This is a genomic window from Maritalea mediterranea (assembly GCF_021568695.1).
Classification (GTDB): Bacteria; Pseudomonadota; Alphaproteobacteria; order Rhizobiales; family Devosiaceae; genus Maritalea; species Maritalea mediterranea.
The window spans coordinates 57672-115342 of record NZ_JAKGTI010000004.1; the positions used below are offsets into that span (position 1 = coordinate 57672).

The following is a 57671-nucleotide window of genomic DNA, read 5'->3' on the forward strand; positions in this document are numbered from 1 at the left end:
CATAAAGGGCTTTGTCGAAATAGTTCAATGCCGCCGCTGACACGCCATATGAATTGAGCCCCAAAAAGATCTCGTTGAGATAGAGCTCCATAATTTTGTCTTTGGAGAAGGTCTGCTCAATGCGTAAGGCCAGCAACATCTCTTTGATCTTGCGATCCCAGGTTTGATCAAGTGTCAGCAAAAAGTTCCGCGCCACCTGCTGGGTAATGGTCGAGGCCCCCACAAGCGGCCCGCCCGTGCCATCGATCTTTTTCTGGATATTGTCGCGTGCAGCCCGCACGATACCGTCAAACGCAAGACCACCATGGCTATAGAAATCTTTGTCCTCAACCGCCACAAATGCGTTCACCACCAGGGGCGGGATGGTCTCAATTGGCTGAAAAAGACGACGCTCACGGGCATATTCGCCCAGCAAAGAGCCATCTGCCGCATGCACCCGTGTGGTCACTGGCGGCTGATAGTCCTTCAACACGGTATAATCGGGCAAATCCTGCGAGATTGTCCAAAGAAAGTATCCTACACCAGCCAATGCAACCAGCCCGGTGAAGAAACCGAACGCAAAAAGCCAGCTCAAAATTCTCAGCATTTAATCAAACCCAGTTCATTATCTCTCTGGCCAGTATGGCCAATCAGCCCTTCCGTCCACCTGTCGCTATCGCTCGAAACAACGGCGAAACTGTGGTCGCTTGGGCTTTAATCAGTTTTGTGCTGCCGCGTCAAAATATTTAACAATGCCTTGCGCGAGTGCTTTGGCCGCCTTGTTCTGCCAATCCGGCTTGGCAAGATTTTCCATGTCCAGCCCGTTCGACAAAAACCCCAGTTCCAATAGAATGGAAGGCACTTCTGGCGATTGCAGCACAAAAAAGTCTGCCCGGCGCAACGGATAAGGCCGCATGGGCAAATCATCTTCAATCTCATTGACGATATCACGCGCCGCCATAAAGCTTTGCCGTCGCGTTTCGCGACGCATCAGATCCACGAGAATATTGACAACTTGATCAGACTCCTCGGGCGCATCGAACCCGGCGATCAGGTCTACCTTATTCTCTCCCTCCGCCAAAACCTTGTCCAACACATCTGTGGCGGATTCATCGCGCGTGTAAACGCTGGCGCCGCGCACATTCGGGTCGCCGAAGCTATCCGCATGCAGTGAAATCATCAGGCTGGCTTTGTTTTCCCGCGCAAGCTCCACCCGCTCTTCCAAGCTCAAGAACTCGTCACCGGTCCGGGTCAGCGCCACGTCGAATTTACCTGTCGCCAGCAATTCCTCTTGCACACGTTTGGCAAACTCCAGCACCACATGCTTTTCTTCTAACCCGTTTTCCGCCCGCGCGCCGCCATCAATCCCGCCATGACCTGGATCCAGCAAGATAAGCGGCCGCACCGTCACAGCGCTCGGCAGGGCTCCCGGCTCTTGAGGTGCGTCAGGTGTTTCAGCGTCCTCTTGCGGCGCACTCTCACCCGCCTGCCCGGTCAACAACGCTTTTGATTGCGCCACAGCCTGATCAAAAATCGCGCGTTCACCTTCAGCGATTTCCACCACCAGCCGCGCCGGTTGCTCGCCCACAGCCTCCAGCATTTGAATGTCGGTCACCTGCACAGGCTTAGTCAAAAACATCACGATCCGTGCACGTCCCTCATCCACCATGCCAATGGCGGTCTCTTTCACCAGCCCGTCGGTTTTAAGCTCAGTCGGTGCATCGTCAGCCAGCTTTTCGACGCCAAGTTCAACGACCAACCGGTCTGGTTGATCAATCGGGAATGTCGCGTAACCCGCTGCGCCGCTCAGATCCACCACCAGCCGTGTCTTGTCCGGCCCCACGGCCAGACGAGCGTCCAAAATTTCAATATTTTCTTGCGCCTGCACTGGCCCCATCAGCAACAAAGGCAACAAAATCAGCGTCAAGAAGTGTACTAAAATGCGTTTATGCATCAGGGTCCATCGGGTCCAGGCTAATAACAAAAATACCTTGTCCCTTGCGGGTCACGGCACGACAGCATGGGCCATCTCCATACCTCATATGCGATTCGCGCCCGTTTTTGACGCCATAAGCTGTGCAAAATGGCGAGTTTCTTTCCAATCGTTGCTTGAATTCAACGTTTTGTGTCCAACATTAATATCGCGAGTTGAAACATATTTGTTGCTAAAAAGAGCATTCAAGATTAAACACTAAACATCAGCAGGAAACATGTCCTCGATTCTTGCCCTCTATTTTGACCGTGAAACTGGTCAAAAATTTGTCACCTTCTTCATTTGAAAGACAAGGCGGGGCAATAGAAACGGCAACATGTGCTGAAAACGAGATTTCGGCCGAAACGGCCATATCGGCAAACCGTTTTAAACTGCGGGTTTGCCAACTAATGAAAGAAGACGTGATGAGGTTAGATCAGTTGCATTGCATAAAGGGCCGAATTGCCCCCAGCGCAATCGCACTAACCGGAGCGTGTTCAAATGCCAATCTCTTGCGTGAGCAAAAATCCGCAAGACCATCTTACATTTTCGCAACGCAACGGCTCGGTCTGTCAATGACAGATCAATCGCGCCCCCTAGCGCCAGCCCTGCGAGTGCGTGGAGCTTTACTATATGCCAACGAGAAGAATGCTGGTGGATGCAATCCACCCGGAAGAAACACGAGTAGTCGTCACTAGCGGGAACCGTTTAGAAGAATTTGATTTTGAATCGGCCACACGCCGGCAATTAAGAGGCAATATCTACCTCGCCAAAGTCACGCGAGTTGAGCCCTCATTGCAGGCCGCCTTTGTCGATTATGGTGGCAACCGCCACGGGTTCCTGGCCTTTTCTGAAATCCATCCGGACTATTATCAGATCCCCTTGGCGGATCGCGAAGCCCTTTTGGCCGAAGAAGAGGAAGAGGTTCGCGAGGATCTGTCTGAAGTCGAACAGCCTTCGACAGCAAAGTCAAAATCTGCCGAAAATGATGACGAGAAAGCAGACGACGGCGACACCAATTCAAATGGTGAAGACGACGATGATCATGGCGAAAGCGCCCAGTTCGACGAAGTCGGCACAGAAGATGCGCTGGAAGAGGTGCCGGAACGGAAACGCAAAAAGCCGCGCACATATAAAATCCAAGAAGTGATCAAACGCCGGCAGGTGCTTTTGGTGCAAGTGGTCAAGGAAGAGCGCGGCAATAAAGGCGCAGCGCTGACCACCTATCTGTCTCTTGCAGGTCGCTATTCGGTTTTAATGCCCAACACAGCGCGCGGTGGTGGCATTTCCCGCAAAATCACCAATGCGGCCGACCGTAAACGGTTGAAACAGATCGCTGGTGAACTGGACGTGCAAAAAGGCATGGGTGTTATTCTGCGCACCGCTGGTGCCAGCCGCACCAAAGCCGAAATCAAGCGCGACTTTGAATATTTGTTGCGGCTTTGGGAAAATGTGCGCAGCCTGACGTTGGAATCGACCGCTCCTTGCCTTGTTTATGAAGAAGGCAGTTTGATTAAGCGATCGATCCGCGATCTTTATAATAAAGAAATTACTGAAGTGCTGGTCTCTGGCGATTCGGCTTATCGCGAAGCCAAGGATTTCATGCGCATGATCATGCCGTCGCATGCCAAAAATGTGCAGCCCTTCAAGGATGATCAGCCCATCTTCTCCAAATTCAATGTGGAAGAACAGCTCGATTCCATGTTCTCGCCCAAGGTCAACCTGCCCTCCGGCGGCTATTTGGTGATTAACCCCACCGAAGCCTTGGTTTCCGTGGACGTGAACTCGGGTAAAGCCACTAAAGAACACAATATCGAAGATACCGCCCTGCAAACCAACATGGAAGCTGCAGCAGAACTGGCACGTCAGTTGCGCCTGCGCGACATGGCCGGTTTGGTGGTGATCGATTTCATCGATATGGAGGAAAAACGCAACATCCGCAATGTGGAGCGCAAGCTGAAAGACAGCTTGAAAAATGACCGCGCTCGCATTCAGGTTGGTCGTATTTCACATTTCGGTTTGCTGGAGATGTCACGTCAGCGTATCCGCTTTGGTGTGCTGGAAAGCTCCACCAATGCCTGCCCAACCTGTAATGGCACCGGCCTTGTACGCTCCGTAGAAAGCCTCGCGCTGATGGTGATGCGCGCCATTGAAGATCAGGTGATGCGCCGCCCCGGTCAGGCCATCAATGTGAAAGTTGCTTCTGAAGTAGCGCTCTACATTTTGAATGCCAAACGCCCCGCTCTGTCGGTGCTTGAGCAGCGCTACAATCTGGCGATTTCCATCACGGCCGAGCCGCATATGCATGGCGACCAGTTCACCATTGAAAAGGGTGATCCCTACGACAATGGCGAGCCACGCCTCACCAATCATGTGCAGGTGGATTCGGCACCTGTAATCGATCTGCCGCAAGACGATGAAGACGAGCCAAAAGAAGATAAAGAGGAAAAGCCCTCTCGTCGCCGTAAGCGCCGCCGGGGTAAAGGTCGTGACCGCGACGAGAACAACCAAAATCAATCTGATGATCAGGACAATTCTGACAAGGCCGAAGCCAATGCTCAGGAGAGTAAAGCCGGCGATCAGGACCACAAGTCCGATGATGACGACAATGATGGCCAGCCCAAAAAACGCCGCCGCCGCGGTCGTCGGGGCGGGCGTCGCAATCGTCGCAACCAAGACAATGATAACAATGCCAACCAATCTGGTGAACAGCGGGCCGATAGCGAAAATGCTGATCAGCAGCAAAAGGCTGATGAGAAAACTGATCAACAGCCAGCCAACGCTGAAAAGCTGGAAGCTCCAGCCAATTTCGATCAGGAAGCGATTGAAGCGGTAGAAGAGAGCAGCACCCGCGTCAAAAACCCGAATGATTTGGATGCTGAAGTCTCGAAGGAAGCGGCTCTGGCGGACGCCAAGGTGGAAAGCAAAGCAGAGTCATTGGACGATGAAGACGCCAAAGCTGCTCCAAAGCCGAAACGCCGTACCCGCCGCAAAAAAGCTGAGGAGAGCGACGCGAAGGCCGAGCCAGCTGCTGAAAACAAAAGCGAAGCTAAGCCTGAAGCGCCGACCGACGCAGACGCAGAGGAAAAGCCCAAGAGAAGGCGCGCCCCACGCAAGCGTGTGAAAAAAGATGATGAAAAACCGCAGCAGGATCAGGCGGTAAAAGCACCAGAAGTCCGTGAAGAGCCGCAACAGCCGCCAAAGGAAAAGCCGAAAAAGGCTGAACCGCAAGAAGACGGGATCATCGTCACTTCAACAACGGTAAAAGAAGATCAAGGCGATGAAAGCCAATCGAAAGAAAAAGCCAAAAAAGGCTGGTGGCAACGCGGCTTCTTTTAAGCCGTCGCTTTCAACTAAAAATCAAATTGCTAATGGTCGGCTCAAAAAGCCGGCCATTTTTTCGATTGCCTGTACCAACATCTCGTGATCGCCCGCATAGGAGAACCGCACAAATTTGTGGCCCTTAACGCGATCAAAATCCACGCCCGGTGTGGCCGCCACACCGGCCTCTTGCAACATCGACTTGCAGAACGCCACACTGTCTTCGGCCAATCCATCAATGCCCACATAGGCATAAAATGCGCCATCAGACATGCGGGCGTCTTTAAAGCCCATCTCCTTCAACGCTTCGGTCAACACCATGCCATTGCGCACATAGTCTGCCTTTTGCGCGTCATAATAATTGCGGCACCCAAGCGCCACCTGCCCCGCCACTTGTGACAAGCTCGGTGCAGAAATAAACATGTTTTGGGCCAGCATCTCAGTTTGCCGCACCAGCTCATCGGGCAATACCAGCCAGCCCAATCGCCAACCGGTCATACAGTAATATTTGGAAAAGCTATTGATGATCAGCGCCTTATCGTTCAGCTCCAACGCACTGGTTTCTGGCAATCCATGGCTCAAGCCGTGATAAATCTCGTCCGAAATGAACCGGATGCCCAGATCATCGCAAGCTTTGAGAATATCTGCCAGCTCGTCACGTTCCACCATCGCCCCAGTTGGATTGGCAGGTGATGCCAGCAGCAAGCCATCAAACGGCTGACTTTTAAAGGCCGCCCGAATGTCGTCAGCATCCAACCGCCATCCATTCTCAGCGAATACTTCTATTTCTACAGGCTCAAAGCCTAAACTTGAGATGATGTTGAGATAGGCGGGATAGCCAGGGCGGGTCACCGCAATTTTGCTGCCTTTTTCGAACCCCGTCAAAAAGGCCAGCACAAACCCAGCACTTGAGCCATTGGTGACCAAGATATTATCCGGGTTCACCGTCACCTTGTGCCGATCCTGATAATAAGATGCCAAGGCCGTGCGCAAATTCAGTTCGCCTTTGGCTGGCGTGTAGCGTTGCGGATCCGTCTGCGCACTTTGCTGAACCGCTGCAATCACTTCAGGCGCTGGCGTCGCCCCGGGCTCCCCCACTTCCAAATGACAGATATCGCGACCTTCAGCTTCCAGCGATTTGGCCATGGCCAACAGTTCCATGGCAAAAAAGGGTTGCAAATGGGGAAGCTGCGCCATCTTCGTCATCAAATTGTCCAACTGTTCGCGTTTTTGTGAGAGGCATCAGACGTGCTTTTGCCCGCGAATGCCTATATATTCGGCTCAACAATGTCAGTGATTCATGGTTCCAGTAAAGGGTTAAACATCACAATGCGATCTCGGCTATTCCCGGCTCTGTTTGCCCTTGCATTGGCCCTTGTGCCCCTACAGGCGTGGGCACAGCAAATTCGGCTGATTACGGATGCGGAAACTCAAAATATGATTGAGGATTTTGCCCGTCCCCTCCTCAAGGCCGCTGGTGTCAACCCGCGCAATGTAACGGTCAATATTGTTAATGATAGACGCTTCAACGCGTTCGTGATTGAAAGTGGCGATATTTTTATCAATTACGGCACCATTCTGGACTCGGCCACACCGAACGAACTCAAGGCGGTTTTGGCCCACGAAATCGGTCATTTGGCGGGCGGGCATCTCCGTCGTTTGCGTGAGCAGGCTGAAGTGGCAGGGCGCATGCAAGCCATTTCCATGATGTTGGGTATTGGCGTGCTCGCGGCCGCCTCCGGCGAAGATCGTTCCGGCGAGTTGGGCAAAATGGTGTCTGCTTTCATCATGGGCTCAAGCGCCGCGGCGCAGAACAATTTTATGGCCTATCGCCAATCCGAGGAGAGCGCTGCGGACGCGGCAGCACTGACTTATCTTGAACGCACAGGTCAAAGCGCCACTGGCCTCCTAGAGGTCCTCAATCGATTGCAGCGCAATCAATCCAGCCGGGCCGCTGCGTCTGGATATTTACGCACGCACCCGCTCGCGGAAGACCGTTTGAACCAAACTCAGAACCGTGCTGTCGGCAGCCCCTTCCGCAATAAGCGCGACTCCGCCGCTGAAGTTCAGCGCCTCGACATGGTGAAAGCGAAACTGACCGGATATCTAGAGCGGGTGCAAACGGTGATGAACCGCTATCCGAACAGCGACAAGTCCCTACCCGCCCGCTATGCCCGTGCCATTGCTGGCTATCGAGCGGGCGCTGGTCCGGCAGCCGTCAAGCAGATGGCGCAACTTGCGGCCAGCAACCCGCGCAATCCCAATTTGCAGGAACTACTGGGCCAAATGCTGTTTGAAACCGGCCAGCCTGTCGCCGCGCTTAAGCCTTTGGCCAAAGCGGTGCAATTGGCCCCTGATGAAATTGAATATCGTTTGATTTACGGCGCCGCCCTCAGCGACACGGGCAGAGCACAAGATTTGAACGAAGCAATCATTCAGCTTTCACGCGCGACCAACATGAATAGCCAATCGGCCCGCGCCTACTCGCTTCTTTCCCGTGCTTATGGCCGGGCGGGGCGCACTGGCGAAGCCGATTTGGCCGCTGCGGAAGCCGCTTTTTTACGCCGCGACATCAGTCTTGCCCGCGGCCTTGCAAAAAAAGCCAAACAAAACCTACCCGAGGGCAGCCCTGCCTGGTTGCGGGCTGATGACATTTTGGCACTAAGCTAACAAGAACTTTATTCGAAAGACGGACCCTTTTATGCGTTTTATAAACACTTTGATCCGACCCCTCGCCGCCGCGGCATTGGCCCTATCCATGCTGGTGCCTGCTCAGGCCCAATCTGTTGGCGACATGTCAAAAGACGAACTAAGCGCCTTGATCGAGCAAATTGTGGAAGAAAAGATTGAAAATCTATTGGCCGACACTCCCAAAGCCTCCGCGGCCAAAGGCCGCTTTGGCATGGCCGTCGAAGACTATCTGTTGGCCAATCCTCAATTGCTGGAACGCATGTCAGTAGCCTTGCAAACCCAAGCGCAAGAAGCCGAAATCGCACAGACGCGCGAAACATTGAAGGCGCTGGGCGACCGGGTCTACAATGACCCGGATCAGGTGGTGCTCGGTAACCCGAACGGCGACGTCACTGTGGTCGAGTTTTTTGACTATAATTGCGGCTATTGTCGTCAAGCGGTCGGCAACATGATGCAATTGTTGGAAACGGATAAAAATGTCCGCTTTATCCTGCGTGAATTCCCTATTTTGAGCCAAGGCTCTGCAGACGCTGCGCGCATTTCCACCATCGTGAACCGCACAGAAGGCGTCGACTATCTTGAGTTTCACACCAAGCTGTTCCAGTCCCGCGGACAAGTGGATAAGGCCCGTGCACTAGAAGTGGCCACTGAAATGGGCATGAACCCAGTTGAGCTTGAATTGGCAATGCAGGATCAATCCATCACCCAAGCGATCGGTCGCACCTATCAATTGGCGGACGCATTGGGCATCAATTCTACCCCGAACTATATTATCGGCAATGAAGTGGTGCGCGGTGCCGAAAGCTATGAAGGGCTAAAGCGCCGTGTGGACAATCTGCGCGAATGCGGCGAGACCACCTGCCCTTAAAAATTGGTTTTTGATGGCGCCACATGGCGCCATTTTCTTGTCCTGATAAGCCATTTTATCGGAAATTGCAGGCCAACGAGACAAAAACGCAACAATATCAAACCCGAACAGTGTAAAACCGCGAGTAATCTTTGCCTTTTCATTTCTTTTCATATAGTGCAAGTTCCTGCACGGGAAATAAAAAGGTAAAGCCCGCAAATATGACAAAAAAAATTCACATTCTAAACGGCCCCAATCTCAATTTGTTGGGTACACGTGAAGGCAGTATTTACGGGTATGTCACTTTGGCTGACATCGAAAAGAACTGCCGTGAGGAATGTGCGCGCTTGGGTGTTGAGCTGGAATTTGCCCAATCAAATCATGAAGGCGAACTGGTTGATCTGATCCAACGCGCAGGCGAAAGCGCCGATGGGATCATCATTAATCCTGCTGCTTACACCCACACCTCTGTCGCCATTCACGATGCGATCCGCGCTGTAAATCTGCCGGTGGTGGAAGTGCATTTGTCAAATATTTATGCGCGGGAAGATTTCCGTCACCATTCATACGTGTCCCCGGTTGCCCTGGGCACTATTTGCGGTTTTGGCCCGGCGGGTTACATTTTGGCCCTCGGTGCTTTAACATCACACCTACCAGAATAACAAAATTGGAGAGCCCCTTAAATGAGTAAAGGTTCACAAGTTGATCGCGATCTGATCCGTATGATTGCAGAATTGCTGAACGAACAGAACTTGGTTGAAGTCGAACTCGAGCATGATGATTTCCGTGTTCGTGTGACCCGCAGCCACGCTCAAGAGGTGGTTCACATGCCAAGTGCGCCATATCCGGCACCTGCAGCACCTGCGCCTGCCGCCGCACCTGCCGCTGCCACACCGGCACCGGCCGCTGCAGATGCGCCTGCCGCTGACGATATTGGCTCAAACCCTGGCACATTGACATCGCCGATGGTCGGCACAGCCTATATGGCCCCAGAGCCCGGCGCCGCCAACTATGTGGAAGTTGGGACGAAAGTGACCGAAGGCCAGACCATCTTGATCATTGAAGCGATGAAAACAATGAACCAGATTCCGGCCCACAAGGCGGGCACTGTCACCAAAATCTTGGTCGAAGACGCCCAGCCGGTCGAATATGGTGAACCTCTTGTGGTGATCGAGTAATTCGGGATGCCCATGTTTAAAAAAGTTCTCATAGCAAACCGAGGCGAAATCGCCCTGCGCATTTTGCGGGCGTGTAAAGAGCTCGGCATCTCAACTGTGGCGGTACACTCCACAGCTGATGCTGACGCCATGCATGTACGCCTGGCCGATGAAAGCGTTTGTATCGGCCCGGCATCTGCCACCCATTCCTATTTGAACATCCCGTCCATTTTGGCGGCATGTGAAATCACTGGCGCCGAAGCCGTGCATCCCGGATATGGCTTTTTATCTGAGAATGCGCGCTTTGCCCGTATCCTGGAAGAGCACAACATCACCTTTATCGGCCCATCTGCCCACCATATCGAAATTATGGGCGACAAGATCCAGGCCAAAAAAACCGCCAAAGAACTGGGTATCCCTGTGGTGCCAGGGTCTGAAGGCGGCGTAACAAGTGATGTGGAAGCGCGCAAAATCGCCGCTGAAATCGGCTATCCCGTCATCATCAAGGCCGCCTCTGGCGGCGGTGGCCGCGGCATGAAAGTGGCGAACTCAGAAGCGGATATCGGCAATGCGTTGTCCACGGCCCGATCTGAAGCCAAGGCCGCCTTTGGCGATGATGCAGTGTATATCGAGAAATATCTCGCAAAACCCCGCCACATCGAAATTCAGGTGCTTGGCGACGGTAAGGGCGGCGCGATCCATTTGGGCGACCGCGATTGCTCTTTGCAGCGTCGTCACCAAAAGGTTTGGGAAGAGGCCACCTCACCTGCCGTTACACCAGAGCAACGTGCCGAAATTGGTGGCGTTGTCGCTGATGCGATTGCCAAGATGAAATATTCTGGTGCAGGTACAATTGAGTTTCTCTACGAAGATGGCGAATTCTACTTCATTGAGATGAACACCCGCTTGCAAGTGGAGCATCCGGTCACTGAGCGGATCACCAATATGGATTTGGTTTATGAACAGATCCAAATTGCCGCGGGCCAGCCCATTTCTGTTAAGCAAGAAGACGTCACCTTCTGGGGCCACGCCATCGAGGTGCGGATCAACGCTGAAGACCCTGAAACCTTTGCCCCTTCACCGGGCCGCATTTCCTTCTACCACCCTGCAGGTGGTGTTGGCGTGCGCGTCGATTCGGGTGTTTATCAGGGCTACAAGATCCCGCCCTACTATGACAGCCTGATTGGCAAGCTCATCGTGCATGGCCGCACGCGGGAAGAGTGCCTACAGCGCTTGCGGCGGGCCTTGGGCGAATTTGTCGTGGATGGGGTCAAAACCACCCTGCCCCTTTTCCGGCGTTTGATTGAGGAAGAGGCGGTGATCACAGGCAACTATGATATTCACTGGCTCGAAAAATATCTCGGCATGAAAAAATAAGCGAGTTTAGGTCAGGGCCCTTAGGGGCCCTTTCTTTTGATTATGATGCATGACGATTCTGATCCCTATGCCGTCACCCTAACGCCCGACATGATTCTGGGGGCCTATGCCCATGGTATTTTTCCCATGGCTGAAAGTGCGGACAGTCCCGATCTGTTTTGGGTCGATCCCGAATATCGCGGCATAATCCCGCTTGACGGACTCCACATTTCAAAATCCTTGCGCAAGGTCTTGAAGAAAAAAGACTATGAAGTGCGCTTCGATCACGATTTTGATCTGGTCATCTCCCAGTGCGCCGCCCCGATGCGCGGGCGCGAGGAAACATGGATCAACCCTGAAATCAAAAGCCTATATCGCGAACTGTTTGACCGCGGCTTTTGCCATACAGTGGAAATATGGCGCGACAACGAGATCATCGGCGGCCTTTATGGCCTGGCCTTGGGCGGCGCCTTTTTTGGCGAAAGCATGTTCCACCGCGCCACCAACGGCTCAAAAATCGCCTTAGTCGAGCTGGTCAATCATTTGAACGCCAAGGGCTTTGTTTTGCTCGATACTCAATTCACCACTCCACATCTCGAAACGTTGGGCGCCATCGAAATCACCCGCACCCAATATCATGCACGTCTAGCTAAAGCGCTAAAAACCCGCGCCCAATTCTAGCAGCGCGCAGATTAGCCGTGTGCCACTCCACCACCATCGTTACCCCGGATTTGATCCGGGGTCCAACCAAAGTAGGCGCATGGGCACGGCATGCGCGCTGCGGCACCAATGCCACCGCTACATAGATTACCGGATCAAGTCCGCTAATGACGTGAGTGGTCGTGGAGAAGCCCTGCTCAAACCAAAAGTGGGGCACCCAAATGCCGGGGTTAGCAAACTTAGAGAGCGACGGCGGTGCAAAAAAAGAGCCGAAGGTGCCGAGGTAACTAACTTCGTGAGCAACAACGGCGCGTAACAATGGCGGGGGCCACGGGCGGACATGGAAGTCCACCCTGGCAAATTGCCCCCAAATAAGGCCGAACGTCCCAAGCAAGCTATCGGGCACAACATACCGCCACACCCTAGCGTCACCCCGGACTTGATCCGGGGTCCAGGCAGCGCGAGCGCGAGTGCACGACATGCGTGCTGCGGCACCCAATACTGCCGCTACATGGATTACCGGATCAAGTCCGGTAATGACGTGAGAGGCTGTCGTGACGCCTTGCACAGCATAAAGGTAAGGCACCCATAGGCGGGGGTGCCGGGGACGGACACGCAGTGTCCGGTGGCGGCAAGAATAATGGCCGGGGATGCCGGGGTAGCGAACAAAGTGAGCGACGGCGGTATGTAAAGATGCCGGAGTGCAAGCCAGCCTCCGGCGTGAGGACAGAAAAATGTGAGCGAAGCGACCAGTGGCGGCGCGTAACAATGCCAAAAATGTTTTGGCAAAGCACCAACCACCTCCCCCGTCATTGCAAGACTTGATCTTGCAATCCATTTGAGTTGTCAGCTTGTAGGAGTTGCCAAGGTAAATACACCGCTACTTCAGCAAGGCGACAGGTGAAATGGACCCCAAGATCAAGTCTTGGGGTGACGGCAGGGAATGTGGCCAATGGCGCGGAAAACAATAGTGCAGGAAAACCAGAGTTCTATGCATTTCACCAACCGGCGGGGGTGCCGGGGACGGACATGCAGTGTCCGGTGGCGGCAAAAAAGACTCAGGCGTGCCGGAGACCGGAACAAGGTGACCGGTAGCGCCGCATTAAATGCCGGCAACGCCAAGATAAGAGACGCTAACTACCGCTCGCTGGGTGGCGGCACATCCGAGCTTTGTTTGCAGTCGACCAGCCAAATATCATAGACCGAATGGTCGACAGCATTCAGCGCCGGGCTATCAGCAAACATCCAGCCAGTAAATATGCGCGTAACGGATTGTTTTAAGGACACCTGGTCGACTTCCAGAAAAACGGATGTGCGCTGGGTTTCATTCGGCGGACGGGAATAACAGGCCCGCGGTGTAATCTGCAGCGCCCCAAATTGCACCGTCTCATCGATATAGACATCAAATGTGATGATTCGACCGGTTACCTTATCCAGCCCGGCCAGCGCCACCACCGGATTGGCAACGGGTTCGGCATGGGCCGCTCCGACACCAAAGGCGCCTGACAGCAATATCATCAATAGAATCAGGGTGTGCCGCATCATGGATTGACCAAATAAACCTAAAATATGGCTTATTCAGGAGACCAGGCGTCATAATCGCCCGTCACTTCAGGGCGGCTCTCTGTATTGAGCATGCTGCCTTTAGGCCGATAGGCTGCGGCTGTGCCAGTCATATTCGGCTTGTGTGGCAACTCCCAAGACCGGGCATCATATTTTTTATCCATCGGCGTAATTTCGGTTCGGTGGTGCATCCAACCATGCCAGCCCACAGGAATGCGTGAGGCTTCCGCTGGTCCATTATAAAGCACCCAGCGACGATCGCCTTTCTTGGACTTGAAATAACGGTTGCCCGCCTCGTCTTCACCAACAAACTGGCCGTGCATAGCTGTGTAAAGCCGCGTGCCGAGTGTTTGCCCGTGCCACCAAATAAACAATTCCGCCAAAAACTGTTTCATCTCAGTTCCAATCGCCACAATCTGTGAAATTCTCGACCAGCATTTAGCACCTTAAAGGGGGCAAGCCTAGGGTCCAATGCGCTTTTGGGCCAAAAAATCGACATAAAAGCGGCCATTCTTCGCTACGTCGTCCATTTCCGGCCCAATCGCGCGCCCATGCCTCAATAAAATGCAGAGTTGAGAATACGGTCGACATCCGATTGTATCGAATTGATCTGCTCCATATGTTGTGCCTCGGCCATGGATTCGGTCGCAAATTTGGTGCTGCTGTTCAATCCAGCATCCACGCGTTGCAGCAATTTCGGCACCACATAACGACGGCCCTCCAGTTCCATGGGAAAGTCGGCGGCGAGCACCCAGCATATATAATCAAACAGTTTGGCGCTGGAGATCGGCTTGGCCAAAACCGCATGTGCGCCCAATCGAATCGCCTTGTTGAACCGACGCTTGTGCACCACACTCATCATCACAATGATGGGAGTCAAACAAACGGGATAGAGCCGCTTGTCGCGAAACTGGCTCAAAAAATGCTCGCCTCCTGAATTCTTTTCGCTCCAATCCACCAACACAATATCTGGGGGCTGTGACAATATCGATTCGGCGGCCCGCTCCGCGCTGGCAAAAACACGCAACCCGCGCACGCCGGTGGCGCTAAGCATTGATCGATAAAGGATTTGCATGTGCCTTGCGGGCTCTATGACAACGATGTTGGGTTCTTGGGTTTGAAACGGCTTCTGGTCGAACTGGAATGACATGAAAAAATCCAAAAAAAATACGCAAAACATTCAAAAAATTATGCGCTTGACAGCCTTGGTAAAAAAGTTGGGAAGCACCCCAACCGGGTCATTCCGCAAGCAATTTCGCGTGCCCGATCCTTCACCCTTCATTCATTATAAGCGGAGTTTTGCTGATTTTTTCATGAGATAGAGGCGCTTATTGCATTGGTTTGGCAGCCAAACTATGTGGGCAAATTTTGCCGAATCTGTGGCGCCAAGCCCGAATCGGGTCTGCCACAACTTATCCCCATTGTTCACATAATATATACCAGATATGGGCCATATTTCGGCCAAGGACTACTACTGGTGGTAAAAAGTGAAAATTTTTGCCTTGAACAAATTTTGGAAAAATGTAGGTTCATAAATGCAAATTGAGTATCCGTATGATGACCAATCAACCACCCCCTGTTGCGCAAACCAAACATTGCGCGGCGCCAGAGGAGGTGACTGTCCTTCGGGAATGCCCCCCGCCCCTTTGCGGTCGCGGCTGGGCCATAAAAGGCAGCAGGTTGGCCCTATATATAGAGAGACATTTGCATCCAATGCCCGGCTTCAAACTGGCAAGAAAGTCAGGCGGACGGCGGATAGAAAAGGCGAAATAAGCCTCGTGAGAGCGGTTCGTTTCTCACACCCAACAGGAAGCGACAAAACAGAAACTGAAAACCATATTGGTTTATTCGGACATTTATAGGTGTCCATAATTTTGGGGAACTACTGGAATGCGCATTAAGCGGCACTACACCAAAAAAGGCCAATCTGCCTATGCAGGCATCGAATTTCGCAAGGCCACAAGCGAAATTAAAAACCCGGACGGCTCGATCGTTTTCCGGCTCGAAAATATTGATGTTCCCGCGGCCTGGTCGCAGGTGGCGGCCGATATTATTGCGCAAAAATATTTCCGCAAGGCTGGCGTCGCCAAAGTCCTGAAAAAGGTGGAAGAAAACAGCGTACCATCTTGGCTGTGGCGCTCAGTACCTGATGAAAAAGCACTTGAAAAGCTGCCCGAAGAAGAGCGTTTTGGCTCAGAAATTGACAGCCGTCAGGTGTTTGACCGCTTGGCCGGCACGTGGACCTATTGGGGCTGGAAAGGCGGCTACTTCGATGATGAAGAAGACGCCCGCGCCTTCTTTGACGAGCTTTGCTACATGCTCGCCACCCAAAAATGTGCCCCCAACTCCCCGCAATGGTTCAACACTGGCCTGCATTGGGCCTATGGCATTGATGGTCCTGGCCAGGGCCACCATTATGTTGATCCGTTCACCGGCAAGCTGGTGCGCTCCAACTCCGCTTACGAGCATCCCCAGCCCCATGCTTGCTTCATCCAGTCTGTTGAAGACGATCTGGTGAATGACAACGGCATTATGGACCTTTGGGTGCGCGAAGCGCGCTTGTTTAAATATGGCTCCGGGACCGGCTCAAACTTTTCATCCTTGCGCGGTTCTGGCGAAGGTCTGTCCGGCGGTGGCCGTTCTTCCGGCCTGATGTCTTTCCTGAAAATTGGTGACCGCGCTGCTGGCGCCATCAAATCTGGCGGCACCACGCGCCGCGCGGCGAAAATGGTTGTGGTCGATATCGATCACCCGGATATTGAAGAATATATCAATTGGAAGGTGAAAGAGGAGCAAAAGGTTGCCGCCCTCGTCACCGGGTCCAAAACTGTGTCCAAACACATGAAGGCCATCATGCGCGCCTGCGTCAATTGCGAAGGTGGTGGCAATGATTGCTTTGATGTGCAGAAAAACCCGGCCCTCAAGCGCGAAGTGCGCGCCGCGAAAAAAGCGCTGGTGCCTGAAAACTACATTCAGCGCGTCATTCAGTTCGCTGAACAGGGCTACACTGATCTTGAATTCCCTGTTTATGACACAGACTGGGATTCCGAAGCTTATTTGACCGTTGCTGGCCAAAACTCCAACAACTCGATCCGCGTGACAGATGATTTCTTGAACGCTGTTGAGGAAGATAGAGATTGGGATCTTGTTGGCCGCATCACCAAAAAGCCAACCAAAACCCTGAAAGCCCGCGATTTGTGGGACAGTGTGGGCTATGCCGCCTGGGCCTGTGCCGATCCCGGCATTCAGTACCACACCACCATTAATGACTGGCACACCTGCCCAGCCTCTGGCGACATTCGCGCGTCGAACCCGTGTTCAGAATATATGTTCCTGGACGATACGGCCTGTAACCTGGCGTCCCTGAACCTACTTCAGTTCCGCGCCAAAGACGGCCAGTTCATGATCGATGCGTTCGAACATTCTGTGCGCTTGTGGACCATAGTGCTCGAAATCTCTGTGATGATGGCGCAATTCCCATCTAAAGCCATTGCGGAGCGCTCTTACGAATTCCGCACCTTGGGTCTGGGTTATGCCAATATTGGCGGCCTGTTGATGACCTCTGGTATCGGCTATGACTCAGACGAGGGTCGCGCCATTGGCGGTGCCATCACCGCGATCCTGACCGGTGTGTCTTATGCCACCTCGGCCGAAATCGCCAAAGAACTGGGCCCCTTCCCCAGCTACAAGCCGAATGCCAAACATATGCTGCGCGTGATCCGTAACCACCGCAACGCCGCCTATGGCAAGGCTGATGGCTATGAAAAACTGTCCATCAACCCTGTGCCCCTTGATCATGGCAACTGCCCGGACGAGCGCTTGGTGGAACATGCCAAAAAGGCATGGGACAATGCCCTCAAGTTGGGTGAAAAGCACGGCTACCGCAACGCACAGGTTTCTGTGATTGCGCCAACCGGCACTATCGGCCTGGTGATGGATTGTGACACAACCGGCATTGAGCCAGACTTTGCTTTGGTGAAGTTCAAAAAGCTTGCTGGTGGCGGTTACTTCAAAATCATCAACCGCGCTGTGCCCGAAGCCTTGCGCACCTTGGGCTATTCTGAAGACCAGATCGGCGAGATCGAAGTTTATGCCGTGGGCCATGGCAATTTGAACCAGGCCCCGGGCGTCAACCCGACCACTTTGAAGGCCAAAGGCTTTACGGACGAAAAAATCGACGCCATCAATGCCGGCCTTGGCAGCGCGTTCGACATCAAGTTCGCCTTCAACAAATGGAGCTTGGGCGAAGAGTTCTGTAAAAACGAGCTTGGCCTGACCGACGAGCAGCTCAATGACATGAATTTTGATATGCTCGCCGCGCTTGGTTTCTCGAAAAAAGAAATCGACGATGCCAACATCCATGTGTGTGGCGCCATGACCCTTGAAGGTGCACCGCACCTGAAAGAAGAGCACTATAATGTGTTCGATTGTGCCAACCCCTGTGGCCGGATCGGCAAGCGCTATTTGAGCGTGGAAAGCCATATCCGCATGATGGCCGCGGCACAGCCCTTCATTTCCGGCGCCATTTCCAAAACCATCAACATGCCAAATTCCGCCACGGTGGAAGAGTGTAAGGAAAGCTACATGCTCTCCTGGAAGCTGGCCTTGAAAGCCAATGCGCTTTATCGCGACGGCTCCAAGCTCAGCCAGCCTTTGAACGCCCAATTGCTGGCCGATGAGGAAGAGGATGAAGATGGTCTGGACGCCACTGAAGAGCTGATCGCCAAATCACCCGTTGAACGCACCACCGCCATTGCTGAAAAAGTGGCCGAACGTGTTGTAGAGCGTGTGGTTGAGCGGGTCCGCGAACAGGAAAAACTCCCCACCCGCCGCAAGGGCTATACCCAAAAGGCAAAAGTGGGCGGGCACACCCTGTTCCTGCGCACCGGCGAATATGAAGATGGTCGCTTGGGCGAAATCTTCCTGGATATGAACCGGGAAGGCTCCACCCTGCGCGCGCTGATCAACAACTTCGCCATTTCCGTGTCGCTCGGCCTGCAATATGGCGTGCCGCTGGAAGAATATGTGGAGACATTCGTCTTCACCAAGTTCGAACCAGCCGGCTTTGTGCAGGGCAACGACTCGATCAAGAGCGCCACATCCATTCTGGATTATGTGTTCCGCGAATTGGCCATCTCCTATCTGGATCGCACCGATCTGGCCCATGTCACCCCTGATAATGGTGGCAGCAGCGGTGGAGTGACCGCCAGCGACGATGGTGAAGGCGTGGCCGCTGACCAGTTTGTCTCCAAAGGCCTCACCCGTGGCCGCGTGAAGGACAAAACCTTGATGCTGGTCTCCACCACCGAGACGGCTACCACCACCAACAAGGTGCAGGCCATGCAATCAAGCGCCGCCACCATGATGAAGGCCACCTCGGCCCTCAAAAAGGAAGTGGAGCAAGAATTGGGCAAGGTTGAAGAGGCCGCCCCAGCCCCCAAAGCCGACACCAGCACCCAACGTGCCCAGGCGCGCATGAAAGGCTATGAAGGCGAAGCCTGCCCCGAATGCGCCAACTTCACCCTGGTGCGAAATGGGACCTGCTTGAAGTGTGATACTTGTGGGTCCACGACAGGTTGTAGCTAAGAACAAACGAAGCCCGGGCAGAAATGTCCGGGCTTTTTGTTAGGCATCGAACAAACAGGAAACAAAAAGTCTGAAGATGCTTTCGGATTGAACCTTAGGAACTAAGCAGAATATGACGCCAGAGCAAATAATAACCACAATTGCCATAATCGTCGGTCCAATCGCAGCGGTGGTCATTTCGAGGTGGCTTGATGAGGTCAGAGACAATCGCAAACGGCAAATTGAAGTATTTAGAGATTTGATGCGAACTCGAACGGCAAAAATATCACCTACGCACGTTAATGCACTAAATTTGGTTGAAATAGAATTCTATAACAACAGACGTGTTTTAGAAATTTGGCGAAAGTATATGAAAATACTACACACAGAGCCGTTCAATCAGAGCGATGTGGATAAAACATTTGTGAAACTACTTCAGTCGATTGCTAATGCAGTAAAGATGCGCAATCTAGACATTACCGATCTCTTGGATCCTAATTACTATCCGAGAGGATGGAATGATGAGGAAAATCTCAACTTCGAGATAAGGTTAGCTACACTAAAGATGCTACGAGGAGAAACAACCATCTCTGTGCAAATGAGTGAAAATGGAAATGATACCGATGAGGTTGAGAGCAATAAATAGCTGCTGGAAATATCTCCCGCCGTTCAACGGTTGCCTAGCCGAAACATTGCAACGATAAAACTTACTGTAGTTCAACTCTCAACCAAACATTAGTCCAGAAGATATCCGAAACGTGAAATGGACCCCAAGATCAAGTCTTGGGGTGACGGCGGAGATTGAGTCCGATATCGCGAAAGACATGAGTGCGAGGCACCAATCGGCGGGGTGCCGGGGACGGGAGCGCAGCGAGCGGTGGCGGCAAAAAAGACTCCGGGGGTGCCGGGGACGGGAGCCAGCCGCGCGGCGCGAGCGTTACAAAAAGCGACCGGTGGCCGCAATGAAAAGACTCGGGGATGTCGGCGACAGAAACCAGCCTGTGCGGGTTCAGCGCTGCAAAAGAGCGAACGATGGCCGCGTACAACAAATTCGGCGCATAAGAAAGCCAGTCCGCCGCAAAACGTCGCCAAAAGGAACAGATCACAGCGAACTGGCGCGAAGTCAAACTTTGGAGGTCAAACCCTACTTCTTCTTTTTCTTCTTCGCCTTTTTCGGCTTGTCGGCGTCAGCGTTGTCAGCCGGCTCTGGGTCCGGGGACATATCATTCGCATCCGGGTCCACATCGCGCACCACTTCGATTTTCACCTTGGCCAGAACACCGGCCAAACCGCCCAAAAGCGCTAACCAAGGCGCGGCGAGCACCACGACACCGCCGACAACCACGCTGCCGGTCAGCGGCACTTCGATCATCACATCGTCGTTGGAGGATCGCACCCTCAATTTGCGCACATTGCCTTCAGAAATCAGCCGCGTGATTTCTTCCACCAGCTTGTGGCCAGCCACTTCGATTTCTTCAGTAAAGGTTTCCCAACTGCCCTTATGCTCGTCGGATTTATTGTGCTTTTCATCAACCATCTCATGGTCTCCTATGATGGATCATACACAAGATGTGGGCATAAAGCGGCAACGAACAAGCGCTGAACAAACAATAAAATTTAAAAAGCCGCCTTGAAATAAGGCGGCTTCACACTACAAAAAAGATATATATTTGAATTTACTTACTTTTATCTTCCGGCCGAATGTCCGTATAAGATTTGGTGGCCGGTTTACCGCGGAAGGTCACCCAGAAGAAATTTAGCACGTAGCGGCCCGCCGTTTGGAAAACCCCCTCTTCCGCCAATCGGCGGCCAGAGGTGCGCATAGGCAGTTTAAACGTCCATTTCACCGGGCCAACCTTTGAAAGGCGCACGGCAATGTCGGTATCTTCGCCGTAGAAGGAAATCGAGGTGTCATAGCCTCCCGCCTTCAGCCAGGCGCTGCGGCGGATCACAAAATTGCCACCCTGGATCATGGAGCCGACCTTGAGCACAAACCGATTGAGCAAATAAACAAGATAGGAAATGCCATAGAACACGCGCACCAGAAACTGGTTCCAAAGCGACAAATCATAATAGATATAGGGCCCGCTCAACCCCACCAGCTCCGGCTGTTTTTCGAATGTGTTGATCACCGTCTCGATCCAGCCTTCGGGCAGCTCGGTATCCGCATCAATATTGGCGACCAGTTCAGCAGTCGAGGCATTGAAGCCGGCACGGCGGGCATAAACCAGCCCCTTGTCGAATTCGTCAACAACTGTCACCCCCTCAAAGCTCTCGGCAATTTCTTTGGTGCGATCTTTGGAGGCGTTGTTCACCACGATGATCTCACAGTCGACATCAGACTCCTTCACCCGTTTCACCACGGATTCAAGACAGCGGCCAATCAGCTTTTCTTCATTATAGGCGGGTATCACAAATGCCAGTTGCATGCGTGCTCCTTTGTGGCGGTAGACGATCAACGCCCTGCACAAGTCAAAACAATATATATTGCGCGGTTGCAATACACCATTTTTTGCCAAGGTCAAACAGGTGGCGGCACAAATCATAAGTCGATAGTGCACAGAAATAGCAGAATAATCGTTTGGAATTGATCGCGCTAAACCACACGTGCAGGCTAGCCAGTTGCTGGTGGGCACAGCTGGCATCGACCTTAAAATCGTGAAATACTTGCACGACGGAGGGAGCAGGATGGCAAACCAACAGAACAAGACGCAGCCGACAAGCGTAAGCGTGGAGGCATTCCTCAACACGATTGAGGATGATCAAAAACGTGCGGACGCATTCAAAATCAAAGAAATGATCGAACGCCTGTCGGGCGATACCGCTCAGATGTGGGGCACCGCCATTATCGGCTGCGGCACCTATCATTATAAATATGAAGGCGGCCGCGAGGGCAATTTTATGCGGGTGGGCTTTGCTCCACGCAAAGCTAATCTTGTGCTCTATATCATGAGCGGCTTTAGCGAATATGAAGCGCTGCTGGACAATCTAGGTAAACACAAGACGGGGAAAAGCTGCCTTTATGTCAAACGCTTAAGCGACATAGATGAATCAGTTCTCGAAGAAATTATCACCCTTTCCCTCGCCTATATGGCACAAAAATATCCGGAGTAATCATGCCCACCATCACCGTATCCGAACAGTTTGATTGCCCGCCAGAGATTGCCTTCGCCGTGCTCACCGATATTGAAAACTTGCCCGATTTTATTGAGGGGGTCATCAGCGTGAACATGCTGACCGAGGGCCCCGTAGCCGTCGGAACCCGCTTCCGCGAAACCCGCATCATGATGGGCCGAGAGGCGGAGGAAGAAATGGAATGCACCGCGCTCGAGCCGCCATCCCTGATCAAGCTTTATGCCTTTTCCCATGGCACAGAATATCACAGCACCTACACGCTTAAGCCGGTGGATGGCGGGACGGAGGTGACGCTGGAATTTAAAGGCCAACCCAAGACTTTTATGGCCAAAGTCATGAGTGCACTATTCTCCAAAATGATTGGGCAAGTGGCTGATCTGCTGCAAAAGGATTTGCGCGACGCGAAAGCAGAGGCGGAAAAACGGGCTCAATAACAGGTTGAGGTTTGTGGCCGCCGCAATCCAACACATGAGGGCTGCAAAGGGGGAGGCGTTGGAAAGCAGCGGCCAATCTGCAATCATGGGCTGTATGATTGCTCAGCCAGATATGGGCATCAGATTTGGCGAATTAAAGACCGTCACACTTTTGTGATCAAAAAAATTCAAAAGCTGCAAAAGCATAATTTAAGTGCTAGATTCTAAAGCACAAACTCCAGTCAAAGAGGCACCTATGCACATTATTCAGCCGCCCAGCCTTCCGTTCAAAAGCTTTAATCAGGCAGAAAAGGCCGTTGAATATGTCAAAGAGATTTATGCCCGTAACACCAAGTTTGTGCGCGATGCGGTGATCAATTTGAACAACGGCCAAGCACCTGAAGGTCATGTGCGTGCCACCTACCCCCTGGCGCGGGTGCGCAACACCAGCTTTCAAAAGGTGGATTCCCACCTGCCCTTTGGCTTTTTGCATTCCCCCGGCATTTATCAAACCACCCTGTCCGATCCGGAATTGTTCACCCATTACCTGACCGAACAATTTGAATTGCTGCTGCGCAACCATAATTGCGAGATTGAAGTCGGCGAATCGGACACGCCCATCCCGGTGCATTTTGCGCTGGAGCCGACCGACACCATGGACGGCGACAGTTTCAATGCCCTCAATATCCCCCTGCGCGACCTTTTTGACGTGCCGGATTTGACCCATACAGACGATGAAATCGCCAACGGCACCTTCATTCCACCCGAAGGCGGTCCCTACCCGTTGGCAGCCTTCACCGCGCCACGGGTGGATTATTCGCTGCACCGCCTGGCCCACTACACCGCCACCCGGCCCGAACATTTCCAGAATTTTGTGCTCTTCACCAATTATGGCTTCTACATCGAAGAGTTTTGCCGTACCGCCCACAAATGGATGGCGGACGGACACCCCGACTATGATGCCTTTGTGGAGCCGGGCAATGTGGTCACCACCAATGCCCGGCTGGGCGGCGAGACGGTGGGTGTAGCCCCGGCGCGTGAGCCGCAAATGCCCACCTATCACCTGAAGGCCAAAAATGGCAGCGGCATCACCATGGTCAATATTGGTGTCGGCCCGTCCAACGCCAAAACCATCACCGACCATATTGCCGTTCTGCGCCCCCACGCCTGGCTCATGCTGGGCCATTGCGCCGGTTTGCGCAATTCGCAAGCCCTGGGCGACTATGTGTTGGCCCACGCCTATGTGCGCGAAGATCATGTGCTGGACGCGGACTTGCCGCTCTCTGTGCCCATCCCTGCACTCGCGGAGGTGCAAGTGGCATTGGAAGAGGCGGTCGCGGAAATCACCAACCTCTCCGGTCAGGACCGGAAACGTATTATGCGGACGGGCACCGTCGCTACATTCGATAATCGCAATTGGGAACTGCGCGACCAGACAGAGATCGCCCAACGCCTGTCCCAATCCCGCGCTATTGCGCTGGATATGGAAAGCGCTACCATCGCCGCCAATGGCTTCCGCTTCCGCGTACCCTACGGTACCCTGCTCTGCGTGTCAGACAAGCCACTGCACGGTGAACTCAAACTCCCCGGCATGGCCAGCGACTTCTATCGCACACAGGTCTCAAAACACTTGCAGATCGGTATCAGGGCCATGGAAATCCTCAAAGAACAGCCTGCGCATGCCATACATTCACGCAAGCTACGCTCATTTGCAGAAACTGCATTTCAATAGACGTCAAGCAGACGGGGATTATTCCCCGTCCTGCTCGTGGCCGATGGCTTCCGAAACGGCCACCGCTGTCATATTCACAATGCCGCGACTGGTGACAGATGGGGCCAGAATGTGCGCTGGGCGCGCGGTGCCCATCAGGATCGGACCAACTGAAAGTGCTTTATTAAATTCCTTTGTCAAGGTCATGGAAATATTGGCACTTTCAAGATTCGGGAAAATCATCAAATTGGCTTCACCGGACAATTCGCTATTGGGAATATAGCGCTCACGCAACATTGAATTCAGGGCCACATCGCCCTGCATTTCGCCTTCCACCACCAAGTCCGGCGCCTTTTGTTTCAACAGACGATAGACTTCTCGCATCTTCTCCGAGCTCTCACCATCGCGGGAGCCGAAGTTGGAATAGGACATGAGCGCGGTTTTGGGCTCGAGGTTAAAGCGCTTAAGGTGATCCTGCGCCTGCATGGCAATTTCAACCAGTTCGTCGGCACTCGGATTCATGGAGACATAAGTGTCAGCGAAGAAGAATACGCCCTGCTGCAAGATCAACATCGACAGGGCCGACACATCTGAGGACCGTTCGTCCAAACCGATAATCGATTTGATGTCGCGCACATGTTTAATGTAGCGCCCCTGCAAACCACAAATCAACGCATCCGCCTCGCCGCGCTTGACCGCCAACGCGCCAATCACGGTGGTGTTGGTGCGTACAATGGTGCGAGCTGTATCCGGGGTCACGCCAGACCGGCCGACCAGAGAGTGGAACAGATCCACATATTCGCGATAGCGCGGGTCATCTTCCGGGTTGATCACTTCAAAATCTTCGCCCGGGCGCAGATGCAGACCGAACTTTTCGATACGATGTTCAATCACGGAAGGGCGTCCGATCAGGATCGGTTTGGCGATGCCATCTTCGAGGATTACCTGAGTGGCGCGCAACACGCGCTCGTCTTCACCATCAGCAAAAGCCACCCGTTTCGGATCAGATTTGGCGCGTTCTATAATCGGCTTCATCACCATGCCGGACCGGAACACAAACCGGGTCAGACGGAACTTATAGGCCTCAAAGTCTTCGATGGGCCGGGTGGCCACACCACTTTCCATCGCCGCTTTGGCCACTGCAGGTGCGATGCGCAAAATCAAACGCTGATCAAACGGGTTGGGGATCAGATATTCCGGACCGAAGGTCGGGTCAGTGCCAGACGTGCTGGCCTCCAAGGCGGGCTCATGCGCCAATTTGGCAATAGCATGCACCGCCGCCATTTTCATTTCTTCATTAATGGCGGTTGCCCCCACATCGAGGGCGCCGCGGAAAATGAAGGGGAAGCACAGCACGTTGTTGACCTGGTTCGGATAGTCAGACCGCCCGGTACAGATCATCGCATCAGGACGTGCCTCACGGGCCAGTTCGGGCATAATCTCCGGCACAGGGTTGGCCAACGCCATAATCAAAGGATTGGGCGCCATTTTCGCCAGCATCTCCGGCTTGAGTACCCCAGCCGCAGACAGACCAATAAAGATATCGGCATCTTCCATCACCTCGGCCGTGGTGGTGAGATCTGTTTCCTGGGCGAAAGAGGCGCGCCACCGGTCGACATCATCCTTGCGCTTGTGGGTAACAAGACCGTCGCGGTCGGCCACCCAGATGTTTTCGCGCTTGGCACCGAGGCTCATCAAGAGATTCAGACAGGCAATCGCCGCAGCCCCAGCTCCGGAGGTGACAATCTTAACGTCCTCAATCTTCTTCTTGGCCAAGCGCAGCCCATTCATAACAGCCGCAGCGACAATAATGGCCGTACCGTGCTGATCGTCGTGAAAAACCGGAATCTTCATCCGCTCACGAAGTTGCTCTTCAACCTCAAAACAATCCGGCGCTTTAATATCTTCCAGATTGATGCCACCAAAGGTGGGTTCCAGCGGCGCGATCACCTCAACCAGTTTAGCCGGATCATTTTCATTGACCTCAATGTCAAACACATCAATACCGGCGAACTTTTTGAAAAGCACCGCCTTGCCTTCCATCACAGGCTTAGAGGCCAATGCCCCGATGGCACCCAACCCCAACACGGCTGTGCCGTTAGAGATCACGGCCACCAGGTTGCCCTTGGATGTGTAATCCGCAGCCAATGTTGGATCTTTTTCAATTTCCTCACAAGGTGCAGCGACACCCGGTGAATAAGCAAGCGCCAAATCGCGTTGGTTGCCCAACGGTTTCGTCGCTGTAATCTCCAGCTTGCCGGGCTTCGGCCATTTATGGAAGTGCAGCGCAGCTTCGCGCAAAGATTGTTGGGTTTCGTCAGAATCCTGAGCCATCTAAGTCCCTTTCGTTCACCGGTTCTGGTGTGCCACCAATTGCAGCAAAAGAAAAGTGCAACTTATTCAGATTCGTTACGTTTGGGGAAATAGCGGATTTAGACGAGGTATTAGGCCACGTTGGTGTCTCGACCCTCATCAGGCGCATCGTCGCCTTCAAAGTCGTCATCGTCGTCGTCAAACACCACCAACTCGTCGTCAAAATCATCTATGAGTTTGACTTCTTCGTTGTTCATCCGCTCAGCCAAGGCCAAATATGAGTCGATCGGCAATGCTGGAGCAAACAGGAAGCCTTGTGCCTGGCGGATGCCTTTGGCACGCAAATAGAGCGCTTGTTCTTCCGTCTCCACACCCTCAGCAATGATTTCCGTATTGAGATCAGTCGCCATGCCAATCAGCGCGTCAACCACCGGCACCGGAACATTGCGGTGACGGATCAATTCCACAAACACCCGGTCAATTTTAACAATGTCGATACCCAGCTTTTGGATATAGGCAAGGTTGGAGTGCCCTGTCCCCGCATCGTCAAGCGCGACCTTGGCCCCCAATTTGTGCAAATCGTCGATCACCGAATTCACCCCCTCCATATTGGAAAGCGGCTGACGTTCGGTAATCTCAAATACGAGCTGCGAATAGCGCACCTCTGTGCCACCAAAAATGGCCTGCACATCTTCAACAATCGACCCATCGCGGAAATGCCGTTCAAAAAGGTTGATGCCAATCTTCAAATGAGAGTGACGGGCGCAAAGATCTTCAAGATCGTCACGCACCTGTTCCATGAGCGACAAGGTCATGGGAATGGCAAGGCCTGACAATTCCGCATATTCGATAAAGGCACCCGGCGAAATCACCTCACCATTAGGCTTTTCCCAGCGGATCAGCACCTCACAACCGGCAATCTGGCCGGTTTGCAGATCAATTACAGGCTGATAGCGCGGCCGCAACTCACCGGCCTGAATGGCCCGTTCCAGGTCAAATGTTGGCACCTGCGAGCGACGCACATATTGGATGCATAGCCACAAGAACACGCAGCTTGTCAAACAAGCAACGATGGTAAACCCGATTTTGAGGTCAGCATAGTCGGCGCGCACCACATCCAACAACACCGCGGCACTCAGCTTGATCGGTACATTTTGCGCGACTTGCTCCACGAAAAGAAAGTCACGCGTGCGGTTCGGATGGTCGTAGTAGGCCTTGGTGTCTCCAAATTCGACGATCGGCAAACCGCTGGTCAGCGCATAACGCGTCATGATCGCCCCATGCAGGACCGCGTTTTCTTGAACCAGCAAGTGAACATTAATCGGCACAAACGCCGAAAGCTCGCGGCCTGGTCGCACCTTCAAGCTCACCTTGATGAGTGGCTGTTCACTATCCTCAATCCGCACGATGGTCATTTCCTGCGGTCCGGTGGGCATGGTCATTGTTGGCGTAATGGCAGAATACTTGAATTCGTCGCCATAAGCAGCGCACATCACGTTCCCATCGGTGCTGTTGACCACCAACTGCCGCAGCAAATAATTGGAACGCATTTGTTGCGCCGCACTTTTCAGGAAAGTTGGTGTGCACAATGAGGGACTGCGGCTTACGATCGTGTTGAGACTTTTCAAGGCGCCATCCACACTGCCCTGTGTCTCATTGATGATTCTGTTCACCTGCTGACGCAGTGCCTTGCCTTCGCGCATGCGAATATATTCGTCCAGCATGAAGTCCACTGTCAGAATAGGCGCGAACGCCAGCAAGGCGCACACTAACATCAAAAAGTGGGAAAATTTGGCCTTCACCGTCGCCCGCCCCGCAAATTAAGCCATCCAGCCGCTTATACTATAGCGGACTTAACACGGAATTAACTACGCCAAATACAAACGGCGCCCACAAGGAGCGCCGTACAAACGAACCAAGTCGGTGAAAACCCTACTCTTTCGGTAGGTTCAGCCGGATATGCAATTCACGCAATTGACGCGCCGACACGGCAGATGGAGCATCCATCAACAAATCTTCGGCCTGTTGATTCATCGGGAAAGCAGTCACTTCGCGCAGATTCTCTTCGCCGCACAACAACATCACAATCCGGTCGATGCCTGGCGCAATGCCGCCATGTGGCGGGGCGCCATATTCCATGGCCCGCAACATACCGCCGAATTTCTCATAAAGAATGCTTTCATCGTAACCAGCGATTTCAAACGCCTTTTTCATGATTTCCGGACGGTGGTTCCGGATCGCGCCGGAGCTTAGCTCAAAACCGTTACACACAATGTCATACTGATAGGCATTGATGGTCAGCGGGTCATCATTTTCCAACGCCTCGAGCCCACCTTGCGGCATAGAGAATGGGTTGTGCGAGAAATCAACTTTCTTCTCGTCTTCATCCCATTCAAACATGGGGAAGTCCACAATCCAGCACAGCTCAAATCGATCCTTGTCGATCAGATCCAGCTCTTGCCCTGCCCGTGTCCGCGCGGCACCAGCAAAGCTGACGAACTTGGACGGCAGGCCGCATACGAAGAAGACTGCATCGCCATCTTTCAGCCCAAGCTGATCGCGAATGGCCGCGGTCCGCTCTTCGCCGATATTCTTGGCAATAGGTCCAGCACCTTCCCCGTCACGGAAAAAGATATAGCCGAGGCCAGGTTGGCCTTCATGCTGTGCCCATTTGTTCATCCGGTCGCAGAAAGCACGCGAACCGCCGGTTGGCGCGGGAATGGCCCACACTTCAACTTTTGGATCATTGGCGATCTGGTTGGCGAAAATGCCAAAACCGGAGCCCGCAAAATGTTCAGTCACATCCTGCATTTCAATCGGGTTCCGCAGGTCAGGCTTGTCATTGCCATATTTGCGCATAGATTCGGCATAAGGAATACGCGGGAATTCTTGGGTGACGGGCTTGCCTTCACCGAATTCCTCAAACACGCCACGTAGCACCGGCTCAATCGCCTGGAACACATCTTCCTGTTCCACAAAGCTCATTTCGATATCGAGCTGATAGAATTCGCCCGGCGAACGATCGGCACGCGCATCTTCATCGCGGAAGCAAGGTGCGATTTGGAAATAACGGTCAAAGCCGGAAATCATCAGCAACTGCTTGAATTGCTGTGGCGCTTGCGGCAGGGCGTAGAACTTGCCGGGGTGCAACCGGGAGGGCACCAGAAAATCGCGCGCGCCTTCCGGGCTGGAGGCCGTCAGGATCGGGGTTTGATATTCCATAAAGCCCTGATCGACCATGGTGCTGCGCAAATAAGAAATAATCTTCGACCGCATCACAATATTGTTGTGAATGCGTTCGCGACGCAAATCCAGGAAACGATATTTCAGGCGGATATCTTCGGGATATTCCTGATCGCCAAATACCGGCATCGGCAATTCTTTGGCCGCGCCCAACACTTCCATATCGCGAATATAGATTTCGATCTCGCCGGTGGAGAGGTCTTTGTTCACGGTCTCGGCGCTACGGGCTTTCACTTCACCATCGACGCGGATCACATATTCTGCGCGAACTTTTTCAGCCAGTTCGAACGCGTCAGAATCTGGGTCAATGACCAGTTGTGTCATGCCATAATGGTCACGCAAATCGATGAACAATAGACCGCCATGGTCACGAATGCGGTGCACCCAGCCTGACAGGCGAACCTTCTCATCCACATGATCTTTGTTTAATTCAGCACAAGTGTGGCTACGATATAGATGCATCTAATCCAATCCCGGAAATTGTGGGGCAATTTTGGTGGCGAAAAGCGCACGCCACGCCCGATTTGTCAAGCATCTGATACGTTTTTCATTCTGCTCTTGCAAGTCCGCCCCATTTCCAGCCATTATCAGGCCAACCACTCGCAACCTAAATGGGCGCAAAAACAGATATAATAATAGAAAGCTTCTATGCACATCATTACGACCACGTCCGAACTGGCCCAATTCTGTCAGCGCGCGACCAAACATCCTTTTGTTACCGTTGATACGGAATTTTTGCGCGAAACCACCTACTGGCCCAAATTGTGCTTGGTGCAAATGGCCACACCAGAAGAAGCGGTAATCGTCGATCCAATCGAAACTGATATCGATCTGGCCCCTATGTTTGAGCTGTTTGCCAATGAAGAGGTTGTGAAAGTCTTCCACGCCGCCAAGCAGGATGTGGAAATTTTCGTCAATCTCTCCGGTGAAGCGCCAAAATCATTGTTCGACACGCAAGTCGCCGCTGCAGTATGCGGTTTCGGCGACAGCATCTCATACGACAATATGGTGCGCCAGATCACCGGCGCTCAGGTTGATAAAAGCTCACGCTTCACCAACTGGTCTCACCGCCCTCTCACCGACAAGCAACTCCATTATGCACTTGGCGACGTGACCCATCTACGCGACTGCTATCTGCACATTGTGGAGGAGCTGGACAAACGCGATCGCTGGGACTGGATCAATGATGAAATGAAAGCCTTAATGCAGCCCGACAATTACATTGTGCTGCCCGAAAATGCGTGGAAACGCATGAAAATGAAGGTCAATCGCCCGCGCGACTTTGCGCTTTTAAAAATGCTAGCCGAGTGGCGGGAAGAAAAAGCACAACAGCAAAATGTGCCCCGCGGTCGGGTGCTCAAGGATGAAGCGCTGTTTGAATTGTCGCAACAGCAGCCCACCAACCCGAAAGCCTTCGATCGGCTCCGCGCCTTCTCAAAAGGCTTTGGGCGCTCCAGCACCGCCGCTGAACTGATCAAGCTGGTGGATGCTGCCAAGCAATTGGACAAAGCGGATTTGCCCAAAATCCCGCGCAAACCTAACGGCCCTTCTCCGAAAGGCCCCATTGGCGACTTGCTGCGCGTGCTTCTGAAGTCGGTCAGCGAGCAGGAAGGTGTAGCCCCCCGGATCATCGCCACCAGCGACGATATCGATTCGATTGTATTGGATGATGATGCCGACGTACCTGCCCTTAAAGGATGGCGCGCTGAGGTGTTTGGCGGCAAGGCACTCGCCATCAAACACGGGAAAATGGCCCTTGGCGCCACCAAATCTGGTGTCGTGCCGGTGGAAGTCACGTTAGAAGATACAGATTAGGCCGTTTGGCTAAATGATGCGTATGTCGGCGCGCCTGTCCAAAAGGCCAGCCAATTGCTCAAAGCGCCGCATCATTTTTTCTGCGGCCAGAAATTCCATACCCTTAGGCAAGCACAGATAAAGTGTGTCTTGATCGATTGCCCAATCAAGCTGGTTCAGCACACCGGGCATGGCAGCAGACAACAGATAAGCTACCCTGAATGTTGCGGCGACCAATATGGCTGTTTCCTGATGGTCGTCACGGCATAATTTGAGAATATCTTCATGCCCCAGCTTCTTGCTCTTCAGTCCATTATAACGTGCAGCCAAAATCGTGGCGATATAAGCACGATCTGCATGGTCTAAGCCGACAAAGGACCCCAGGGTCACCAAATCGACCGCCTGCGCGCCGCGATAATCGGGATGACCACGCCAGGACACATCCGACAATAAACATGCCGCCTCTCTCAGACGTTTCAAGCTGTCCGATTCTTGGACTCGGGCCACTTCAAAGAGCTTCGAGGTAAATTCTGACAAATCTGTACTGTGCGCTGGCGCCCGTGACCGCAGCAGTGCATATTCCCTACAGGCCAGCAATAACGGATCAGCCCGCTGATCCTCATCCCCCAATTGACCGAACAAATACCCCTCACGCAAACCCAGAGCGGAGAACTTAACCGATGTGAATGCCCCCACATCAAGCACGGCTTTGAGTGCTGCAGCCCCAAATGGCAGCAAGGTTCGTCGGTTGGACGACAATATTTGGGCTTCTTCCGGGACCTCGCCCTTCTTGGCCTGTTTGAGCACCAGATCACAAAGGGACAACATATCCTTTGCGGTCACACGATATCCCTGCACCATCGACAAGGGATAGTCATTCAGAACCTGGTGCACACGCGCCAATGCCCGCCATGTGCCGCCAATCGCGACAAATTCGGGCAGATGCTTTGCTTTGATTAATTTTGAGGCAGCGAGCTTGTCGCAGGCAATGTCATAGGCACGCGCCGCGTCATTGTCGCTGTCATCTTGTAACCGTATCGCCCCAAGCTGAAAAGATTCCCCGCCAAAGACCTGGTCTGATTCAATGCCAGCGAGTTCGAGACTGCCGCCACCAAAGTCACCCAGCAAACCGCGTTGGTTGGGCATGCCCGCCAAAGTGCCGAGCGCAGCATAGTGCGCTTCTTCTTCTCCAGAAAGGATTTGCACCTCAACGCCCATGATCTCTTGCGCGGCCATGATGAAGTCGCCACCATTTTTGGCATCGCGTGTCGCGGCCGTCGCCAGCACATAGAGCGTTTCGACCTTGGTCAACGAACACACCATCGCAAACCGGCGCATGCCCGTAAGAGCCCGTTCGACGCCTTCTGCATTTAGTTCGCCACTCTTGGCCAGGCCACGCCCCAACGCACAAGACACTTTTTCATTATAAAGCGAGGTCAACGCCCGCACATGGCGCTCATAGATCACCAGACGTACCGAGTTGGAACCGATATCCAACACTGCAATAGGATTGTCGCTGCCGATCCGCCCCTGAGCGGCCGGTTGGCGAAGTGCCTTAACAAAGCTTTTGATCAATCCTCTTCCTCATCCTGACGACCATCCTGAGCCAATGCACTGCCCCGACCTGAAAGCGAGGGATTATTCATAAAATATTCCTGCGCATTAAAGATCGGTTCGCCCTCCTGCGGCTCAATTCGCCGCGAAGTGCCATCGGGCAACACCTCCCAGCTTTGCTGATTGTCATTGATGTTGGCAACCATAATCCGGTCCAGCACTTGCTTATGAACGGTTTTGTTGAACAGGGGCACCATGGTTTCAACCCGACCATCCAGATTGCGGGGCATCAGATCAGCTGAGGAAATAAACACGGCCGCCTTGCGCGATGGCATCTCGTGCCCCTGGCCAAAGCAATAGATGCGCGAATGCTCGAGGAACCGACCAACGATAGATTTCACACGAATATTGTCGGAAAAACCGGGAATGCCCGGGCGCAAACAGCAAATGCCGCGCACCACCAGTTCAATTTCCACCCCGGCCTGCGACGCGGCATATAGCGCATCGATAATGCGCGGGTCGACCAGCGAGTTCATTTTAAACCAGATGGTCGCCGGCTTACCGGCCTTTGCATGTTCAATCTCGGCGTCAATATGCTGCAACAAGGTATCGCGCAGCGACATGGGCGACACGGAAATGCACTCCAGCCCGGAAGGCCGCGCATAGCCGGTGACAAAGTTGAACACCCGCGCCACATCCCGCGTGATCGCGCCATTAGAGGTGAAATAGGACAGGTCTGTATAGATTTTCGCGGTGATCGGGTGATAATTGCCGGTGCCGATATGACAGTAGGACACCAGCTTGCCCTTTTTCTCACGCCGCACCACCTGGCTCAATTTCGCGTGTGTCTTCCAATCGATAAACCCAAACACCACTTGCACGCCCGCGCGTTCCAAATCCCGCGCCCAGCGAATATTGGCCTCTTCATCAAACCGGGCCTTCAATTCCACCAGCGCGGTAACAGACTTGCCCGCTTCAGCGGCCTGAATAAGCGCTTTGACGATCGGGCTGTCATTTGAGGTGCGGTAGAGCGTTTGCTTGATCGCCACCACATCCGGGTCGGACGCGGCCTGCTTCAAGAATTGCGCCACGATATCAAAGCTCTCATAGGGATGATGCACCACAATATCTTTTTGCTTAATCGCGGCAAAGCAATCGCCATTATGGTCGCGCACCCGCTCCGGAAAGCGGGCATTAAAGGGCTGAAATTTCAGCTTTGGCCGTTCAATATCGCAAAGCTTGGAGGCATCGGCCAGCGCCAGGAATCCCTCTACTTCAAAAGTGTCTTCAATACCCACATGCAATTCGTCCGCTATACGACGGCGCAGCCCCCGCGGCATCGAGCGTTCAATCTCAAGCCGGATCACCTGCCCGCGCCGGCGTTGTTTTAAGGCTGACTCAAACTCCACCACCAGATCGGCGGCTTCATCGTCAATTTCCATTTCGCTGTCGCGGATCACGCGGAAGGCGCCTGCCCCAACCACTTCATAGTTTGGGAACATGCGCTCGAAAAACAGATTGATCAGCGTCTCAATCGCCACCATTTCGATCCGCTTGCCGGTGGTCAAATCCTGCGGCAAAAAGATGAACCGTTCCATATTTTGCGGCACCCGCACCAGCGCCGTCAGCATATGATCCGCGCCGGGCTGCTGCAATTCAAAGGCCAGTGAAAAGCCCAGATTGGGAATAAAGGGAAACGGATGTGCCGGGTCCACCGCCATGGGGGTCAGCACCGGGAAAATCTCTTCCTGAAACATTTCTTCCAAATAGGCGAGCTGTTTCGGCCCCAAATCCGGCGCGTCGAGCAGTATGATCTCTTCTTCAGCCAACTCATCACGAATGGCACGCCAACTATCTTGTTGCTCCAGATGCAAATGCTGCGCCAATGCGGCAATCTCTTCCAACTGCTCAGATGCCGTCATGCCATCATCGCTTAACCGCGTGACCCCCGCGCGCAACTGCCCTTTCAGGCCCGCCACCCGCACCATGAAAAATTCATCCAGATTGCTGGCTGAGATAGAGACAAAGCGGAGCCTTTCCAAAAGCGGGTGATTTTTATTCCCCGCCTCTTCTAACACCCGCATATTAAATTGCAGCCATGAGACCTCACGGTTCACAAACCGTGCCGGGCTTTGAGACAACAATTCAATATTGGGGGCTTCGCTGTCTGGCGTATTCGCCAGATCCATAATCTCGTCCATAACTCACTTCCAAACTGTGTGGTGCCCGGCCAATCTCGCGCAGCGCGATCGATGCGCGTGCTGCTTCAAGGGCTTAAAGCGATTATATGGCAATTGTGTAACAGATTTATTGATTATAGAGCTTTGCCAGGGCTTCCCCGGCCAACCGCTTCGAGATGGGGCGCTTCCGCTCCAGCGACATCTGGTCCATCATCTCCACCAACGAAACCACATGCGCTGGCGCCCGTTCCATGCGCGACAGCAAATAGGGAATGAGCCCGGGATCAATCTGCAATTGCCGATCATCAAATAATTTTACAAACAATTGTGCCAAATGTGCGTCATCAAGCGGCGCAATCTCCAAATTCAGCGCCAGCCGCAATCTTGACCGCACATCCTGCGTCTGCAATCCCCATTGATCAATCGGCCGGTCTGCCGTCATCAGCAAGGGCAATTGCGAGCGCATGGCCTGATTGAGCAGATTGAACAAGGGCGTCTCCCCCATCCATAGGCGATGGCAATCCTCAACCAGTATCGGCCCGTGCATCATCTGCGGCCAAGCGTCGGGTTTATTGGCCGTCAACACCTCAGCCCCGGCCTGACTGGCCCAAATACTGGCCAAATGGGTTTTACCCGATTTTTGCGGCCCAATCAGCAACGCGGTTGGACCCGGCCATTCGCGCATACCTATTAAATATTCATAGGCTTTCAAGTTGCCGGAGCTGACCACAAAGTCATCCTCACCCAAGGCCGTGTCAAACGGCAAATCGAGAACCAGCTGTTGCGCCTGTGCCTTTTGCACTGTCATTGAGTTGCCCTTAAGCCTTGTTCTCGGCGGCTTTCGTTTCGCCGGTCAAATCGCGTTCGGCCTGCTCCAACTCCGCTTCTGTACGGGCTTGATAAAGCGAACTTTCCAAATATTTGCGCACCGCATAGCGCACCAGCACCCCGGTGATCGCCGCCAACGGCACCGCCAGCAACACGCCCACCGCGCCAAACAACAAGGCAAACGCGAACAGCGCAAACATCAACCACACCGCGTGCACGCCAATCGAGCGCCCCACCAGCTTGGGATACAATATGTTGCCCTCAATAAACTGGCCAAACATAAATATGCCGAACACCAATGCGATCATGGTCCAGTCAGGCCAGAACTGCACGATGGCGACACCCATGGAGAGCACAAAGCCGATCAAAAACCCGACATAGGGCACAAAGGAGAACAAGCCCGCAGAGAGGCCAATTGCCAGCCCGAAATTCAAGCCCACCAAAGTCAACCCAGTGGCATAAAAGGCTGCCAAGATCAAAACAACGCTGGACTGCCCGCGCACAAAGCCGGCCATCGCTTGATTAATCTCAACAAACACCGCACGAATTTCGTCGCGATAAGCCCTGGGCAAAAGCTCGTCGCCCCGTTTGATCATATTGTCCCAATCAAGCAGCAAATAAAAGGCCACGACAGGCGTCACGATCAATAAACCGATCACGTTTAACACCGCCAGCCCGCTTTGCATCACTTGATTCAGCACGCCCACAGCAAAGCCGACGCCTTGCCCGAGGAAACTGGAAATATTGTTTTCGATTTCGGCCAATTGTTCATCGCCGATCCACTCGCGCAGCGCCGGTGCATATTCAGACACCAATTCCTGCAGACTTTCCACATAGCCCGGCAAGCGCTCGGCCAACCCAACCAATTGCCCCAAAATGCTCGGCACCAAAAACAAAAAGACGCCAACAAATGCCAGCACACATAAAAGCATGATGATGAAGGTGGCCCACAGGCGAGAAAATTTCAATTTTTCAAGGAAGTCGGCTGCCGGATCTAGCATATAGGCGAGAACCATGCCCGCGATAAAGGGCAATAATATGCCCCGAAACACCCACAAAAACAAAATTGTCACCGCCAGGATGACCATCCAAGTTTTTATTTGGTTTTGTAGTGTCATTCCCCACTCCTACACTTGCGCGAACGCCCGCAATTCTTTATCAGCGCTGTTAAAGCGTTTGCGGCCCCGTTGCAAGAAGCTGCACTCAATGCCCCAACGCAAATACGCATCTTATTGTGCGACCAAGTTGCCACACATATGGGGAATGGACCAGCCCAATGCCAGATCAGACCAGCAAAAACTCAAATTCACTCTCTTATGCAGATGCAGGTGTGGATATCGACGCGGGCAACGCCCTTGTGGACCGCATTAAACCGGTTGTTAAATCGACAGCCCGTCCCGGATCTGACACGGAAATTGGCGGGTTTGGCGGCCTGTTTGATTTGAAGGCAGCGGGGTTTAAGGACCCGATTTTGGTGGCGGCAAATGATGGCGTGGGCACCAAGTTGAAAATCGCCATTGATAGCGGCATCCACAATACGGTCGGCATCGATCTGGTGGCCATGTGCGTCAATGATTTGATTGTGCAAGGCGCCGAGCCCCTCTTTTTCCTCGACTATTACGCCACAGGTCAGCTCGACAATGACGTTGCAGCTGCCGTGATTGAAGGCATTGCCGCCGGGTGTCGCGACGCCAACTGCGCGCTGATCGGCGGCGAAACAGCTGAAATGCCGGGCATGTACACCAAAGGCGATTATGACCTGGCAGGCTTCTGCGTCGGCGCTGCAGAGCGCGGCAATATGTTGCCGACGAATGATATTGGCGCAGGTGACGTTCTGATCGGCTTACGCTCCTCTGGCGTGCATTCAAATGGATACTCGCTGGTGCGCAAGATTGTGGAAATCAGTGGCCTGAATTGGGATAGTGCTGCCCCGTTTGAAGCGGGCGTGACCCTTGGCGAAGCCTTGCTGCGCCCCACCCGCATTTATGTGCGACAGCTTTTGGCCGCATTGGAAGCTGGCCATAATATTAAAGCCCTCGCCCATATTACTGGCGGTGGGTTCACCGAAAATATCCCGCGCGTGTTGCCTGAGAGCTTGGCTGCGAATATTGATCGGTCATCTATTGAAGCGCCAGCTGTGTTTGGCTGGTTGGCCCGCACCGGCGGCGTGGAAACCAACGAAATGATGCGCACCTTCAATTGCGGCGTCGGCATGGTGCTGGTGGCCAGCAAAGACGAGGCTGACGCCCTCATCGACGCGCTGAAACGGGAAGGTGAAGATCCCATCATTCTGGGCGATCTGATTGACCGCAAATCAGATGCCGTTGAATATCATGGTGAGCTGTCCCTATGAGCGGTAAAACCAAGGTCGCGATATTAATTTCGGGCCGAGGCTCGAACATGAAAAGCTTGATTCAAGCTGCGAAGGTTCAAGATTATCCGGCTGAAATTATTGGCGTCTTTTCCAATCGTGCTGATGCGGCGGGCCTAGAATACGCCAAAGAGCATGGCATCCAAACAGCGGTTATCTCCCACAAGGATTTCGACAGCCGCGAGGCTTTCTGTGATGCGCTTGATGCACAACTTGAAACCTGGAACACCGAGTTTATCTGCCTAGCCGGATATATGCGCATCCATTCAAATGCCTTTGCGGAAAAATGGCTGGGCAAAATGCTTAATATCCACCCCTCGCTGCTGCCACTGTTCAAGGGCCTGAAGCCGCAACAACAGGCGCTAGATGCCGGTGTCAAAGTCTCTGGTGCGACAGTGCATGAAGTAACGCCGGAACTTGATGCGGGCCCATCCGTTATGCAAGGCGTTGTGCCCGTGCTGGAAGATGATGATGCGGATCGTCTGGCGGCGCGTATTCTTAAAGTCGAGCATGAAATCTACCCCAAGGCACTTAAATATTTTCTGGAAAAGCGCCGCAACACAGACCGTGAACATGCAGAACAACAGGTTCTGATTTGGCCGCAATAGGAGTTGTAAATGACCAAAACTGTCGTCATCACAGGTGCCAACCGCGGCATCGGGTTGGAATTGGTCAAACGCTACCTTGCTGACGAAAACTGGCATGTTATCGCCGCTTGTCGTGCGCCCGACAAGGCAGTTGAGCTAAAACAAATGATCGGGAGCTCCTCAAAGCGGCTCTCTATGGTAGCGTTAGACGTTGTCGACAGCGCGTCGGTGCTGCGTCTGCAACAAGAACTGGACGGCGCAACCATCGATGTGTTGATCAACAATGCAGGCATCTTTAATGATCGTGACAGCCAGTTTGGCGCGCTCGATTATGATAAGTGGATGGAGAGCTTTAACGTCAATGTGCTTGGCCCGATGCGGGTCGCCGAAGCCCTGGAAAAGCCTCTGATGCGCGCCAAAGCGCCGAAGATCGTTACCATTTCGAGCCAGATGGGGGCCTTGAACCGAAACGCGACCGGCAGTTTTGCTTATCGCAGCTCAAAAGCAGCGGTTAATAAAGCCATGCAGACCTTGGCCAACCAGTTGGAAGATACCAAGGCGATCGTAACTTTATTCCACCCCGGTTGGGTCCAGACCGACATGGGCGGCAGCAATGCCGAGATTACACCAAGCGAAAGCGCGGACGGCCTCTTCAAGACCATCGCGGGGCTGACAAAAGCGGACAGTGGCAAGTTTCTCAAATGGAATGGCGACGTTCACCCCTGGTAGACATCACCAGAATTGATCCAATTATTGGCAAAATCGGTTCGACCGCCACAAGCTGATCAGCTAGGTTGCCGCTTTAATTTCGATGTGAAAGCACAAGAATATGCGCCTGACCGACTGGCTGATCATTATTGCTCTGGGCACCGTATGGGGCGGCTCTTTTCTGTTTAACGCCATTATGGTGCAGGAGATTGACCCCATCACCATTTCTTTTGGTCGCGTATTCTTTGCCGCCCTCTTATGCTGGGTGGTGTTTTTTGCCCTTGGCAAGCGCATAAATGCAAAGGGTCGCACACTGGCCGGTCTGTGTTTGCTGGGCATCATCAATTTCGCGATCCCCTTCGCGCTTTACCCGCTGGCGCAAAAAAGCGTGTCAGTTGGCGTGGCCGGCATCACCAATGCCACCACCCCAATTATGGTGGTGATCGTGTCTCAGCTTTGGCCGGGCGGCGAAAAGGCGACCCTAGGCAAGTCGCTTGGCGTCTTGGCCGGTTTTACCGGCGTGGCCATTTTGATGCTGCCCGCGCTGCAGCAAGATGGGCAAAGCGAGGTTTGGGCGATCGGCCTCATTCTCATGGCCACGCTGTGTTACGGCATCGCCATGAATATTGTACGGTCTTACCACCATCTTGATTCTACGTTGACCACCTGTGTGGCCCTCACCGGTGCCTCGCTGGCACTGTTGCCCCTGATGTTGGCGTTAGAAGGTATCCCTGCGATTGAGCGAGCCGAAACCTGGGGTTCCATTGCCTATATTTCGATTATCGCCACCGCTATCCCGTTTCTGATTGTCTACAAATTGGTCGAACGCGTCGGGGCCACCAATTTCTCCACCGCCACCTTTGTGGCGCCAATCTCGGCTCTGCTGTTGGGCCTGATCGTCTTGGGTGAGCCGATCTTGCCAGTGCATTTATTCGGCATGTTGGCGATTTTCGTGGGCATTTTGATGATCGATGGGCGGCTGTTTTTACTGCTCAAAAAGCCAAAACCGACGCTTTAGGGTTTAAAGCGCCTTGATCATTCGAAATTCATAAAGCTCGTCTTTGGCAAATTCATCGCGCAGTTTTTCCTGCGCCGTGAAGCCTTGGCGCTTGTAAAAGGCGACGGCACGGTGATTATTCTCATACACTTCAAGGCTGGCGCACGTGCCGTTTGGAAAAGCAGCAAGCGCCGCACGAAGCAAACGTTTGCCAACGTCCTGCCCATGATATTCTTTATCGACATAAAGCCGCTTAAGATGCACCAATCCGTCGCCCTCAGCAGTCGCGAGCGCGTGGCCAATCACCTCTTCACCCTTGAGCGCGACAAAACTGGCGCAAAGCTCATGTTCTACCTCGCTGGCCAACTTCGCGGGCTTGTGCCACATGTCCGTCAGCTGGTTAACCCGGTCTACGCCCAAAAACGGAGTGTAGGTTTGATGCCAAACGCGATAAAGCAGGGCTTTTAGGGCTGGCACATGCGCATGTTGCGCGGGAAAAATACAAATCATTAAATCACTTCAAAAATAAGGGGCGGCGAACCGCCCCAATTCGCTACATTTGCAAGGGCGCGGTGTGAGAAGACACATCGATCATCTGCCCATTCGGGTCTTCGATCAACATGCGCTCCTGCCCATAAGGCATCGCCGTTGGCGGCGAGATGATTTTGGCACCAATCTTTTGGGCCGCCTCATGCGCGACATGCACATCTTCGACCACAAAGTTCAAAATGCCGCCAGTAACCTTATTGGCCATCCCATCCGGCACGATAGGGTTGTTGGCATCCAGAATCGCCAACTCAATGACGGGCCCCTCTTTTGGGGTAAGAATAATAAACCAGTCACTATCAAAATGGCGCTTCAAATCCAATATGTTGGTGTAAAAAGACGCACTCGCTTCAACATCTTGCGCCAACATGGTGTAAAAAATACGAAACTTTATTGCTCATAAAATCTCCTTAGGGACAATTTGTGGCCCGGGAAAGGGCCTACAGGACTTTCGTCATTTTAAGGCTGGGCGGCTCCCCCTCTGGTGTGGGTTCCGGTCCCGCTTCAAAAAAGCCAATATGTTTATAAAAATCAATGGCGGCGCGATTTTTTTCCAGCACCGCCAGTTCCAGATGCACCGTGCCGGGAAACACCTCAATCACCGCGTTCAGCATTGTGGTGCCGATTCCCGCATTCTGCGCTGATTCTAAGACATAAAGATAACCGATCAGCACCGAACGGTTTTCGCGCGGCAACGCATAGCAGTGCCCCACAATCTTCCCATCAATTAAGGCAAGAATGTTGGCGGCATTTTTATCAGCAATGCGCTCTTTAAAATTTCGGGGGGCCAGCCACATCTGGCAAATTTCATCAAGCTTATCGGCAGGCATCAGCCCGCGATAGCTCTCGCGCCATGATTGACGCATCATGGTGCTGAGCGCCTGCGCGTCTTCAAGGCGGGCGTCGCGGATCGAAAATGCTGTCAGACCCGCGACCATTTGCCTAAAGCCCTAATTTCGACTTCAGGATTTCGTTGACCGCTTGCGGGTTGGCTTTGCCTTGCGAGGCCTTCATCACCTGCCCCACAAACCATCCCATCAGCTTCGGATTATCCTGCGCTTTCGCCACCTGATCCGGGTTGGCAGCAACGATCTCATCGACCATCTTTTCAATCGCGCCGGTGTCAGTCACCTGCTTCATGCCGCGCTCTTCAACCAATGTGGCCGGGTCACCGCCTTCGGTCCAAACAATTTCGAACAAATCTTTGGCGATTTTACCGGAAATATCGCCTTTGGAGATCAAATCGACGATGCCACCCAATTGCTCCGCGCTCACCGGGCTGGTGGAGATGTCGAGACCTTCCTTGTTCAAACGCCCGAACAACTCATTAATCACCCAGTTGGCGGCTAGTTTGCCATCTCGACCATCGGCCACTTTTTCATAAAAATCTGCGGAGGTGCGGTCAGCCACCAGAACACTTGCATCATAGGGCGTAAGGCCCAGTTCTTCGATAAAGCGATGACGCTTTTCGTCCGGCAGTTCCGGCAATGTCGCCTTGATCTCTTCAACAAATGCATCGTCAAATTCCAGCGGTAACAAGTCCGGTTCCGGGAAATAGCGATAATCCTGCGCATCTTCTTTGGAGCGCATGGAACGGGTTTCCCCGGTTTTGGGGTCGAACAGGCGCGTCTCCTGATCAACAACGCCACCATCTTCCAAAATGTCGATCTGGCGACGGGCCTCATACTCAATCGCCTGACCAGCAAAGCGCACCGAATTCACATTTTTGATCTCGCAGCGTGTGCCAAACTCACCGCCCGGACGCCGCACAGACACATTGATGTCGGCCCGCAAAGAGCCCTGCTCCATATTGCCGTCACACGTGCCCAGATAGCGCATAATCGTGCGCAGCTTATTGATATAGGCTTTGGCTTCATCGGACGAGCGTAGATCAGGCTTCGACACGATTTCCATCAGCGCCACGCCAGCGCGATTGAGGTCAACAAAGCTCATGCTTGGATGCTGGTCATGCATCAGCTTGCCTGCATCTGTCTCCACATGCAGTCGCTCAATACCGATTTCAACTTCACCATCTTCGCCCATGTCGAGCAAAACTTTGCCCTCGCCCACAATCGGATCGAGATATTGAGAAATCTGATAGCCAGGCGGCTGGTCAGGATAAAAATAGTTTTTGCGGTCAAAAATTGAACGCTTGTTGATTTTGGCCTTCAGGCCCAAACCGGTGCGCACAGCCTGACGCACGCACTCATCGTTGATTACCGGCAGCATGCCAGGCATGGCCGCATCAACAAAGCTAACATTCTGGTTGGGCGGCTGGCCAAATTCAGTTGAAGAGCCGGAAAACAGCTTTGATTCAGATGTGATCTGCGCATGCACTTCCAACCCCAAAACCATTTCCCAATCGCCGGTGGCGCCATTGATGAACTTTTTCGGATCGGGCGTGCGTGTATCAACAAGTGTCATAGTTTTTCTCTTCGCTTGATGTCGCGTTTTTTCGCGCTATCGCTTGGCTTTATTCTTGGCTGCGGCGGGCGGCAATCACACCCTTTTCGAAATTCACATTCCAGTCGATCAGGGTGCGCCAGATCAGCTCAGCCTGGTCCTCGTCTAAATTCTTTTCCAAGGCACGCTGGCGCACTTTTTCAATCACCGTCTCAATGCGCGCAGGGTCAAAGGCTTCATGCGGGTCAGTCTTGATGGCCGCCATGCGTGTCACATAGGCATGACGCTCTGCAAACAGGGCGATCAATTGCTGATCCACCCGGTCAATTTCAGTGCGCACATCATCCTTGGTTTGACATTCTTTTGGCGTCTTCATCTATCCGCTCAACCTGATCCAGTTTGCATTTAAACAAGACGCGCCCTCAAAGGCGCGCCAATGATTTGGATTAAAGCAATTGACCCGGATTGTCTATTGCCGTCAGGGGCTTTTTCAGCCCATTTTTGCGACCCTGTGCCACCAGTTCGCCCCCATGTCCGTTGTAATTATGGCGCAACGGCTGGCAGACCGAACTTGTCCCGTTAAATGTCTCTGGACCGATGTGCAAATTCGGTCTTAGGTGGATGACCCATTCCGACTCTAACGGAGATTTGATGCGACAACTGTCTGTAACCCGCTAAGGACCTGCCAAAAAGCGCGGGTCTAAAACGAGTTATAAAGAGCCTTCATGCGATCGGGCTGAAGGCTTTAAGGGTAAGTTGTGTCCGGTATCTGGCCGGGCAAGGACCGACAGAACATCAATGGATATTTCAAAGCAAGAACAACGTATATTGCACCATTTGGCGCAAGGCGGCGTGCTGCGCGTTAAGAAGAACGACCACAAGAAAGTCACCAAGGTGGAATGTTTCACCCGCGAAGGATGGCGATATGAAGCGATTAATGTGCCACTGTTTCAAAAGTTGAAGCGACGCCGCTGTATCGCCTCCTCAAGTGGTAAGCCCTATCGCATCACGCGGCGCGGGCTGGAGTTGGTGCGCAGCCAAACGGATAACCGCTAAATCAAATGGGGTGGCCGCTGGCCACCCCAATGCCATTTCGACCGCTACTTTGCGGACCGCCGCAGGGCTGATTCATCTACCAGTTCAAACGGTTCAGCGCTGAACATGGCATCAAGACCGACCCCGAGGGCTTTGGAAAGGTTGAGCGCCAGCTCAATGGTCGGGTTAAACTGCTGTCGCTCAATATAGCCAATGGTTTGCGGGTGCACATTGATTTTCTCGGCCAGCTCCTGTCGCGAGAGCCCCCGCTCCACCCGCAACATTTTCACCCGATTATAAAAACTGACCTGCTTACCACTCATTGGTCATCCTCAAAATTCGGGTCTGTGGCGGCACCAAGGGTCCAGCTCAAAACAATGTGCGGCCCGGTGGCAACCACAACCCAAGCCGGCAAGGCAATAGAGACATAAATGGCAAAAGCCAAATCCAGCTCTTGGATCGTGACAAAAATCATTGGTGCCGAAAGAAGTACCAAAGCCATAATGATCACCGCCAGACCATGCGCGCTGGCCCGTGCATCTAGATAAACTTGTTCCATCCGTTCATCAAAATGCTTGAACATGGCGCGGTTAATTTGAATGACCATGGCCACCTCAGCAAGCCAGGCAACAAACACCGCCAATGGAATAACCATGAAGAACGGCCACATCGACCACCCCTTATCCGCAGCATAAACGATCGCCCCCGTCGCCATTCCAATACCTGTTGCCCCAAGGATAAAGGCAATCGACGTCACCCGACGCGCCCACGGTTTCTGAAGCCCTTCGGCCAACTGAGAGTCAGCCAAACGCTCAATGAAGCCGACATAACCGATGGCTGAAAGAAATTTATGATCGCGGGATCGCTTTTCATATTTGGGATAATTATACATTATGCTGGTCCTTTAGCGTGTAAATAAAACATAATGTAGCATATACACTACATTTTGAGATTTACAAGCTACACTTGCATTTTTTACCCCGGAACGACATCAATGCCGAATTTGGACAGGATCGCCGCCAATTGGCTCTCGGACACTTTCATGTTCTGGATGCCGGACAGAGCTGTGATGTCAATCGACTCAAGATTGGCCCCCTGCAGGTTTGCATGCTCGAAACTGGTGCGGCCATGCAGCACATTGGCCAAATCGCTCTCGCTGAGATCGGCATTGTAAAAACTGCTATTGGAGAAATCCGCCCCCAACAGGCGGCAGCGGGCGATTTTGCAATCATCGAAGTTCAGCTCATTCATTTTGGCATAATCAAGCTGACAACCCTCAAAGCGCACATCACGCAACATCTTGCTGCCCGCCACCTCGCGGCCCAAAATAGCGCGACGCAAATCAATGCCCATCATTTTGCAATCGACAAATCGAACTTCAAAGAGCTTGGTGCCCATAAAACTGGCATTAGACAAATTGCATTGCTCAAACTGCACCTCACGCAGTTCCACCCGCTCAAAGCTGGCGCCGTGATGCGATTCGCTGTTGAAGAAGCGGCAATTGTCGAAGGAGACATTGTCGAACCGCGTCGCCTTCAACTGAGCTTTCGACAAATCACAATTGACAAAACTGGCATCCACAAACTCAGCCTCGCCCAGGTCGGTATCTTCAAAAACACAATCTTCAAAAACCGCGCCAGTGAAATCTTCATCCACGAGATTGAGTTCAAAAAAAAGACACGCCTGAATGGGCGTGCCTTTTTCAATGCGATCCAACAGATCGGATTTGGATATCTGCTCTCGGGCCAAGCCTACCACCATTGTTTCGGTGCGAAGTCCTCACCATGCGACTTTTCCAGCACGCGCCCAGCGGCAAATAGAGTTTCCTCATCAAACGGCTTGCCGATCAGCTGCAAGCCCAAAGGCAGCCCCTGCCCATCCTTACCGGCAGGCACAGCAATGCCAGGCAACCCTGCCATGTTTACTGTCACGGTGAAAATATCATTGAGATACATTTTGATCGGGTCTTTCGCCATCTCCTGATCGGCCACGCCAAAAGCGGCAGATGGTGTGGCGGGCGTCAAAATCGCATCAACGCCTTCATTAAAGACATCTTCAAAATCTTTCTTGATCAATGTGCGCACTTTTTGTGCCCGCAAATAATAAGCATCATAGTAGCCAGCGGAGAGCGCATAAGTGCCAATCATTACACGACGTTGCACTTCACGGCCAAAGCCCGCAGCGCGGGTTTGCTCATACATATCGGTGATATCTTTGCCCGCAACGCGCAGGCCATATTTCACGCCATCATAGCGAGCCAAATTGGAGGAGGCCTCCGCAGGCGCCACAATGTAATAAGCCGGCAGCGCATAATTGGTGTGCGGCAGCGAAATATCCTTGATGGTTGCGCCCTCGGCCTTCAACCACTCAAGGCCCTGCTGCCAGAGCTTTTCAATTTCTTCCGGCATGCCCTCAACGCGATATTCCTTCGGCACACCGATGGTGAGCCCTTTCACGCCGCGCTCAACAGCCGCCGCAAAATCAGGCACCGCCAAATCAACAGACGTGCTGTCTTTGGGGTCAAAGCCCGCCATTGAGGTCGTCAAATGGGCGCAATCTTCCACTGTGCGGGCAATTGGACCGGCTTGATCAAGTGAAGACGCAAAGGCCACAACGCCCCAGCGTGAGCACCGGCCATAAGTCGGCTTAATGCCCACAGTGCCGGTGAAGGCCGCTGGCTGACGGATAGAACCGCCGGTGTCGGTTGCAGTTGCACCCGCACAGAGCCAACCGGCAACGGCAGCGGCAGAACCGCCTGAAGACCCGCCAGGCACCAAATCCTTATTGTCACCCTCAGCGCGCCAAGGGTTGATCACCGGACCGTAGTATGACGTTTCGTTCGACGACCCCATAGCAAACTCGTCCATATTGAGTTTGCCCAGCATCACCGCGCCATCGTTCCACAGATTTTGCGTGACGGTGCTTTCATATTCAGGCTTAAAACCATCCAAAATGTGGCTGGCCGCTTGGCTATGCACCCCTTTGGTGCAGAACAAGTCTTTAATGCCCAACGGCACACCTTCCAGCGCACCACCCTCACCTTTGGCCAGCCGTGCATCACTTTGCTCGGCCATGTCCAACGCCTGATCACTGGTTACCGCTACATAGGCGTTCAAGGCTTCAGCTTTTTCAATCGCATAAAGATATGATGCTGTAACTTCTTTTGAAGAGAAGTCTTTGTTTTTCAAGCCCTTCACCGTATCGGCGAGGCTAAGTTTTGTCAGTTCAGTCGTCATAGATTCTTCCACTAGCAGCGCGTCCGGCGCGCATTCTTGGCATCTGCGAGGATGGATTAAGGCAAGCCGCTCTATTCAACGACTTTTGGCACCATAAAGAAGTCGTCTTCGCTCAATGGCGCATTGGCTACAATTTGTTCGGGATACCCGCCATCTGTCACCTTGTCTTCGCGGCGACGCAACGCCATTGGTGCCACAGATGTCATGGGCTCAACGCCGTCCACGTCAACTTCAGACAATTGGTCGACAAAGCCCAGAATGACATTGAGCTCTTCTTGCAGTTTCTCAACGTCATTGTCTTCAATCTTTATGCGGGCAAGACGGCCAATCCGTCTTACAGTATCGGCATCAACCGACATGGCATTCTCCTGAGATAGAAATTAGATCGTTCGCTTTTAGCAATGCGATCCCTTTCCCGCAACCAAGAAGGCTGAAAAATCACATGTTCAATGCCTAATTTGAAAAAGCACCGAATTGGAGCATCAAATCCGTGTGCCAGACCGCACAGCGCGCGGCCAAAACTTAAACTTGCGCCTTATTCCCAGGGAGACACATGAACGCCAAATGTCGCGGCACCGATAATGGTGCCGTCACGTTTGCGCACGGGCACGCTGATTTGGGTCTGGTAAAGCTGCGTCGATTCATCAAAATCAATTTCGTTTATGTGAATGCGCCCCGTCTTGTAGGGAATGCGCCATTTTTCTTCATCCCCCTGCCAATAGTCAGAACTCACTGCACTCATACCCACATTCAATCCATTTTCATCTGTCACAATGATTTCCGTCAGCACCCCCTCGCTATTGTTTTGCACCGCGCGCAAATAGCGGGAAATCTCCCGCGATGAGACAGATTCGATTAAGGGTTGAACATTTTCGCCGGTTTCGGCGCGCCATTGGGCATCCAGCGCGTTGATTTCTTGTTGGGATATGCCCTTCAAGGCCTCATTCTGTGCCATGACTGCTGTCCAGACCACTTCCTGACGCACCGCCACCGCTATAGGCCCAGCCACAATCTCATTGAGCAGATCATTATGTTTGCCCGCGTGTAGCGGAACTGGCGCGAATATCGCCATCCATAGGGCTGCTAATATCACTAGCTTAAATTTCGCGTGCGAAACGCTTTTATTCCCCATCATGGATACACTATATCTCGATAGGGTATCCCGGCTCAAGGATTTGTGCCGGACTTTCTCCCACCGCGCAAACAAATCGCTCAAACAATTCATCATCTGGCGGTGGAATGGCCAGCAGATAATGACGTGGCTTGATGACCAGCGATTTTTTGCTCTTGATTTCCTTGAAACTCTTGATCAGTTCACCATTATCATTGGCCGCGATGATGACGATGGCGTCTGAAACCCATTCCGCAGGGATGCTGTTTGGCGCCAATCCGTCGATGGCAACAATCAGCCGCTCCGTTCCAATCCGGTCTATCAAAAGGAAATTCTCGCCCTGCCCATAAAAATCATTGCTGTGATCGTTCTGATCGATCAGGCGTTTCGGTTTTGGCGCAGGCATTTGCCCCTGAAAAGGCAGAAAGGGCCCACCTGGAGGGGCATCAAAGACCACCCGATGAGCGTTGTGGGCCTTGCCCACGTCGACCTGATCGAAATTTTCTGTCGTTTTTGCAACTAAAAAATGCTCTAAGCCGACTTCGAGACGCAAAACTTTGTTACCTAACCACGTCAAACGCATTGAATAGATTCCCTAAAATATAGGAAAATGCTAATGCAGAATTGCCGGGGGTTCAATCCAATAAATGAGTAAAACATGACAGAAAATGCTGCACCAGATTTACCGAAGCGTGGCCGTCTGATGGGCCTCGATCTCGGCACTAAAACCATTGGCGTCGCCATTTCCGACGGGATGCAATATACGGCGACCCCTCACAGCACTGTCAAACGCAAGAAATTTACCCAGGATGCCGAGCAATTACTCAAAATCATTGCTGACAATGATGTGGTGGGCATTGTGCTGGGCTTGCCCCTGAATATGGACGGATCTGAAGGCCCGCGCGCCCAGTCCACCCGCGCCTTCCAGCGCAATTTGTCGCAAAAGACGGAGCTGTTGATCGCCTATTGGGACGAGCGCCTCTCCACCAGCGCAGTGACCCGAACCATGCTGGAAGCCGATATTTCGCGCACCAAACAGGCTGAAGTGGTGGATAAGCTCGCCGCGAGTTACATTTTACAGGGCTATCTCGACAGCAAGCGCTGATCAGTTTTTAACAGATATAGCCTTTAGCTCACTTGTTCTGGTCGCGACATTGGGTTATGCCCGATAAACCGATTTGGAATGGCAGGCAAATGACTCCCAACTCGCGCACTTCTCAAGACCATGCGTCGGGCACCAATGTGCCCACCCAACACCATTTTTCACAAAAACATCTTTTGGGAATCTCCCACCTCAATCCAGTGGAAATCACGGAATTGCTTGACCGGGCAGAAGCCATGGTGGATATTTCGCGGCAACCGAAAAAGGCCAAGCACAGCCTAAAGGGCCGCACCCAGATTAATCTGTTCTTTGAAAACTCCACCCGCACCCAGTCCAGCTTTGAAATCGCTGGTAAGAGATTGGGCGCTGATGTCCTCAACATGGCGGTGCAGACCTCCTCTGTTAAAAAGGGGGAAACCCTGATCGATACGGCAGCAACGCTGAACGCCATGCAGCCGGACGTGATCGTTGTGCGCCATGCCGCCTCGGGCGCCGTAGAGCTTTTGTCGCAAAAGGTGGCCTGTTCTGTGGTCAATGCTGGCGATGGCACCCATGAACACCCGACCCAGGCGCTTTTGGATGCGCTCACCATTCGACGCAACAAGGGGCGCCTTAACGGGCTAACCGTGGCGATCTGTGGCGATATTGCCAATTCCCGTGTGGCCCGCTCCAATTTGCTGCTTCTGGGCGCCATGAATGCCCGCACCCGCGTGGTGGGTCCAAAGAATATGCTGCCCCGTGGCGTCGAGCAGATGGCGGCAGAGGTGTTTACCGACATGGAAGAAGGCTTGAAGGATGCGGACGTGGTGATGATGCTGCGCCTGCAACATGAACGCGCCTCCGGTAAAATGATCCCCTCGGTACGTGAATTCTTCCATTTTTATGGGTTGGATGAGCGCAAGCTGGCCTTCGCCAAGGATGATGCGATCGTGATGCATCCCGGCCCCATGAACCGCGGCGTCGAGATTGCTCCAAGTATTGCCGATGGTCCCCGCTCCGTGATCACCGAGCAGGTCGAGATGGGCGTGGCCGTCAGGATGGCGGTTTTAGAGGCCCTGTTGACCAATGGGGAGGCCGTCTGATGAAAAATGACTTGATCATCAAAAATGCCCGCCTGGTTGATCCTGCGACTGACAAAGACCAGCAGGGCGCGGTCTGGATTAAAAACGGCAAGATCAAAGATGTCCACTGGGGCAATGCGCCCGAAGCTCCCGAGGGCACGCAAACCTATGACGCTGAGGGCCATGTGATCGCGCCGGGCCTGATTGATACCCGCGTCTCCACCGGCGAACCAGGCCATGAATATCGCGAAACGTTGGAAAGTGCGTCGAATGCAGCCGCGGCGGGCGGGGTGACATCGTTTCTGTTGATGCCTGACACCACGCCTGTGATTGATGATGGCGCCCTGGTGGATTATGTGGTGCGCCGCGCGTCAGCCACATCCAAAGTGAAAATCTGGCCGTCTGCCGCCATCTCCAAGGGGCTGGAGGGCAAGGACCTCACCGAATTTGGCCTGCTTAAGGCCGCAGGTGCGCGCGCCTTTACCGATGGCAACAGCTCCATCCAAAGCACCTCGATGCTGAAAAACGCCTTCACCTATGCCAAGAATTTCGACATGCCGATCCTGCACCATGTGGGCGACAGCGAGTTGATCGGCGATGGGGTGATGAATGCGGGCATTCTGGCCACCGGCCTTGGCCTGAAAGGCATCCCCCACGAGGCGGAAACCATTCCCCTCGCCCGCGACCTGCAATTGGCCGATATGACGGGCGTGCGCTACCACGCCGCTCAGATTTCCTGTGCCAAGTCAGCTGAGCTGGTCCAACAGGCCAAGCAGCGCAATGATCAGGTGAGCGCCGGTCTGTCGATCAATAATCTGTGCTTGAATGAAAATGACATTGGCTCCTATCGCTCCTACTTTAAGTTGAACCCGCCCCTGCGGTCTGAGGATGAGCGTATGGCGATGGTTGAAGCATTGCGTGACGGCACCATCGATATTCTGCATTCGGCCCATGACCCGCAGGACACTGAAGGCAAGCGTCGCCCCTTCGCTGAAGCCACTGATGGCGCTATAGGGCTGGAAACATTTTTGGCGGCGTCATTGCGCCTGGTGCATGAAGAACAAATCAGCCTTGTGCGGCTGCTGGCCACCATGACCATCAATCCCGCAAAGCTGCTGGGACTAGAGGCGGGCCGTTTAGCCAAAGGCGCCCCCGCTGACCTGATTGAGATCGATTTGAATTATCCTTGGGTGGTCGCCGAAAAGGATTTGAAATCAAAGTCACAAAACACAACCTTTGAACATGCGCGCCTGTTCGGTAAAGTGATGACCACATGGGTGAACGGCGATACCGTGTTTCGCCAGAGCGCCTGATCAAATGTTGCGGAGACCAAAATGGATTATGTGAATTTGCTAATCGCTGCTTTGGGCGGCTATCTGCTCGGCGCCGTGCCTTTCGGGCTTGTGCTGACCAAGATAGCCGGTCTCGGTGATATCCGCGATATCGGCTCAGGCAATATCGGGGCCACTAATGTGTTGCGCACAGGGCGCAAGGATTTGGCACTACTCACGCTGTTGGGCGATGCAGGCAAAGGCGGGATCGCCGTGTTGCTGGCGCGCTATTCTCTCGGCGAGCAAGCAGCCCTGATCGCGGGTGTCGCGGCGTTTGCCGGCCATGTGTGGCCCATCTGGCTCGGCTTTAAAGGCGGCAAAGGCGTGGCGACCTATATCGGCACCCTGCTCGCACTTAACTGGATCGTGTGCCTATTGTTCTGCGCCACCTGGTTGATCGTGGCGGTTCTGCGCCGCTACTCCTCATTGGCCGCGCTCAGCGCGGCGGCCGTGGCCCCGGTTTTCGCCTATATCTGGTCAGGCGTTGCCTTAAGCGCTGCATGTGCCATACTCTCGCTTATTCTTTATTACCGACACAAAGACAATATTTTAAGATTACTCGATGGCACAGAAACCAAAATTGGCGGCGACAAGACCGTCAAAAGCGAAGGCTAACCGCCCCTACGGGTGCGGCTGATGGACGGCACCGCCACCTCAGCCACCAACGACCAGCAATTATTTGATTGGCTGCGACTGATCCGGTCTGACAATGTGGGTCCGGCCATGTTCAAACGCCTGATCAATCGCTTTGGCTCCGCCAGCAATGCGCTGGATGCCCTGCCCGACCTGATCAAAAACTCGAGCGCCAAACGCGCCATTCGGCTGGCCCCGAAAGATAAGATTGAAGCTGAAATCGAACAGACTGATCGCTTTGGCGCACGCTTTATCACGCTGATCGATCCACCCTATCCCGACTATCTCAAGCAAATCGCCGATGCCCCGCCACTTCTGACCATGCTGGGCAATCCGGCCCTGTTTGCCCAACCCACCATCGGCATCGTGGGTGCGCGCAATTCCAGTGCCGCAGGCACTGCCATCACGCGACAATTGGCTCAGCAATTGGGCGAAGCCGGCTATGTGATCGCCTCGGGCTTGGCCAAAGGCATTGATGCGGCCGCGCATCAGGCAGCTCTGCCCACCGGCACCATCGCCGTTTTTGCTGGCGGCATTGACCATATTTATCCCGACAGCAATATCGAACTGGCCCGCAATATCTTGCGCCACAAGGGCGTGTTGATGACTGAGCGCGCCTTCGGATCGGTGCCGCGGGCACAAGACTTTCCCCGCCGCAACCGCATTGTCTCGGGCCTCTCTTTGGGGATTGTGGTGATCGAGGCGGCGCTGCGGTCGGGTTCGTTGATCACAGCCCGCATGGCCTTGGAGCAAAATCGCGATGTGATGGCCGTGCCCGGATTTCCGCTCGACCCGCGTGGTGAAGGCGGCAACAAGCTGATCCGCGACGGCGCCACACTGGTGCGCCATGCCGATGATATTTTGGCCGAATTGCAGCAAAGTAAACCGCTCCAACAGCAAAATTTGCTGCAGGAAGACGATTTCGACCAGAACTTTGTGCCCGATGCCTGCCCGCCCGATGCAACCGAAACAGTGCTCGCCGCGTTAAGCCCCACACCAACTCCAATAGATGAGATTGTGCGCCATACCGGTTTGCCGGTCGCCATGGTCTCAACAATATTGCTTGATCTGGAAATTGCTGGGCGCCTGGAAAGATCGGCGGGACAATTGGTGGCGTTGCGCCCTTAAAAACTGATCCAAAGCGCCCAATATTGCGAATAAACAGCGCGGCCCTTTTTGTTTGGTCATTGACAATTGACGCAAAGCAAGACCATGTTGCCGCCGATTTGACGTTAGGATCTTAAGGACCGATTGAATGAAGCTGGTGATTGTCGAAAGCCCTGCGAAAGCAAAGACTATTAATAAATATTTGGGCAAAGACTATGAGGTTTTGGCCTCTTTCGGCCATGTGCGCGACCTGCCATCTAAAGATGGGTCTGTGGATCCGGACGATGATTTCGCCATGAAATGGGAAACCGATGCCGCGTCCAAAAAACGTCTCACCGAAATCACCAAGGCCACTAAGGCTGCCGACGAACTGATTCTGGCGACTGACCCCGATCGCGAAGGGGAAGCCATTTCCTGGCACGTACTGGAAGTGCTCAAACAGAAAAAAGCGCTGAAAGACACTAAGGTCAGCCGCGTGGTGTTCAACGCCATCACCAAAAAAGCAGTTCTGGAAGCGATGGAACAGCCACGTGATCTGGATACGCCTCTGGTGGACGCCTATCTGGCCCGCCGTGCGCTCGATTATCTGGTGGGCTTTACCCTGTCGCCAGTGCTGTGGCGCAAACTGCCCGGTTCTCGTTCTGCTGGCCGCGTGCAATCTGTGGCGCTGCGCCTGGTTTGCGAACGCGAAGAAGAGATTGAAAAGTTCAAGCCGCAGGAATATTGGAGCATCACCAGCACGCTCAATCAGGGCGGTAAAGACTTTGAAACCCGTCTCTATGCCCTCAACGGTAAAAAGACGGACAAGCTGGACATTGCCACCGAAGAACAAGCGGCCTCTATCCGCGATGCTATCAAGGCGGGCAGCCTGACGGTCAAGTCCGTTGAGAAAAAGCCGACCAAGCGCAACCCTTATGCGCCCTTTACCACCTCGACCATGCAGCAGGATGCCTCCAGCCGCTTGGGGTTTGCCCCATCACGCACCATGCAAGTGGCACAACGGCTCTATGAAGCCGGCTTGATCACCTATATGCGGACAGATGGGGTGCAAATCGCCCCCGAAGCGATCAACGCCACCCGCGCGCAAATCGAAAAAGACTTTGGCAGCAACTATTTGCCGGAAAAGCCGCGCCTCTATCAGTCTAAGGCGAAAAACGCCCAAGAGGCACACGAAGCGATCCGCCCGACAGATTTGTCGCGTACCCCGAAGGATGCCAAAAATCTGGAAGCTGATCAGGCCAAGCTTTATGATCTGGTGTGGAAACGCACCATGGCCAGCCAGATGCGCGCCGCTGAAATGGAACGCACCGCCGCCGATATCGAGTTGAATGGCGCGAAAGACCAGATCACCCTGCGGGCTGTTGGGTCCGTCACCACCTTCCCCGGCTTTATGTCGCTCTATGGTGTGTCGACCACAGAAAAAGACGATGAGAACAGCCGTGAACTGCCACCCTTGGCTGAAGGCGACAATCCGGCATTGAAAAAATGCGAAATTGAGCAGCATTTCACCCAGCCCCCGGCGCGCTTTACCGAAGCGAGCCTGATCAAGAAGATGGAAGAGCTGGGTATTGGCCGCCCCTCCACCTATGCCGCGACCTTGGCGGTGCTGCAAAACCGCGACTATGTGCGGCTGGAAAAACGCACCCTGATTCCAGAAGATCGGGGTCGGCTGGTGACAGCCTTCCTGCAGAGCTTTTTTGAGCGTTATGTTGAATATAGCTTCACTGCCAATCTGGAGGAGCAGCTCGACGAAATCTCCGCCGGTGAAATCAATTATAAGACGGTACTCAATGATTTCTGGCGCGATTTTAATGCCCATGTCACCGAGATCAAGGACCTGCGCGTTTCAGAAGTGCTGGATGCGCTCAACGCACTGCTGGGCGACCATATCTTCCCACCCAAGGAAGATGGCAGCGATCCGCGCAAATGTCCGGACTGTGATACCGGCCAACTCTCGCTCAAAGTCGGTCGCTACGGCGCCTTTATCGGCTGCTCCAACTATCCGGAATGCAACCATACCCGCCAGCTGGGCGAAAGCGCTACCGGCGAAGCTAGCGGCGCTGACGGTACGGGCGTAATCGGACAGCATCCCGACTATGGTGTCGATATTGAGTTGAAAAAAGGTCGCTTCGGCCCATATCTGGAAATGGAACTGGATGGCGAAAAGAAACGTTCCGGCCTTCCGAAGGGCTGGTCGCCTGAAAGCATTGACTTGGAAAAAGCTGTCAAATTGATCTCGCTGCCGCGCGATGTGGGTGAACATCCTGAAACTGGCAAAATGATCACAGCTGGTCTCGGGCGTTATGGACCCTTCGTGCTGCATGATGGCACCTATGCCAATCTGTCGGACATTGAAGAAGTATTCGATGTCGGGTTAAACCGGGCGGTATCCGTGCTGGCGGAAAAGGCAGCCAAAGGCGGTCGTCGTGGCGCGGCACAGACCTTGAAAGAACTGGGTGACCACCCAGATGGTGGCGCAGTGACGGTGAAAGACGGGCGCTATGGCCCCTATGTCAATCATGGCAAGATCAACGCCACCCTGCCCAAAGACACCGATCCGCAATCAGTGACCATGGAACAGGCGTTGGAGCTAATTACCGCCAAAGCTGCAAAAAGCCCGGCAAAGAAAAAGCGCAAAGCAACTGCAAAAAAGAAAGCACCAGCCAAGAAAAAGGCTGCAGCAAAATCATAAAGGATAAAAATGGCTCGGAAAGATAAAACGTCACGCCTGAAACAATCTCCCGAGGCGCGGCAAAAACAAAATTTCCGCGCCAAACAGAACCGCGATGGCACCATGCCCACGCGCGAAGAGGTTGTGGACTTTATTGTTCGCTATCCGAACAAAGCCAGCAAGCGCGACCTTGCCAAGGCCTTTGGCATTCGCGGCGATGATCGCATCGTCTTCAAAGCGCTCTTGAAAGAGATGGAAGAAGACGGGCTGCTGACGCGGGACAAAAAGAAATATCACCCAGTGGCGGAGCTGCCCTCGGTCACCGTGATCGAAATCCCATTGGATGCCGATCCTGACCATATGATCGGCTACCCCGCCAAATGGGATGGTGATCAAGAAAGTCGCCCGAAGGTCTTTATTGCGCAAGACAAGAAAAACAGAGCTGTGCCCGCACCGGGCGACCGGGTGTTGGCGCGGATCGACCGCGACG

The 57671-nt window shown here is 53.3% G+C and carries 52 protein-coding genes (2 of these 52 cut by a window edge); 25 read left to right on the plus strand and 27 right to left on the minus strand.

All coding sequences use genetic code 11. The annotated features are described in order from the left end of the window. Positions 1 to 586 carry the 5' portion of a penicillin-binding protein 1A gene (locus L1I42_RS15195; protein ID WP_236115585.1) on the minus strand. Its footprint begins 1832 nt before the window's first position, so only the first 586 of its 2418 coding nucleotides appear in the window; it begins with the start codon at positions 584 to 586; its stop codon lies off the left edge, out of view. A 111-nt stretch (positions 587 to 697) separates the two neighbouring features. Further along, positions 698 to 1933, minus strand: a complete 1236-nt coding sequence (locus L1I42_RS15200) for an N-acetylmuramoyl-L-alanine amidase (protein ID WP_236115587.1) — start codon at positions 1931 to 1933, stop codon at positions 698 to 700. Positions 1934 to 2584: 651 nt separating this feature from the next. Here L1I42_RS15200 and L1I42_RS15205 point away from each other — a divergent pair. Beyond that, positions 2585 to 5290, plus strand: coding sequence for an Rne/Rng family ribonuclease (locus L1I42_RS15205; RefSeq protein ID WP_236115589.1), 2706 nt, complete (start codon positions 2585 to 2587; stop codon positions 5288 to 5290). 21 nt (positions 5291 to 5311) lie between these two features. Here L1I42_RS15205 and L1I42_RS15210 read toward each other — a convergent pair whose 3' ends face one another. Next, positions 5312 to 6478, minus strand: coding sequence for a pyridoxal phosphate-dependent aminotransferase (locus L1I42_RS15210; RefSeq protein WP_236115591.1), 1167 nt, complete (start codon positions 6476 to 6478; stop codon positions 5312 to 5314). Positions 6479 to 6601: 123 nt separating this feature from the next. On the opposite strand from L1I42_RS15210, the gene L1I42_RS15215 reads away from it, so the two are divergent. From L1I42_RS15215 to aat, 6 genes are all read left to right on the plus strand, one after another. Further along, a complete protein-coding gene (locus L1I42_RS15215; protein WP_236115593.1) occupies positions 6602 to 7942 on the plus strand; it encodes a M48 family metalloprotease in 1341 nt (446 codons plus the stop codon). A 31-nt stretch (positions 7943 to 7973) separates the two neighbouring features. Next, positions 7974 to 8831: a DsbA family protein gene (locus L1I42_RS15220; protein ID WP_236115594.1), complete on the plus strand. Its 858-nt coding sequence runs from the start codon at positions 7974 to 7976 to the stop codon at positions 8829 to 8831. 200 nt (positions 8832 to 9031) lie between these two features. Further along, positions 9032 to 9472 (plus strand): type II 3-dehydroquinate dehydratase, encoded by a 441-nt coding sequence (aroQ, locus tag L1I42_RS15225; RefSeq protein WP_236115595.1) that lies wholly within the window; start codon positions 9032 to 9034, stop codon positions 9470 to 9472. A 21-nt stretch (positions 9473 to 9493) separates the two neighbouring features. Beyond that, entirely contained in the window at positions 9494 to 9988 is a 495-nt protein-coding gene (gene accB / locus L1I42_RS15230; RefSeq protein WP_236115596.1) for an acetyl-CoA carboxylase biotin carboxyl carrier protein, read from the plus strand. 12 nt (positions 9989 to 10000) lie between these two features. Beyond that, positions 10001 to 11344 (plus strand): acetyl-CoA carboxylase biotin carboxylase subunit, encoded by a 1344-nt coding sequence (gene accC / locus L1I42_RS15235; RefSeq protein WP_236115597.1) that lies wholly within the window; start codon positions 10001 to 10003, stop codon positions 11342 to 11344. A gap of 42 nt (positions 11345 to 11386) precedes the next feature. Further along, positions 11387 to 12004 (plus strand): leucyl/phenylalanyl-tRNA--protein transferase, encoded by a 618-nt coding sequence (aat, locus tag L1I42_RS15240; protein ID WP_236115598.1) that lies wholly within the window; start codon positions 11387 to 11389, stop codon positions 12002 to 12004. A gap of 1116 nt (positions 12005 to 13120) precedes the next feature. Here the strand turns inward: aat and L1I42_RS15245 are convergent. From L1I42_RS15245 to L1I42_RS15255, 3 genes are all read right to left on the minus strand, one after another. Next, the gene (locus tag L1I42_RS15245; RefSeq protein WP_369413107.1) at positions 13121 to 13528 is read right to left on the minus strand and encodes a DUF2155 domain-containing protein; all 408 of its coding nucleotides are present in this window, start codon (positions 13526 to 13528) and stop codon (positions 13121 to 13123) included. 29 nt (positions 13529 to 13557) lie between these two features. Further along, positions 13558 to 13941, minus strand: coding sequence for an NADH:ubiquinone oxidoreductase subunit NDUFA12 (locus L1I42_RS15250; RefSeq protein ID WP_236115599.1), 384 nt, complete (start codon positions 13939 to 13941; stop codon positions 13558 to 13560). 161 nt (positions 13942 to 14102) lie between these two features. Beyond that, entirely contained in the window at positions 14103 to 14696 is a 594-nt protein-coding gene (locus L1I42_RS15255; protein ID WP_236115600.1) for a response regulator, read from the minus strand. 740 nt (positions 14697 to 15436) lie between these two features. On the opposite strand from L1I42_RS15255, the gene L1I42_RS15260 reads away from it, so the two are divergent. Both L1I42_RS15260 and L1I42_RS15265 read left to right on the plus strand, forming a co-directional pair. Then, positions 15437 to 19132, plus strand: a complete 3696-nt coding sequence (locus L1I42_RS15260) for a vitamin B12-dependent ribonucleotide reductase (RefSeq protein WP_236115601.1) — start codon at positions 15437 to 15439, stop codon at positions 19130 to 19132. A gap of 112 nt (positions 19133 to 19244) precedes the next feature. Next, a complete protein-coding gene (locus tag L1I42_RS15265) occupies positions 19245 to 19757 on the plus strand; it encodes a DUF6680 family protein (RefSeq protein ID WP_236115602.1) in 513 nt (170 codons plus the stop codon). A 498-nt stretch (positions 19758 to 20255) separates the two neighbouring features. On the opposite strand, the gene L1I42_RS15270 is transcribed toward L1I42_RS15265, so the two are convergent. Further along, positions 20256 to 20648, minus strand: a complete 393-nt coding sequence (locus L1I42_RS15270; protein WP_236115603.1) for a DUF4342 domain-containing protein — start codon at positions 20646 to 20648, stop codon at positions 20256 to 20258. Between the two features lie 139 nt (positions 20649 to 20787). Beyond that, positions 20788 to 21540 carry a glycosyltransferase family 2 protein gene (locus tag L1I42_RS15275; RefSeq protein ID WP_236115604.1) on the minus strand — a complete coding sequence of 251 codons (753 nt, stop codon included), beginning with the start codon at positions 21538 to 21540 and terminating at the stop codon, positions 20788 to 20790. Positions 21541 to 21799: 259 nt separating this feature from the next. Here L1I42_RS15275 and L1I42_RS15280 point away from each other — a divergent pair, with 259 nt between their 5' ends. From L1I42_RS15280 to L1I42_RS15290, 3 genes are all read left to right on the plus strand, one after another. Further along, complete coding sequence (locus tag L1I42_RS15280; RefSeq protein WP_236115605.1) at positions 21800 to 22225, plus strand: DUF1801 domain-containing protein; 426 nt, start codon at positions 21800 to 21802, stop codon at positions 22223 to 22225. Positions 22226 to 22227: 2 nt separating this feature from the next. Next, positions 22228 to 22680 (plus strand): SRPBCC family protein, encoded by a 453-nt coding sequence (locus L1I42_RS15285; protein WP_236115606.1) that lies wholly within the window; start codon positions 22228 to 22230, stop codon positions 22678 to 22680. A gap of 235 nt (positions 22681 to 22915) precedes the next feature. Continuing rightward, positions 22916 to 24391: an AMP nucleosidase gene (locus L1I42_RS15290; protein WP_236115607.1), complete on the plus strand. Its 1476-nt coding sequence runs from the start codon at positions 22916 to 22918 to the stop codon at positions 24389 to 24391. Positions 24392 to 24409: 18 nt separating this feature from the next. Here L1I42_RS15290 and L1I42_RS15295 read toward each other — a convergent pair whose 3' ends face one another. From L1I42_RS15295 to aspS, 3 genes are all read right to left on the minus strand, one after another. Continuing rightward, a complete protein-coding gene (locus L1I42_RS15295) occupies positions 24410 to 26704 on the minus strand; it encodes an NADP-dependent malic enzyme (RefSeq protein WP_236115608.1) in 2295 nt (764 codons plus the stop codon). Between the two features lie 110 nt (positions 26705 to 26814). Continuing rightward, positions 26815 to 28485, minus strand: coding sequence for an EAL domain-containing protein (locus L1I42_RS15300; protein WP_236115609.1), 1671 nt, complete (start codon positions 28483 to 28485; stop codon positions 26815 to 26817). 130 nt (positions 28486 to 28615) lie between these two features. After that, positions 28616 to 30388: an aspartate--tRNA ligase gene (gene aspS, locus L1I42_RS15305; RefSeq protein WP_236115610.1), complete on the minus strand. Its 1773-nt coding sequence runs from the start codon at positions 30386 to 30388 to the stop codon at positions 28616 to 28618. Positions 30389 to 30574: 186 nt separating this feature from the next. Here aspS and rnd point away from each other — a divergent pair, with 186 nt between their 5' ends. Further along, positions 30575 to 31741, plus strand: a complete 1167-nt coding sequence (gene rnd, locus L1I42_RS15310) for a ribonuclease D (protein ID WP_236115611.1) — start codon at positions 30575 to 30577, stop codon at positions 31739 to 31741. 9 nt (positions 31742 to 31750) lie between these two features. On the opposite strand, the gene L1I42_RS15315 is transcribed toward rnd, so the two are convergent. The 4 genes from L1I42_RS15315 to L1I42_RS15330 all read right to left on the minus strand — a co-directional run bounded on the left by L1I42_RS15315 (position 31751) and on the right by L1I42_RS15330 (position 37400). Continuing rightward, on the minus strand, positions 31751 to 33295 hold the full coding sequence (locus L1I42_RS15315; protein ID WP_236115612.1) for a Ppx/GppA phosphatase family protein: 1545 nt from the start codon (positions 33293 to 33295) through the stop codon (positions 31751 to 31753). Beyond that, a complete protein-coding gene (locus L1I42_RS15320) occupies positions 33292 to 35475 on the minus strand; it encodes an RNA degradosome polyphosphate kinase (protein WP_236115613.1) in 2184 nt (727 codons plus the stop codon). The genes L1I42_RS15315 and L1I42_RS15320 overlap by 4 nt, the downstream gene beginning before the upstream one ends. A gap of 106 nt (positions 35476 to 35581) precedes the next feature. Beyond that, the gene (locus L1I42_RS15325; RefSeq protein WP_236115614.1) at positions 35582 to 36262 is read right to left on the minus strand and encodes a P-loop NTPase family protein; all 681 of its coding nucleotides are present in this window, start codon (positions 36260 to 36262) and stop codon (positions 35582 to 35584) included. Positions 36263 to 36272: 10 nt separating this feature from the next. Continuing rightward, positions 36273 to 37400: an AI-2E family transporter gene (locus tag L1I42_RS15330; RefSeq protein WP_236115615.1), complete on the minus strand. Its 1128-nt coding sequence runs from the start codon at positions 37398 to 37400 to the stop codon at positions 36273 to 36275. A 158-nt stretch (positions 37401 to 37558) separates the two neighbouring features. On the opposite strand from L1I42_RS15330, the gene purM reads away from it, so the two are divergent. The 4 genes from purM (at position 37559) to L1I42_RS15350 (ending at position 40966) form a co-directional block, all read left to right on the plus strand. After that, complete coding sequence (gene purM, locus L1I42_RS15335) at positions 37559 to 38635, plus strand: phosphoribosylformylglycinamidine cyclo-ligase (protein WP_236115616.1); 1077 nt, start codon at positions 37559 to 37561, stop codon at positions 38633 to 38635. A gap of 47 nt (positions 38636 to 38682) precedes the next feature. Further along, positions 38683 to 39261 (plus strand): phosphoribosylglycinamide formyltransferase, encoded by a 579-nt coding sequence (gene purN / locus L1I42_RS15340; protein WP_236115617.1) that lies wholly within the window; start codon positions 38683 to 38685, stop codon positions 39259 to 39261. Positions 39262 to 39270: 9 nt separating this feature from the next. Continuing rightward, on the plus strand, positions 39271 to 39969 hold the full coding sequence (locus tag L1I42_RS15345) for an SDR family oxidoreductase (protein ID WP_236115618.1): 699 nt from the start codon (positions 39271 to 39273) through the stop codon (positions 39967 to 39969). Between the two features lie 100 nt (positions 39970 to 40069). After that, positions 40070 to 40966 (plus strand): DMT family transporter, encoded by an 897-nt coding sequence (locus L1I42_RS15350; protein WP_236115619.1) that lies wholly within the window; start codon positions 40070 to 40072, stop codon positions 40964 to 40966. Between the two features lie 3 nt (positions 40967 to 40969). Here L1I42_RS15350 and L1I42_RS15355 read toward each other — a convergent pair whose 3' ends face one another. The 5 genes from L1I42_RS15355 to L1I42_RS15375 all read right to left on the minus strand — a co-directional run bounded on the left by L1I42_RS15355 (position 40970) and on the right by L1I42_RS15375 (position 44270). After that, positions 40970 to 41455, minus strand: coding sequence for a GNAT family N-acetyltransferase (locus L1I42_RS15355; RefSeq protein ID WP_236115620.1), 486 nt, complete (start codon positions 41453 to 41455; stop codon positions 40970 to 40972). Positions 41456 to 41498: 43 nt separating this feature from the next. After that, positions 41499 to 41861, minus strand: coding sequence for a VOC family protein (locus L1I42_RS15360; protein WP_236115621.1), 363 nt, complete (start codon positions 41859 to 41861; stop codon positions 41499 to 41501). Between the two features lie 70 nt (positions 41862 to 41931). Then, positions 41932 to 42429 carry a GNAT family N-acetyltransferase gene (locus L1I42_RS15365; protein ID WP_236115622.1) on the minus strand — a complete coding sequence of 166 codons (498 nt, stop codon included), beginning with the start codon at positions 42427 to 42429 and terminating at the stop codon, positions 41932 to 41934. 4 nt (positions 42430 to 42433) lie between these two features. After that, positions 42434 to 43915, minus strand: coding sequence for an Asp-tRNA(Asn)/Glu-tRNA(Gln) amidotransferase subunit GatB (gene gatB / locus L1I42_RS15370; RefSeq protein ID WP_236115623.1), 1482 nt, complete (start codon positions 43913 to 43915; stop codon positions 42434 to 42436). 49 nt (positions 43916 to 43964) lie between these two features. Beyond that, positions 43965 to 44270, minus strand: coding sequence for a chorismate mutase (locus L1I42_RS15375; protein WP_236115624.1), 306 nt, complete (start codon positions 44268 to 44270; stop codon positions 43965 to 43967). A 422-nt stretch (positions 44271 to 44692) separates the two neighbouring features. Between L1I42_RS15375 and L1I42_RS15380 the strand changes: the two genes are divergently transcribed. Continuing rightward, a complete protein-coding gene (locus tag L1I42_RS15380) occupies positions 44693 to 44950 on the plus strand; it encodes a YjhX family toxin (RefSeq protein ID WP_236115625.1) in 258 nt (85 codons plus the stop codon). A gap of 44 nt (positions 44951 to 44994) precedes the next feature. Here L1I42_RS15380 and L1I42_RS15385 read toward each other — a convergent pair whose 3' ends face one another. The 7 genes from L1I42_RS15385 to L1I42_RS15415 all read right to left on the minus strand — a co-directional run bounded on the left by L1I42_RS15385 (position 44995) and on the right by L1I42_RS15415 (position 49859). Continuing rightward, positions 44995 to 45252, minus strand: coding sequence for a helix-turn-helix transcriptional regulator (locus L1I42_RS15385; protein ID WP_236115626.1), 258 nt, complete (start codon positions 45250 to 45252; stop codon positions 44995 to 44997). Then, on the minus strand, positions 45249 to 45821 hold the full coding sequence (locus L1I42_RS15390) for a hypothetical protein (RefSeq protein ID WP_236115627.1): 573 nt from the start codon (positions 45819 to 45821) through the stop codon (positions 45249 to 45251). The genes L1I42_RS15385 and L1I42_RS15390 overlap by 4 nt, the downstream gene beginning before the upstream one ends. A gap of 83 nt (positions 45822 to 45904) precedes the next feature. Beyond that, positions 45905 to 46690 carry a pentapeptide repeat-containing protein gene (locus L1I42_RS15395; protein ID WP_236115628.1) on the minus strand — a complete coding sequence of 262 codons (786 nt, stop codon included), beginning with the start codon at positions 46688 to 46690 and terminating at the stop codon, positions 45905 to 45907. After that, on the minus strand, positions 46681 to 48165 hold the full coding sequence (gene gatA / locus L1I42_RS15400) for an Asp-tRNA(Asn)/Glu-tRNA(Gln) amidotransferase subunit GatA (RefSeq protein ID WP_236115629.1): 1485 nt from the start codon (positions 48163 to 48165) through the stop codon (positions 46681 to 46683). Before gatA ends, L1I42_RS15395 begins: the two co-directional genes overlap by 10 nt. 71 nt (positions 48166 to 48236) lie before the next feature. Then, positions 48237 to 48524: an Asp-tRNA(Asn)/Glu-tRNA(Gln) amidotransferase subunit GatC gene (gene gatC, locus L1I42_RS15405; RefSeq protein WP_236115630.1), complete on the minus strand. Its 288-nt coding sequence runs from the start codon at positions 48522 to 48524 to the stop codon at positions 48237 to 48239. A gap of 176 nt (positions 48525 to 48700) precedes the next feature. Continuing rightward, positions 48701 to 49237, minus strand: a complete 537-nt coding sequence (locus L1I42_RS15410; RefSeq protein ID WP_236115631.1) for a PDC sensor domain-containing protein — start codon at positions 49235 to 49237, stop codon at positions 48701 to 48703. Between the two features lie 70 nt (positions 49238 to 49307). Then, on the minus strand, positions 49308 to 49859 hold the full coding sequence (locus tag L1I42_RS15415) for a hypothetical protein (protein ID WP_236115632.1): 552 nt from the start codon (positions 49857 to 49859) through the stop codon (positions 49308 to 49310). A gap of 75 nt (positions 49860 to 49934) precedes the next feature. On the opposite strand from L1I42_RS15415, the gene ruvX reads away from it, so the two are divergent. The 7 genes from ruvX to rnr all read left to right on the plus strand — a co-directional run. Continuing rightward, positions 49935 to 50381, plus strand: a complete 447-nt coding sequence (gene ruvX, locus L1I42_RS15420) for a Holliday junction resolvase RuvX (protein ID WP_236115633.1) — start codon at positions 49935 to 49937, stop codon at positions 50379 to 50381. 89 nt (positions 50382 to 50470) lie between these two features. Then, complete coding sequence (locus L1I42_RS15425; RefSeq protein ID WP_236115634.1) at positions 50471 to 51460, plus strand: aspartate carbamoyltransferase catalytic subunit; 990 nt, start codon at positions 50471 to 50473, stop codon at positions 51458 to 51460. Continuing rightward, on the plus strand, positions 51460 to 52752 hold the full coding sequence (gene pyrC / locus L1I42_RS15430; protein ID WP_236115635.1) for a dihydroorotase: 1293 nt from the start codon (positions 51460 to 51462) through the stop codon (positions 52750 to 52752). The genes L1I42_RS15425 and pyrC overlap by 1 nt, the downstream gene beginning before the upstream one ends. 21 nt (positions 52753 to 52773) lie before the next feature. Further along, positions 52774 to 53385, plus strand: coding sequence for a glycerol-3-phosphate 1-O-acyltransferase PlsY (plsY, locus tag L1I42_RS15435; protein ID WP_236115636.1), 612 nt, complete (start codon positions 52774 to 52776; stop codon positions 53383 to 53385). 21 nt (positions 53386 to 53406) lie between these two features. Next, entirely contained in the window at positions 53407 to 54531 is a 1125-nt protein-coding gene (gene dprA, locus L1I42_RS15440; protein WP_236115637.1) for a DNA-processing protein DprA, read from the plus strand. 127 nt (positions 54532 to 54658) lie between these two features. Next, positions 54659 to 57202, plus strand: coding sequence for a type I DNA topoisomerase (gene topA / locus L1I42_RS15445; RefSeq protein ID WP_236115638.1), 2544 nt, complete (start codon positions 54659 to 54661; stop codon positions 57200 to 57202). Between the two features lie 9 nt (positions 57203 to 57211). Beyond that, positions 57212 to 57671, plus strand: partial view of a ribonuclease R gene (gene rnr / locus L1I42_RS15450; protein ID WP_236115639.1) — the beginning only. Its footprint extends 1859 nt past the window's final position; 460 of the gene's 2319 nt are visible here — the first part of the coding sequence; it begins with the start codon at positions 57212 to 57214; the stop codon falls past the right edge of the window.

Coding starts and splice junctions, on each gene's coding strand:
- L1I42_RS15200 (WP_236115587.1), bottom strand. CDS start 1,933: ATGCATAAACGCATTTTAGTACACTTCTTGACGCTGATTTTGTTGCCT.
- L1I42_RS15205 (WP_236115589.1), top strand. CDS start 2,585: ATGCCAACGAGAAGAATGCTGGTGGATGCAATCCACCCGGAAGAAACA.
- L1I42_RS15210 (WP_236115591.1), bottom strand. CDS start 6,478: ATGACGAAGATGGCGCAGCTTCCCCATTTGCAACCCTTTTTTGCCATG.
- L1I42_RS15215 (WP_236115593.1), top strand. CDS start 6,602: ATGCGATCTCGGCTATTCCCGGCTCTGTTTGCCCTTGCATTGGCCCTT.
- L1I42_RS15220 (WP_236115594.1), top strand. CDS start 7,974: ATGCGTTTTATAAACACTTTGATCCGACCCCTCGCCGCCGCGGCATTG.
- aroQ (WP_236115595.1), top strand. CDS start 9,032: ATGACAAAAAAAATTCACATTCTAAACGGCCCCAATCTCAATTTGTTG.
- accB (WP_236115596.1), top strand. CDS start 9,494: ATGAGTAAAGGTTCACAAGTTGATCGCGATCTGATCCGTATGATTGCA.
- accC (WP_236115597.1), top strand. CDS start 10,001: ATGTTTAAAAAAGTTCTCATAGCAAACCGAGGCGAAATCGCCCTGCGC.
- aat (WP_236115598.1), top strand. CDS start 11,387: ATGATGCATGACGATTCTGATCCCTATGCCGTCACCCTAACGCCCGAC.
- L1I42_RS15245 (WP_369413107.1), bottom strand. CDS start 13,528: ATGATGCGGCACACCCTGATTCTATTGATGATATTGCTGTCAGGCGCC.
- L1I42_RS15250 (WP_236115599.1), bottom strand. CDS start 13,941: ATGAAACAGTTTTTGGCGGAATTGTTTATTTGGTGGCACGGGCAAACA.
- L1I42_RS15255 (WP_236115600.1), bottom strand. CDS start 14,696: ATGTCATTCCAGTTCGACCAGAAGCCGTTTCAAACCCAAGAACCCAAC.
- L1I42_RS15260 (WP_236115601.1), top strand. CDS start 15,437: ATGCGCATTAAGCGGCACTACACCAAAAAAGGCCAATCTGCCTATGCA.
- L1I42_RS15265 (WP_236115602.1), top strand. CDS start 19,245: ATGACGCCAGAGCAAATAATAACCACAATTGCCATAATCGTCGGTCCA.
- L1I42_RS15270 (WP_236115603.1), bottom strand. CDS start 20,648: ATGGTTGATGAAAAGCACAATAAATCCGACGAGCATAAGGGCAGTTGG.
- L1I42_RS15275 (WP_236115604.1), bottom strand. CDS start 21,540: ATGCAACTGGCATTTGTGATACCCGCCTATAATGAAGAAAAGCTGATT.
- L1I42_RS15280 (WP_236115605.1), top strand. CDS start 21,800: ATGGCAAACCAACAGAACAAGACGCAGCCGACAAGCGTAAGCGTGGAG.
- L1I42_RS15285 (WP_236115606.1), top strand. CDS start 22,228: ATGCCCACCATCACCGTATCCGAACAGTTTGATTGCCCGCCAGAGATT.
- L1I42_RS15290 (WP_236115607.1), top strand. CDS start 22,916: ATGCACATTATTCAGCCGCCCAGCCTTCCGTTCAAAAGCTTTAATCAG.
- L1I42_RS15295 (WP_236115608.1), bottom strand. CDS start 26,704: ATGGCTCAGGATTCTGACGAAACCCAACAATCTTTGCGCGAAGCTGCG.
- aspS (WP_236115610.1), bottom strand. CDS start 30,388: ATGCATCTATATCGTAGCCACACTTGTGCTGAATTAAACAAAGATCAT.
- rnd (WP_236115611.1), top strand. CDS start 30,575: ATGCACATCATTACGACCACGTCCGAACTGGCCCAATTCTGTCAGCGC.
- L1I42_RS15320 (WP_236115613.1), bottom strand. CDS start 35,475: ATGGACGAGATTATGGATCTGGCGAATACGCCAGACAGCGAAGCCCCC.
- L1I42_RS15325 (WP_236115614.1), bottom strand. CDS start 36,262: ATGACAGTGCAAAAGGCACAGGCGCAACAGCTGGTTCTCGATTTGCCG.
- L1I42_RS15330 (WP_236115615.1), bottom strand. CDS start 37,400: ATGACACTACAAAACCAAATAAAAACTTGGATGGTCATCCTGGCGGTG.
- purM (WP_236115616.1), top strand. CDS start 37,559: ATGCCAGATCAGACCAGCAAAAACTCAAATTCACTCTCTTATGCAGAT.
- purN (WP_236115617.1), top strand. CDS start 38,683: ATGAAAAGCTTGATTCAAGCTGCGAAGGTTCAAGATTATCCGGCTGAA.
- L1I42_RS15345 (WP_236115618.1), top strand. CDS start 39,271: ATGACCAAAACTGTCGTCATCACAGGTGCCAACCGCGGCATCGGGTTG.
- L1I42_RS15350 (WP_236115619.1), top strand. CDS start 40,070: ATGCGCCTGACCGACTGGCTGATCATTATTGCTCTGGGCACCGTATGG.
- L1I42_RS15355 (WP_236115620.1), bottom strand. CDS start 41,455: ATGATTTGTATTTTTCCCGCGCAACATGCGCATGTGCCAGCCCTAAAA.
- L1I42_RS15360 (WP_236115621.1), bottom strand. CDS start 41,861: ATGTTGGCGCAAGATGTTGAAGCGAGTGCGTCTTTTTACACCAACATA.
- L1I42_RS15365 (WP_236115622.1), bottom strand. CDS start 42,429: ATGGTCGCGGGTCTGACAGCATTTTCGATCCGCGACGCCCGCCTTGAA.
- gatB (WP_236115623.1), bottom strand. CDS start 43,915: ATGACACTTGTTGATACACGCACGCCCGATCCGAAAAAGTTCATCAAT.
- L1I42_RS15375 (WP_236115624.1), bottom strand. CDS start 44,270: ATGAAGACGCCAAAAGAATGTCAAACCAAGGATGATGTGCGCACTGAA.
- L1I42_RS15380 (WP_236115625.1), top strand. CDS start 44,693: ATGGATATTTCAAAGCAAGAACAACGTATATTGCACCATTTGGCGCAA.
- L1I42_RS15385 (WP_236115626.1), bottom strand. CDS start 45,252: ATGAGTGGTAAGCAGGTCAGTTTTTATAATCGGGTGAAAATGTTGCGG.
- L1I42_RS15390 (WP_236115627.1), bottom strand. CDS start 45,821: ATGTATAATTATCCCAAATATGAAAAGCGATCCCGCGATCATAAATTT.
- L1I42_RS15395 (WP_236115628.1), bottom strand. CDS start 46,690: ATGGTGGTAGGCTTGGCCCGAGAGCAGATATCCAAATCCGATCTGTTG.
- gatA (WP_236115629.1), bottom strand. CDS start 48,165: ATGACGACTGAACTGACAAAACTTAGCCTCGCCGATACGGTGAAGGGC.
- gatC (WP_236115630.1), bottom strand. CDS start 48,524: ATGTCGGTTGATGCCGATACTGTAAGACGGATTGGCCGTCTTGCCCGC.
- L1I42_RS15410 (WP_236115631.1), bottom strand. CDS start 49,237: ATGGCGATATTCGCGCCAGTTCCGCTACACGCGGGCAAACATAATGAT.
- L1I42_RS15415 (WP_236115632.1), bottom strand. CDS start 49,859: ATGCGTTTGACGTGGTTAGGTAACAAAGTTTTGCGTCTCGAAGTCGGC.
- ruvX (WP_236115633.1), top strand. CDS start 49,935: ATGACAGAAAATGCTGCACCAGATTTACCGAAGCGTGGCCGTCTGATG.
- L1I42_RS15425 (WP_236115634.1), top strand. CDS start 50,471: ATGACTCCCAACTCGCGCACTTCTCAAGACCATGCGTCGGGCACCAAT.
- pyrC (WP_236115635.1), top strand. CDS start 51,460: ATGAAAAATGACTTGATCATCAAAAATGCCCGCCTGGTTGATCCTGCG.
- plsY (WP_236115636.1), top strand. CDS start 52,774: ATGGATTATGTGAATTTGCTAATCGCTGCTTTGGGCGGCTATCTGCTC.
- dprA (WP_236115637.1), top strand. CDS start 53,407: ATGGACGGCACCGCCACCTCAGCCACCAACGACCAGCAATTATTTGAT.
- topA (WP_236115638.1), top strand. CDS start 54,659: ATGAAGCTGGTGATTGTCGAAAGCCCTGCGAAAGCAAAGACTATTAAT.